Here is a 57,671-nt window from a genome sequence, read left to right as displayed (position 1 = left end):
CACCCACTTTCAGCCAATCCACGTCACTGTTATTCAATTCTGAATCGACTTGTTTGCTGACCTCTTCAATAGAGCTAAAAGCGTGCTGGCGATTATTTACAACATCCGCTGCAGCGATAGAGATCATAGGTAGAGCAATCGTAGGCAGTGCGATGATTAAAGCGATAGTGAATTTTTTCATAGTGTCATTCCTAGTGATTAATTGATTGAGTGCTTAATTGACTGAGTGGCTAATTGACTGAGTGATTTGTTCGTTAATTACTGATTGGTTTCTTAGTAAATTACGGCTTGATAGTTCAGCCGTAATCGATGAGATGCAATTAATTTACACAACAATAGTTGCTCATGCAACTATTGTTGTGTAAATTATTCCCACCAAGCAAATTCGCAAACAGGAAAAGCATTATGAAAATCTGGGATCTACCAACTCGACTTTATCACTGGCTTCAAGCCGCACTCTTTATTGGTCTTGCTGCGTCAGGGTTTAACGGACAAGGCCCTCATGTTTACTTAGGCCTCGCACTGTTCAGTCTGATTTTATGGCGCTTGGTTTGGGGAATCGTCGGCAGCGATACCAGTCGCTTTTCTCAATTTATTAGCTCCCCAAAATCGGCTTGGAATTACTTCCTCGGAAAAGCACGACCAAAACCGGGACATAATCCGTTAGGTGCGTGGATGGTGATAGGAATGATCACGACTCTGTTTATCCAATGTATTACTGGGCTTGTTATTGCCGGTTTCTTTGATGCGATTCCAGGCTCGGAATGCGTGATTACTGATGCAGTATTTGATGTGTTCTGTGGTGTGCATGGTATTGCAGCACGCATGTTAGTGGCATTTGTCGTACTGCACTTGGTGGCCATTATCATCTACAAACTGCGTTCAAAACCGCTGGTTCTTGCCATGATCACAGGCAAACAAAACCATTCAGCGTCAACGGATTATTTCAGAAATGGCAGTCAATTGGCTTTTTCATCAAATATGAAAGCGTTGTTGGTGCTAATTGCATCGGTATTAGTTACGATGACAATAGTTGTAATATCACAGTAAAATTAGGTAGCGACAGATGCCAGAAGAGTTTGATAGACAAAAAAGCTTTGGTTGGATGATCAATGTGATCGCCAATAAAGCGACCAAAGATTTCGACACGGAATTGAAGGAACATGGCTTAAGCATTGCACTATGGCCAACCATGATGTGTCTTTGGGAAGAAGAAGGTGTGACTCAGCGTGATATTGCTGCGAAATCCAAAGTCGAGAATTCAACAACGACACGCACATTAGACAAGTTAGAAAAGCTTGAACTGGTCGAACGCAGAGCCGATCCAAACAGTCGCCGTTCTTTCCGAATTTACTTAACGGAAAAAGGCAAAGCACTTGAAGAACAACTCATTCCAGTGCCAGTTCGTGTAAACAAAGCGTTGATGAATGAGTTAGATGCTGAAGAACAGCAACAAATGCTCAAGCTACTTCAGAAAGTAGTCGCGGCAATCTGATCTTACCGCGTTCACTGCTTAGCATGCTTAGTGCTTAGTGCTTAGTGCTTAGTGCTTAGTGCTTAGAAATGATTACACTCTGAACGTGTATTGAAAAACAACCCACACTCGGCCTTGCGCCGAGTGTTTTATTTTCGTCTCGACCATTTGATATAGCAAAACAGTGAAGCAATGATCACCGCCCCACCAAGTAACTTCTGCATCTCTACACTTTCGCCTAATACGCTCACACTTAACAGCAGCGTCCACACAGGCTCAAGAATCATGATCAATGCCGCCACTTCCATGTTCACGGAGTGCTGACCGACCGTTTGCAGCAAGTAACGAATAGACGTTGCGATCACCGCAGAAACGATAAACCAGAAGACTAAGGTTTTGGTGATTTCGAACTCCGGCTGAGCTGTCATAGAAGCAAAGGCTAAACCACTCACACCCACCACAAACAGCTGTACACAGATTGATGCGATAGGTTTGATATTGGTAATCACACGCTTGTTCATCACAAAGTGAACAGACAACAACATCGATGCTAGCAAGAAGTAAATCTGACTCTGCTCTACATTCCAACCATTGCCCAAAGTCAGCAGTAGCATACCGATAATCGCGATAGGGAAAGACATCCAAAATGCACGATTCGGTTTCACTCGGAAGATAATCCAAGAAACAAACGGCGCAATGATCATGGCGAGGCTCATGATGAATGCCCCTTCCGACAAGCTTTCTGTCACCGATACTGCAAACACCCATACCTGCAAAGAGGCAGACAGCAACAAACCTACGCCGCAAAGAGACAGAATCTGCTTAAGCGAAAGCTTACGAATGTGATGAATACAAAACGGTAGAAGAATCAAACTCGCGACGAGGAATCGCACACCAATGAACACTGGCCCCGGCATTTCTAATACCACCAGCTTAGATGCAATCCATCCAATCCCAGCTAACAGGGTAGCAAATAGGAGGTAAAGCTCTCCGCGCATCGCTTTCATCATTTTACTTGATCCAATAACAAAAAAAGCAACCCGACTCTGCAAGGTTGCTTTTTATAAACATTCAACAGGATCAAGATACTATCTCAATACTCTGCTTCAGGCAGCTGTTTTTAACTTGCGTATTCTGGGTAATCAATTAAACCCTTTTCCGCACCACCAAACAATGTGTTTGGATCGTGCGCCGCAAGTGGGTAACCATTTTGAATACGAGCTGGTAAATCTGGGTTAGCAACGAATGGACGACCAAAACCAACCATGTCAGTTACGCCTTCAGCAACCGCTTTTTCGCCACGCTCGCTATCGTATTTACCCGCATAAATCAGGACACCTTGATAAGCATTACGTACTGCTGATTTAAAGGTTTTTGGTGTTTCAGGTGCATCGTCCCAATCGACTTCTGCAATGTGCAGGTAAACAATTTTGTATAGGTTAAGTAATGCTGCCGCCGCTGTGTAAGTCTCCACTGGCGTAGCGTCAACCGTACCATTCAACGATGTGAACGGAGCAAGGCGCACACCAACACGGTCAGCACCAATCGCTTCAACCATAGCCTCAACCACTTCACCTAGGAAACGTAAACGGTTTTCGATTGAACCACCGTATTCGTCAGTGCGATTGTTTGCTTCAGAATCGATGAATTGGTTGATTAAGTAACCATTCGCGGCGTGAAGTTCGATACCATCAAAGCCTGCTTCAATCGCGTTCAAAGCCGCTTGGCGATATTGTTCAACCACTGCTTTGATGTCTTCTTTCGTCATCTCACGAGGTTCAACCACATCCACAAAACCCGGCTCATCAGTGCCGTTATCGATGAATACTTTTACGTTTTCTGCTTTAAGTGCAGAAGACGAAATTGGTTGTTCACCACCAATGTTGTCTGGGTGTGTGACACGGCCTACATGCCAAAGTTGAGCGAAGATAACGCCCTCTTTTTCATGTACGGCATCAGTCACTTTTTTCCAACCAGCAATCTGCTCATCAGAATAGATACCTGGAGTCCAAGCATAACCTTGGCCCATAGGTGAAATTTGTGTACCTTCCGCAATAATCAAACCTGCAGAAGCGCGTTGAGCGTAGTAAGCCGCCATCATGTCGTTTGCTGAATTACCAGGTTGCGTTGCGCGAGAACGCGTCATCGGTGGCATAACAATACGGTTTTTAAGCTCGATATTACCAAGTTGAATTGGTTGAAATAGTGCGTTTGTCATTGTTATATCCTCGATTAGCCTAGTTGAATCAGTTCGATTTGGTAGCCGTCTGGGTCAGTAATAAAAGCGATATGAGTTGAACCGCCTTTCACTGGACCTGCTTCGCGAGTGACGTTGCCACCTAGCGATTTGATCTTGTCGCATGCTGAGTAAATATCTTCTACACCCAATGCCAGATGACCGAACGCGCTGCCCATCTCGTACTCATTCGTATCCCAGTTGTACGTTAGCTCGATAGTCGTGCCGCCTTGTTCGTAGCCAACAAAAACTAATGTGTAGCGGTAGTCTTTGTTCTCGTGGCGTTCAAGTTCCTTCATTCCCAATACCTTGGTGTAGAACTCGATGGACTTGTCTAAATCAGTAACTCGGATCATTGTGTGTAGGAATTTCATATTTCACCCTTATTAGCACCACAAGCATGGCGCCGTTATTATTTTGAGTGGAGGTTATCCACTAATCTCTGAGTGAAATAATACGATTCATCGAAGAATTAAGGAAATTATCAAAAATTCTCAATGTGATAATTTTTTGTTATGAAGTTTATGACTAGCACGAACTCAATGACACAAAAAAGGGAAGCCAATGCTTCCCTAGAATTAAACTCTCAATTAAAACCGCAAACGCCTATCTTTAAGCGCCTTCGACATTGTATCTGATGTACTGATGACTTGTTCTCTGAACCATTTATGAGCGGGGTCGCTGTTCTGCTTCTTCAACCAAATCAGGTAGTGAGACATCGGCTGATATTCAAAAGGCGGCTTGAATAGCTGCAAACTTAACTTTTCTTGGAACTGCACGGCCATTGATAAAGGCACTACAGTAATGTAATCAGATTGGCTACACAGCAAGATATTACTGAACAGCGAACGCCCGTGAAATACGATTTTACGTTGGGACAGATCCAAAGAAGTGTAGTGATTTAAACTGCGAACTTTGCGTCGCGTTCTGTCTAATACGGCATGCTTTTCACTTAGGAACTGAGCTTCGCTGATTTCACCTTGGATTCGTGGGTGATCAGCTCGACACACGATCACAAACTCGCCTTCATAAAGTGTTTCACTGACGATACTTGGGTGTTCAGGTACCACAATATCGATCATCGCATCGAACTCTTGCGTCAAAAGATCTTCGTAAATGCGCTCATCACTGTCCGGTTGATCAAATACTTCTAAAGACAAGTTTTGATTAGGAAGCGCCGCGAAACTATTGAGCAGCACCCACTGTAAGTGCTCAGGTGCAGAAATCACAAATTTACGTTCAGAGGATTGCTCATCAAAATTCGCCATCGACTGAAAGACGCCATTGAGTTCATTGATCGGCGCTTTAATTTGTTCATACAAGCTTTGCGCATAAGACGTAGGCGCAACACCTCTTCCTTTACGAACAAAAAGCTCTTGGCCAATCTCTTTCTTTAGGCGGGCTAACGCGGTACTGATGGTCGATTGGTTGGTACTGAGTTGATCCGCAGCCTTACTTAAACTGCCCTGCTCCATCACCGCAGAAAAAACAGCAAGTAGGTTGAAGTTGGGGATGTCATTACTCATATATCATTATTCGTTAGGCGACCATGAGTACTATGCTATCGTAAAAGCGATAGAATGAAATAAGAATCCCTCGTTTAAAGTCCCAAATTGAGACACTAACATCCCGCGTAATTAGTTTCTTAATAGGTTTCCCCATGAAAAAACACTACCTTGCCATCACTATTGCGATGATGACGAGTAACGCGATGCTTTCAAACCCAGCACTGGCTGCGGCTCACCTTCTTCCTGAACTTGGTTCTCTCAACGCAAGTACCGCAGGCGCAGGATCGGCAGCGTTAGCTGAAAGTGCGTTAACCGCATGGACTAACCCTGCCGCTATGTCTCAGCTAGAAAACCCTGAACTCACCGTCAATCTGGCAGGCCTCTACACAGACATCAACTATTCAGACACAGACCCAACAGAGCGTTTTGACAGTAACATTGATGCTGGCGGTTGGGCTCCGGTAGGAAGCTTCTACTTTGTTACCCCTATCAACGACAAATTTCACGCTGGTTTTGCTTTGGCTTCTCAAGGTGGTTCAGGGATCGATTATGGTGATAACTTTTCTGGGCAGCGTTTATTAAAGAATGTTGAATTCATGACTGTTCAACTGATGCCTTCGATATCTTACAAAGTGAATGAGCAGCTTTCGTTGGGTGCCTCAGTCAATGCGGAATACCTCACTGCAAACGGCGAGTTGAATCCTTTTATCGGCACTGGCGACATTGGATCTGAACACTTATTCGAAGCAGACGCGGATGATTTCACGGTTGGCTACTCTCTTAGTGCCTTTTACCAACCGAACGAACAACACCGTTTTGGCTTTATCTACCGCTCTGAACTTACTCATTACGGTGAAGGGCATCTTCAACATTCGGCTAGCGACACCAAGCGTGATGTTGGGCTCGACTTTATCATGCCTCAACACATCCAAATTAGCGGCGTGCACGCCGTCAATGACCAATGGGACATGCTGTGGAGTGTGACTTGGTATGACCTATCAACTTGGACTGACCTCACGCTAGACATCAATGATAATTCAGTAAAAGTTGTCGACCGTAACTTTGACGATGTGTGGAACCTAGCCATAGGTACTCATTACCAAATCACCCCAACCTTGCGACTAGAAACAGGCATCAGCTACGAGACTTCGCCTCAAGATGACGCAACTCATCAATATATGGATCTTCCTGTAGGCGAAACCAAACGTATTGGCGCCGGTGCCACCTATGCGCTCAATAAGAACTGGGAACTGCGCGCTTACTACGATTACATTGATCTGGACGAGCCTGAGCTTAATTACTCGAAGGGGCAAGTTATCAATGTTCAAGGCGCTTATGAGAACAGCGCGCACTTCTTTGGTATGCAAGCGAACTACCTCTTCCTGTAAAGCGGCAGTCTCGACCTTTCGTCGATTATCTATGAGTCACGCACAGTGCCTGATTCATGGCCTCACTCGTGCACAACATCAAGGCCTAGCTATCTGCTAGGTCTTTCTCTATCTGTTCTTCAACTGCAATGTTTTATCCCCAATCAACATCGCATTTGATTGGGTTAGATTACATATTCAATAGAACATAAACAATACGTTATTGTCTCGCTTATCATGACACTGTGTTCAGCGACATTGAGATATACATTTGAGGAATTAAAGCTACAATATTTCGAATCCAGCGCTCTACCGTAAACAGAAACGTATTTTTCCAGTGTTCAAAAAACCTATTATCAGTTATATGTCATCCATCATTCGTTTCTAGTACTCCTTTTATTGTAAGAAGCGTGTAAAAAGATTAATTCCGCCAAATTGCTTATTGATGCTTTTATTAGTCATTTCATTGATCCAAACCAAGTTAATGAACAATGTTTTCTATCTGTATATGAGCCTTTTCAAATAAATCACCCTACCGATTTAGAGTTATAACTACTAATCGTAATTACGATATTATCAAATCGTAATTCTGGGTAGATACTGCTCAAAACTCTTCCTATTATCCTGCTAACAAATCAATTCTTTGCCCAAACAGAATGCTGACAAATGTTTTACTTTGGTATGTCAATTGTCATGGAAGAGCCCCTCGATTACCGAGGTAATACACGTAATAAAGACAGTCGCTGAAAAGCAGCACGAATATTAATTCGAACGCCTCATAGCCATCTAATTTACGTCTGCTGACAAATAATAAAGGTTGATTTGTAGAGGAGCATATTCGCTTCTTGATACCGAGAATCGGTTGTCTGGACTGAGCAATATCACTTTAAATATCATCTGTTACTTTTGTTTATTATGAGCACCAATCTACCCACATAATAGACATCTACTTTTTAAGATGTCATTAAAGGTGACTTCTAGGCTGCAAATTCTCTCTTCTTATTGATGTAGGTTGAGATATGAACTTTATAAAAATCGTTTTCCAGAAGATCTGGGCCGTTACTATGGTCTTGATTAAATTCTGCCTGTTTATGGCGGTGATGTTTGCCGGTGCATGGGCTCTTGCACCGTTAGGCACAATCCATTCTAAAGACATCGACATGTCTCAATTCAACAACCATCCCAATGAAATGATGATGAACTTCTTCCAGATGGAGTCCTTCTCTGGTTACTTGTTCTCGGTGACCATTGCTGTGGTATTAGCCGGTGTTTACGGCATGTGGCAGTTGCATGAACTGGGTGTGCATAAAGCAAAAGAACACAAAAGCGCTCACGTACAAATCGTGTTTGCACTGTCACTTTGCGGGCTCTTCATCAGCAAAACATTCTGGGTTATCGCTTTGGTTATCGCATTGGCGAACTGGAAGCATATTGGTCAATCACTGAGTGATGTGATTCGCCGTGGTGTACAGCCAAAACAAGACGCGACCAATACAGAGACAGCCGCAGTACACGTATCACCTGAACAATCGGTAACAGAGCCGTCTCAAACACAACAGTCTCCAGTAGAACCGTCTTCAGAAGCTCAGCCTTCAAAAGAACAGGCTTCAGAAGAAAAGACTCCAACAAAACCATCCCCTACAGAAAAAGAGGTCGCATAATGAAAGAGATGATGATTCCATACATCCTAATTGTATGGTCACTGTTTGCGACAGGCGCACTTAAGAAGAACTTCAAAAACTATACCTGGGCTGCCATTGGCGGCGTAACAATCCTTGCGGTATTAGCGGTTATCTCTCGCTTGTGGGCACCCGTTGATTTAACGAACTCGACCACAGTGAAAGCACCACACGCGGTGATGTCACCTATCTTCGGCCAGCAGATCGACAAAGTGCTTGTTGAACACAACCAAATGGTTAAAGAAGGCGACATAATCTACACGCTCGTCGACATCGATTCTGCCGCAGACAAAGCAAAGATCGAATCTTCAATTGTTCAGAAAGAAGAAGAAATCAAGCAAATGACTCGCGACTTAGAGCGTGCTGAAACGTCACCAGAAATCTTCAATATGCGTGACGTAGAAAAGTACGACTCCGATCTTCGAGTGCTGCACGCTGAACTTGTGTCGTTAAAAGCCGATCTACAAAAAGTGAACTGGGCGCAAGAGAAGAAAACCATTAGAGCGGAATTTGACGGTCAGGTATCGATAGTGAATATTGCTGAAGGTTCTGTAATGGGTAACATGCACCTCTACAACACCAGCAAAAAGTTTCTTGAGATGCGTATTTCAGACCAAACTTATGGCTATGTTCAAGTAGGAGACTTCGCTGAGTTCTTCGTTGATGCCTACCCAGGGCACGTGTTCCGAGCAAAAGTACACAGCTTTAATGCCGGTACCGGTGAGTCGAGTATTTCTCCACTTCAGGGGCCACAAAGCGTCGGTCAACACGTGGTAAGAAACGGTAATGCTTTAGGTCGTACTATCGTACTTGAGATCATCGAACCAGAAGGTTACAACATCCCTATTGGTTCAACTGGCGCGGCTTGGATCTCGGCTGAGAAGCCGCATCCGTTCTGGGGCTTCATCGATGTAATCGGCGCAGCAACGGTTCGCCTACAATCTTACAAGTCTTACTTAGGTGCTTGGTAAGTACTCAGATTCTCGGTAAGTACTCAGGTTCTCGGTAAACACTTATATAACAGCCATTAGTTCCAAATTAAATGCCCTGAATTTCAGGGCATTTTTGTATCTGTCACAAGCCCCCACTTACTAATTGATTTAGATCAAAATAAATCGCAAAAATAATCATTAGTTATCCAATCAATCGTAAAACCGATAGATTGAAATCCTGTTCGCGCGTAGATAGCGACCTCTCCCACCTCTATCATTTGGCTCAAGAAATCCAATTCCTGTATCCAAATATAAGGTCACTACCATGACTAATACATTCAAAAAAATGGCACTTCCTGTTGCTGTTGCGAGCGCTCTATTTGCTTCTGGTTTTGCATCTGCAACTCCAACTGTAGAAGCGACATCGAAAGTAGGCCAAGAACTTCAAACAGCAAATGCTGCGCAATACCAAAACATTGACCTTGATGCTCGCTACAAGAGTGAGGTTCTTTTCGAACACAAGTCAAACCTATTCTGGGGCAAAGGCGAGCGCATCCAAGTTGTATCGAAAACGGGCGACTCTCTGGCTTACACAGAAGAATCTGATCACGTTCATCCAATCCTCACCAAGCACGGTCGTAAAATGGACCAAGCAATCATCAAAGTGGATGACAATATTTATCTTGGTTACGGCTTCGGTCTAGACACTCCTGTCATGATCGAAGGTACGGATGGCATCATCATTGTTGATCCAGGCGAGTCGGTAGAAATGGCTCAATCGGTTAAAGAACAGTTCCGTCAAATCACAGACAAGCCGGTTAAAGCCATCATCTATTCTCACAACCACATCGACCACATCTCTGGTGTGCGTGCATGGGTGACTGATGAAGAAGTAGCATCAGGCGAAGTAAAAATCATCGCTGAAGAAGGCCTAACCGCAGCAGTGGCTAACTGGTCTTCAAACCTAGGTACTCTATTTGGTCACCGTACTTCTTACACAGGTGCTAAGCACGTAGAAGAAGGTGAGCACGGCACAGTAAACGACGGCCTTGGTCCACGTTTCATGCAAGGTGCTATCTCGTTCATTGAACCAAACCTGCTTGTACCAAGCCAAAGCCACATTGAAATTGAAATTGCTGGCGTTAAGATGCACATCGAGAACGTGCCATCTGAAACTAAAGATGAGTTAGTGGTTTACTTCCCAGAGCAGAAAATCCTGCACGCGGCTGAAGTACTTCAAGGTGAGAACTTCCCTAACCTTCACACCATCCGTGGTACTAAATTCCGTGACCCATCAATGTGGTTCAAGGGCATCGACATAATGCGTAAGTTCGACACTGAGATCATGATTAACTCTCACGGTCGTCCTGTTGAAGGTAAAGAAGCTGTATCTGACGTATTAACGGCTTATCGTGATGCGATTCAATACACGCATGACCAAACAATCCGTTACATGAACAAAGGTATGACGCCAGACGAGCTAGTTGAAGTGGTTAAACTTCCTAAGCACCTTGCTGAGCACCCTTGGTTAGGTGAGCACTACGGTACCGTTGCACACGCCGTTCGCCAAATTTACGTAGGTTACAACGGTTTCTTCGAAGCGGATCCATGGCAGCTAGAGCCAATGGCTTACGAGCAACGCGCTAAAGCATTCGTAGAGATCATGGGCGGTCGTGACAACATCATCGACACAGCAAAAGCGGCGATGAAAGCAGAGAACTACACCTTTGCAGCAGAGATTCTTTCTTACCCAATCACGGTAAACAAAGATGACATGGAAGCACGCTTACTGAAAGCACAAGCTTACAAAGCATGGTCTGCAGATCAAGTGAACATCAACTGGCGCAACTGGGCATTGAATGCTGCAGCTGAACTAGAAGGTACTCGTGATTTCTCTAACATGATCAGCTTTGCTTCTGTAGACGTACTAACTGCCCTACCAAGTAAGCAAATCTTCGATATGATGACGTCGACGCTAATCGCAGAAAACTCGTTAGACGTAAACATGATGCTAACGTACAACTTCTCTGATACTAACGAAGCATTCACTATCGAAATTCGCAACGGCATTGCTCAGTTACACGAAGAGGCAGTGAAAGGCGCAGATGTTCAAATCAACACCACTCGTGCAGTATTGAACCAAATCTTGATTGCGGGTCCAAACGCTCAACAAGTGATTGGTACCAACCTACAGTCTGGTGCATTCAAGTTCTCGAATGGCGACATCAAAGGCTTCGGTCAATTCATGAGCTACTTCGATAAGCCAATGACTCCAGAAGAGATCATGCTCATCGTTCGCTAATAGTGAGCTCGAACGGTCGCTCTTCGGCGATAGCTCTTCGATGATAGCGTTAGTAAACAATCACTAACACACTATCAACCAATACGCTGACCGCTTCACATGGACGACAAACAAATACAGGGACCCTTTGTGGTCCCTTTTTTTATCGTCAGGTTCGGCTTCTGGCGTCAGATTCTTAACCCTGTTATAGGTCTCGATAACCATTATGTTAAAACGATTTGCTCTGATTCTTTCGCTTACCTCTTCACTCACGTTTGCCTGCGGTCTTCACCAAGAGACCGGGTTTAGTTTGGTGACAGAGCCCGGTTCACTCGAGGTGTTTGGCAACGTCATCACAGCCAGACAAGACGATGAATTCAACAACTTCAATAAGCCGGATCACTTTCGACTCTTTGCCATCAAGGCTGCGCTTGCGAAACCCCACCCAAGCAAAATTGAGTTCAACTTGTTCGAAGCAATCAAAGGTCATTACAGCCAAGTGAAATTTGAGAAGGGGGTCGATGTCTCAGGCAGAGATACTTTGCCTACCGAGGAAGATCTATTACTGATTACGGAACTCGATGTGTTCGATGCGTTGGCAACTGGCACCATCTCTTGGGATCACGCGACACTAAACGGCTTAGTGATCATCAACGGCCCACAAGATAAACGAGAGCAGCTTGAAGATTGGCTGAGTGATATTTTTGAAGGGTAATAGCTTAAAGCGGGACAGATAAAAAGTCGTCAAACCCTCGGACTTCAGAACATTGAGGGTTCAACGACAAACTTAAATCAAAAAAGCGTAGGCAACGGAATCAACTCCAGCCCCAGCACACCACTGATGCTCATCACCACCAGCAGAGAGACCTTGAAGACGGTCTTTGACCACTGGATGTAGTTAAGGCAATCGACTTTGCGGAATGTCACTTTGGTCCACATAAAACAGACTGCTGCCGACACTGCTAGGTATTCATAACCTGCTTCCCCAAGTAGGAACAGCGCCAACGAGACTGCGCCAAACGCCACAACATACGCTTTCATGTGTTGATGTGCTTTGTCGACGCCCTCTTTCACCGGTAACACTGGAATGCCTGCATCTCGATAATCTTGAAGGCGGAACATCGCGATCGCGTACGAGTGTGGCATTTGCCATAAACAGAACATCGCGAACAACAAAACCGCTTCCAAACTAATGTAATTAGTCACCGCCAAGTAGCCCACTAACGGCGGAACCGCGCCAGAAATACTGCCGACTAAAGTGCCGTAAACCGATGTACGCTTGTACCACATGGTGTAGAAAAAGACGTAAAACACATAGCCAAGCAACACCATGACCGCAGAGATCGGATTAGCGAACTGAAACAGCAGCGCTGTGCCTGCTAGCAGTAAAACCAAGGCATAGACGAACGCTACATCTGTATTGATGTTTCCTTGAACCAATTCTCGATTTTGTGTGCGCTTCATCTTTTGGTCGATGTCTCGATCAAAGATGTTGTTCACAACACAACCTGATGCAATCACAAGTCCCACACCCGCTAATGTTGTCAGTAACAACATCGCACTGGCTGGTTCTGTTTTTGCGGCGAGGAAGAACCCCGCCGCAACAGAAATCAGGTTGCCGAAAATGATGCCCGGTTTGGTGATAGACAGATATCTTTTCAGCATACCCTAGCCTACAACTTCATGTTGACGTTCATGTTGTAGATGATCCATACCGAGCCAGCGATAAGAATCAATACAACAATGGCGGTAAACATCAGTGACACCAAGTTCCAACGCCCATCGGAAGATTTCGCTTCCATATGTAAGAAGTACTTAAAGTGCACAAAAATTTGCACCAACGCGCAGCCGAACAAGATCACGTACGTTTCTGTGCTTGGTAATACATGCGCCCACACGATGTAGAACGGAATAATGGTGAGAATCAGTGACGCAATAAAGCCTTTCACATAATCCGTTGCACCACTGTCTAGATGCTGTTCCATTACATCACCCCCATTAAGTACACGATGGTAAATACACAAATCCAAACGATATCAAGGAAGTGCCAAAACAAGCTCAAGCACTGGAAGCGCATCGACATGTTGTCGTTCAAGCCTTTGGTTGAAAGTTGGTGGTACGCCACCGCCATCCAAATCAGGCCAAACGTTACGTGTAAACCGTGTGTGCCAACCAAGGTAAAGAACGCTGAAAGGAACGCACTCTCTTGAGGACCATAGCCTTCTGCAATCAAGTGATGGAACTCATACACTTCCATACAGATAAAGGCTAAGCCCAATACGAAAGTCACTTTGATCCAGCGCTTCAGTCCGGTCACGTCTTTGCGCTTCATCGCAATCATGCCAAAACCAAAGGTGATACTACTGAACAGCAGCATCATGGTTTCGACAAACACGAACGGCAGTTCAAAGATGTCTTTACCTGTCGGCCCTGCAATCGATCCACTCTCAAGCACGGCATACGTCGCGAAAAGCGTGGCAAACAGGACACAGTCACTCATCAAGTAAACCCAGAAGCCAAACAACTTGTTGCCCGCAGCTTCGTGGTGATGATCATGCGAATGTGCAAGATCATAAGTGTGTGACGGAGTATTAGCTTGCATACGTCGTCTCCAAATCATCTTTATTGTCGTTATTACCACTATCAGCATCACTGTCAGCGCTGTTACCACGACCAGAATGGTCGCCTTTCACTGACTGTTTTTTCGCTTCTGCAAGCTGCGCACGTCGAGCCGCTTCAATCGCTTTGATCTCTTCAACTTCCACGTAGTAGTCCACATCGTCGTTGTAGCTGTGTTGAATACACGTCACCACGATACCCACTAAGCTTGCAGCCGCTAGCCACCAGATGTACCAGATCATTGCGAAGCCAAATGCCAACGCCCATGCAGACACATAAATGCCTGTCGGTGTGTTCTTCGGCATGTGAATACGTTCGTATTCTTCTTCCTGAGTTGGATCAAACTCACCACTTTGCTTTTGATACCAGAACGAATCGATCTCATCGCCCTTAGGCAGTTTTGCAAAGTTGTAGAACGGTGGTGGTGACGATGTTGCCCATTCGAAGGTACGTCCACCCCACGGGTCACCCGTTAGATCTCGGTTTTGGTCGCGGTCACGAACACTCACGTAAATCTGAACAAACTGACACACCACACCCATCGCAATCACGCCCGTACCTGCAGCCGCAACCGCCAGTAGAGGGAAGAACTCAGGGTTGATGTCTTGGCTCAAACGACGCGTCATGCCCATAAAGCCTAGAGCGTAAAGCGGCAAGAACGCCATCAAGAAACCGATGATCCAGCAGTAGAATGCGCGTTTGCCCCAAAGCTCGTTCAGAGTGAAACCGGTCGCTTTCGGGAACCAGTAACCAATCGCAGCAAAACAACCGAAGACAACACCACCGATGATTACGTTGTGGAAGTGAGCAATCAGGAATACCGAGTTATGCAGAATGAAATCTGCGCCCGGAACCGCCATCAATACGCCCGTCATACCACCAACGGTGAAGGTGATAAGGAAACCGACCGTCCACATCATTGGTGTGGTGAAGCGGATACGTCCTTTGTACATGGTGAATAACCAGTTGAAGATCTTAACCCCGGTTGGGATAGAGATAATCATGGTAGCGATGCCGAAGAAGGCATTCACATTGGCGCCAGAACCCATGGTGAAGAAGTGATGCAGCCAAACCACAAACGCTAAAATAGTGATAGCCACCGTCGCCCATACCAGTGAGGTATAACCAAACAGTTTTTTGCGAGAGAATGTTGCAGTCACTTCAGAGAACACACCGAAGATAGGCAAGATTAGGATGTACACCTCAGGGTGTCCCCATGCCCAAATCAAGTTCACATACATCATCACGTTGCCACCAAGGTCATTGGTGAAGAAGTGCGTGCCGATGTATCTATCCAAAGTCAGTAACGCGATGGTGACCGTTAGGATTGGGAAAGAGATGATGATCAGGATGTTGGCACACAGAGATGCCCAAGTGAACACTGGCATCTTCATCATTGGCATAGATGGAGTACGCATGCGCAAAATAGTCGCGAAGAAGTTCACACCCGTTAACGTGGTACCCACACCGGATATTTGCAGTGCCCATATCCAATAATCGACCCCGACTCCCGGGCTCGCCTCAATGCCAGACAACGGCGGATACGCCAACCAACCCGTACGGCCAAACTCACCCAAGCCAAGCGACATGTTGGTTAGGATAATACCCACCACAAATAGCCAGAAGCTCAAGTTATTCAGATAAGGGAATGCAACATCACGAGCGCCAATTTGCAGCGGCACGATGATGTTCATCAAGCCGATAACCAGAGGCATCGCGACGAAGAAAATCATGATCACGCCGTGAGCCGTGAAGATTTGGTCGTAGTGATGTGGCGGTAAATAGCCAGTCTCACCAGCTGCAGAAAGCAATTGCTGACTGCGCATCATGACCGCATCGGCGAAGCCACGAACTAACATCACCATCGCGACCGCAATGTACATGAAGCCTAGTTTTTTGTGGTCTACAGACGTAAACCATTCATTCCATAGGTATTGCCACTTACCGGCTTTTGTTACCGCATACACCACTAAACTACCCACTAAAGCGATCATGGTTAAGGTGATCAAAATAATGGGTTCGTGGTAGGGAATTGAGTCTAGAGTTAATCTTCCAAACATGACGATTATCCTTGGGTTTCCGGCAAACAGTTCATTGAACCAGGGTGCTGGGTCACGACATCAGTGAATAAAAATGGTGGGATACTAGAAAACAGAGTCACAGGTTCAGCCACACTTGGCGCGGCCAATGAACGGAACTGCTCCCAATCTTCAATACGATCAGGACTTGCTTTCACTTTCTCCACCCAGTTTAAAAACGCCACTTGATCAGGCATGGCTGATGCGGTGAATTTCATTTGAGAGAACCCTTTACCACTGTAGTTCGATGCAAAACCCTTGAAGTCACCTTCGTGGTTCGCGATCAAATTCAGCTTAGTCACCATTCCTGGCATCGCGTAGATCTGCGAACCAAGACGCGGGATAAAGAACGCGTTCATGATGTTGTCTGAAGTTAGCTTAAACGTCACCGGTACATCTTTCGGGAACGCAACATAGTTAACCGTCGCAATGTTTTGCTCCGGATAGATGAACAGCCACTTCCAGTCCAGAGAGACCACTTCGATCACCATAGGCTTAACGTCACTCACCAGAGGCTTTGATGGCTCTAATTCGTGTGTTGTTCGCCAAGTGATGGTGGCTAGAATCGCGATGATGATGATTGGAATCGTCCATACCACCACTTCGATCTTGGTTGAGTGCGCCCAGTCAGGTGCATACTCTTCTGTGGTATTACTTTCGCGGTATCTATAGGCAAAGTAGATGGTCATCAGAATCACGGGGATGACGACGATCAGCATCAGCAACAGAGCCGTAATAATCAGCTCCTTTTCCTGAACGCCAACGCTACCTTTTGGGTCGAGCAATGCGGAGTTACATCCTTCGAGCATCAGGACGGTTCCCACCAAACCAATCCTCGACAGATTTGCTCTCGATAAAATGCGTTTATATCTTGAAGCTTCCATTAACTTTCTCGATGGTTATCCAGCCTCAGAACGAACGCCCGAGTACTGGTTGTCATGGTCATTAGAATATTTATGTGTTGAGCATGTGAAACGCCGCATCTCAAAAAGCAATGCAAGTAAGGTTCGTTACTGCTGGGTTAAAACCACACAGAAAACATGACTTAATTGTTACACTTTGAAATGCATTGTTACATTTGGCGCATTATGAAGAGTTGAAATTGAAAGCTCACCAAACAAACTTGGAAACTAACCTTCCATTTATGAAGACGAAAACTAAGAAGCAGTAAGCGATTAAGACACACATCAATTGCGTGCTACACGGATAGAGCCAGTGCTGACAAGGGATTTAGAAAAAGTAGATAAACACTCACTCACCACTAAAGCTCGGGGCAAGTTCAAGGTACATTAGAAAGAGCGAATAAATAGAAGTGTGACGCCCGTCAAAATTGTGAATTCACATACCATTTACAAGGTATTCACTGGTTAGATTATTCAAAACCCACACACATTCACCAAAAAGATAATCAAGCATTCATCGATGCACTGATGTGACGAATTGAAAGAATATAATGACTAACAGAAAGAATATTGTGGCTAACAGAAAGGAGAATTTGACTAATTGAGGGCGTAATAACGGTGAAAAGCACAACAAAAAGGTAGGAATTGGGATGAATTTATCGAGAATAACAACACCATAATCGAGCCTGATACGGCTCGATTATGGGCAATTAAAGAGTAGCTAAATTGAAGAGTAGTTAAATTAAAGATGCGTTAAATTGAAAAACAGTTATGCAGCTTGAGTAGCGATGGTTTTTCGCTGATTTTTAGTCATTAAATGATAAACCACCGGCACAAAGTAAAACGAAATAAGCGTGGTTAATACGGTACCGCCCACAATAGCGACCGCAAAAGGAGGCCAGAAGCCACCACCCGCGATGATCAACGGCATGAAGCCACCAACAGTTGTGATTGTGGTCGAACTGATATGTCGAGTACACGACATAACAGCATCAACGACTGCATCAACATTCCCAGAGGAAGCCTCCTTGTCTAGCTTCAATTCGGTCAGAATGACAATGGCAGCGTTAATCGCTAAGCCCGCAATCCCGAGCATGGCGATGATCACCGTAAAGCCAAATGGATAACCGAAAATCCACACCGACAACAGCCCTAGTCCACCAGCCAATCCTGCTACCATGAAGATGATGCTACTCATTCGGAACGAGTTGAACGACATCACCACCACCAAAACCATCAATACGACAACGACTGCGACATTCGAGATGAGACTGTTGACTGAATTATCTCGTTCAGCAGATTCACCACCAAAACCAATCGTGTAGCCTGATGGCATCTGATAGTTTTCTAGGCGTTTTTGGAATTCATTGAGCACAGTTTGAGGTAAAACACCCGCTTCAATGTAGCCCTCAATGGTATTCACACGCTGCCCGTTACGACGGGTAATCGCGCCGCGACTGGTCGTCAATTCCAGCTCAGCCAGAGTTGAAACATTAATCCCCGTCGAGTAAACATCAGAACTGATTGGCAAGCGAATATTACTCAGATGCGCTAAGTTTTCACGCGCCTCATCTGCCACACGAACACGGATTGGTACCGACTCACTGCCTTCAATCACAGAGCCACTTTCACGACCTGTCAACGTAGTTTGCAGCATACCTGCGAACTGGTTCAATGAAATACCGTTGAGTTTCGCGGTATCTTCATCGACCTTCAACCACACCTTCGGCGTACCCGGTTGCAGCGTTTCCCTTGTGTGCGTCACATGAGGAACACCCGCCAAAATCAATCGCACATCCTCACCAATCGCTTTCAACGTATCGAGGTTTTCACCATACACTCGCAGTTCAACGGGCGCGGTAAATGGAGGCCCTTGGTTAAGCTTACGTACCAAGATTTGTGCTTCCGGCACTTCTTCATCCAACACCTTTTGCAACTGTGGAATTAGCGCATTGGCTTGGTCAAAGTTCTCTGTTTTCACCATGGCTTGCGAGAAGTACGGCGCGTTATTTTGCCTTGCTTGCAGGTTGTAATAGAAGGATGGGAAGTTTGCGCCCACTAGCCAATCAATGCGTTCCACTTCAGGGTAACGATGAATGATGTCATCTATTTTTTCAGAGGTGTTTTTGGTGGCGTAAATGCTCGCTTGCGGCGGCATGTAAACCTGAATCTCAAACATGTCTCGGTCTGATGGCGGGAAGAATTGCTCTGTCAGCTGAGACATACTCCAGTAACCGGTAAACGGTACCAATAACACCAAAGCAATCGTGATGATTGGATGCGTGACACCAAAGCGAACAGAAGACGAGAACCAACGTGTTAAAGCAGGAATTCTTAAGCCTGTCATGTACCAATGGTGCTGGCCTTTCTTATCAACGTCACTGAGTTGTTTCGGCAGTAGCTTGGTCGCCAATCCTGCGATTAAGGTGTGCGAGATAATGTAAGAGCCGATCAATGAGAAAGAAACGGTAATCGCAATTCCCCCCACGAACTCACCTGATGCACCCGGCATCAAGATAATCGGGGCAAACGCCAACACGGTAGTTAAGGTTGAGCCTAATAACGGCACCCATAAATGCTTCAATGCATTCATGGTCGCTTCAGCGCGCTGTTGCCCTTTCAAACGATAAGCTTGAATGGTATCGACCATCACCACCGCGTTATCAACCATGATCCCGAGCGCCACAATTAGGCCTGTCACCGACATTTGGTTAATCGGCACACCAGTCATTTTCATGATCGACAGAGTCAATAATGAGGTTAACGGCAGAGAAATGGCGACTAAGATCGCGGCACGCACGCCTAAAGTGACAAACAACACAATCAAAATCAGACCGAAACCGATCATCAAGCTTTTGCCTAAATCGTCTAAGCGAGTTTCGGTATAACCTTGCTGATTAAAGAGCACCGTCACCTTAACGTTACTTGGTAACTCTTGCTCAAATTTACCAATCAGAGCATTAGCTCGCGACGTCCAGTTGTCGACTCGCAGATCAGGATGCATTCTTGCCGCGACAATCACACCCGGCTCACCATCAATAATGGCAATCTGGTCTTGTGGGGTTTTCTCACCACGTTTCACAGAAGCAATGTCTTCCATGCGGATGATGTGACCGTTGCTGTCGGTGGCTATTGGCACCTGTTTAATACGTTCAATGGAATCAAGCTCAGACTTAATCTCTAAGCCAAAGCGAGAATAAGCACTCACTAACTCGCCGGCGGAGTTCTTGGCGTCTGCCCCTTCGAGCGACTCAGCAATATTGGCACTTGAGCGCCCTAACGCCGCTGCATCGGCAGTACGCAAACTGATTTGAATCTCTTCTTGTGGCATCCCATATTCATCAACGAACTCGGTACCCGACAAAGTTCTTAGTCGCTTAGCGAGTTCTTTGGCATAACGACCCAGCGTTAATCGGTCAGGCTCGCCTGCACCAGACCAGGTTAGAGATGCGATGGTTGTGAAAGCATAGGTATGGTCGCTATCGAGATCGGGAGAATGAGAGCCCGCAGGCAAAATGGATTCGATGTCAGATAACTTGTCGCGAGCTTGAGACCAAACTGGCTCAGGCTCGGTGATGGTGTCATTCAATTCTAAGGTGACAATAGACACGCCCGGCCTTGAGGTTGAGCTCACGAGTTTAACTTCACTCAGCTCACGCAGCTTGTTCTCGATAACTTCTGTTACCAAGGTTTCAACACGCTCGGCACTGGCGCCGGGGAAACTGGTAGTAATGTTCGCGTAACGGTTGATGATCACCGGATCTTCTGCACGCGGCAACGTCATGAACGCAGAAATACCACTCACCATCAGCAGTGCGGTCATTAAGATAAGCAGTCGAGTGTTGGAAATAGTCTCTATGATTTTCATGCTATTTCCTATTCAGCAGTAACGCTTGCTGGCTTCACGGTTTGTCCGGGAACTAAACGATGTAAGCCACTGGCAATCACTTGTTCACCGTCTTCAATCGCCCCACTCACGTACGCTTGTTGATTGTTGGCAAACAACACTTGAACACTTCGGCGCTCAACTTTGTTGTCTTCACCAATCACAAAGATGTTCCACACACCGCGTAGGCCGTCAATCAAACCCGTTAATGGCACCCAGTAGCCTTGGTCATCAATCTGCTCATCAAATTTCAGATAGGCAAGTTGCCCTTCTAACACCGACGATTGTTCAGGAAACAAGTAACGTAAACCGACACTGCGAGACTGTGTGTCGACCATTGCGCCCGGATTCAACAGACTCACAGCGAATTCATCTCGCCCGACGCGAATACTTGGCGAAGAAAGCGAAGTCACTTTTTGCATTTGATGGGCAGGAATACCGATGAAGGCCTCTTTACCTTCAGAGGCAAGCAGTGTCAGGGTTGGATTCCCTACATTCACCACATCTCCAAGCGAGACAAAGCGTGTTGCGATGGTCCCTGAATATGGCGCACGAACTGTCGATTTCACCAGCTTCAATTGATTGCCTTTTACCGAGGCATCAATACGCAGCAAGTTCGCCTGCAATACGCGTTGCTCACTGGTTAACGAATCAATCTCAGCTTCGGCACTGAAGCCTTTCGCTTTCAATGAACGTTGACGTTTAAGGTTCGCTGCCACCAAACTCAATTGAGCTTTGACTTCTTCAGCCTGCGCTTTCAGTTGGCTAGACTCGGTTTCCAAAAGTTGGGTATCCAGTCTGATCAACGGCTGACCCGTTGTGACTGTGTCACCGACATCCACCAGAATCTCGTTTACTTTGCCCGCTAGTTCGAAACCTAAACTAGCCTGCTGACCCGCCTTAACCACACCGACATATTCACGCTGCACTGCATAAGAGGAAGAGAGCGCCAAGGCCATCGTTTCCACGGTTAAAATGGTTTGGACGCTCGATGCCGTTTCAGCGGTTGAATCAACCGACTCTTGGGCTTGTTCCTTTTCGCCACATCCAACAAGAAAAGCCGACAACGCCACTGCCACTGCGCTTCCCTTCATCAATTTATACATACGTACTGTTCCTATGCGGTACTCAATTATGTTCTTTTTTTAGACTAACCAAATCAAACTAGACTGTCTAGTTTGATTGTGTTAAAAATAAGTTTCATCGTTAATGATTGATAAAACCATCACAAAAAGCATAATGCTTAGCGTAAAACGAGACACATAGAACTGAGCACCAACAGGCACCAAGCAAAGAGACAAACTAGGTAACGAGACAACACTAAGTAACGAGAAGCAAGCACGTGACTAAAATCATCAAGAGTGAACAGAAGAGATCGCAGATCTTAACCGCAGCCAGCCAACTTTTTTCTGAACATGGCTTCAAGATCAATATGGATCAGATAGCCAAAGCAGCGAACGTTTCCAAGCAAACGGTCTACTCTCACTTTAAAAACAAAGACGAACTTTTCGAAACCTGCATGCAAACCAAGTGTGCGGAGCGAGAACTCAGTCCTGCTGCCTTTGATATGGATGCTGCGGTGGGTGATGAGTTGGTGAAGTTTGGTGTGAAGTTTCAGGATTTATTACTTGATGAACAATCTAGACAAACCTTTCAAAATGCCATTAGCCAAGCGAATACGCATCCAGAGATCGCCTCTATCTATTTAGAAACTGGGCCTCAGAAAACCACCAAATTACTTGCTGATTATTTGCAGTCGAAAATAGACTCTGGTGATCTCACACTGTCGACATCAAGCTCACCAGTCATTGCAGCACGCCAACTGTTGCTGATGTTTCACGGCAAATCGGCGTATTGGGGATTCTTCGGACACGATAGCGGAGAATCTGAAGAAGAAAGACTTCACTACACTCGCGAATGTGTCGCGCTGTTCTTAAACGGCAATCAGCCTCGCTAGTTTGAGCCCAACTGAATGAGGGTTAGTTAGCAGGAGCAGCTGACTCAAGAAGTAACTCATAGAAACGTTTAGCAGCAGGGCCTGTCTTGGCTCCTTTTGGTAAAGTCAGGTGCAGCGGAACGTGATACCCACTGCCATTTTCGACATTCAACACCATTAGCTTGTCACTTCCTCGACTTTCCACAATGTGCTTTGGTAGTCGACAATACCCAACTCCCTGCTCCACCGCGCCAAAGGCATGGTCGAAATTATCCACCGTAATGCGCTGACTCGACTTCAACCAGCCCACATCCTGTTTGTTGCCTTGGCTTTTAGTGCCTTGATTAGATCGTGTACCTAAATCCCTCACCACAATTTGTGGCAAAGACGACAGTTGATTCAACGACACTGAAACGGCACTTGCTAACGGATGTGAGCTAGCAACTACTGGCTCCATCATCGTAAAACCAAAGGCTTCGGCTGAGTAATTAGTAATAGGCAAGTTGATGATAGCCACATCAGCCAGTTCTTGAGTCACCATTTCCGTTGTTTTAGACAGTGACGTTTCAATCACTTGTATCGATGTGGTGTTGTTCTCCGCCAAAAATGCAGCCATCGGTTGATAAAGGCGTTCAAGGCAGCACAAATGATCCACGGCGACCACGATTTCAGATTCGACGCCTTTCGCCAGCTGTTCACTGATCAACTCTAGCTCGCGAGCTTGTTCCAACATACTGCTTGCACGGCGCAACAGTGATTTCCCATCCTCCGACAATACCGCCCTGCGACCTTCAACCTGCACTAAAGTCACGCCTAATTGGTCCTCCAATTTTCTCAAAGCATAAATCAGCGTGGTATGGCTCTTATTCAATTGCACTGCCGCCGCCTGAATGCTGCCTGCGCGGTCAATCTCGTAAAGCGTTTGCCATTGGTCTAGGGTGGTCTTCAATCTCATAGGTCTAAAATCCTGACAGTTAATGGCTATATTATGAACTTTTCTGTCTGTTTTTTACAGGTATTATCTATTTCAACAGGCAATCAAGCCTCCTATGTTTTGCGAAATGACCATGAGTCTCAGCGCAATACCAAGTAACTGTTTGGAGAAATAACCATGAAATTATTACAAGTCGATTTTGAATTTAGCGGCCCATTTGGTGAAGAGATGTCGAACGCACTCGTTGACCTAGCAAAGTCTATTAACAACGAACCGGGTATGATCTGGAAAATCTGGACAGAAAACGAAGCTGAAAAACTGGGTGGCGGCGTCTACTTATTTGAAGATCAGCTGAGTGCTGAAACCTATCTGGCGATGCACGCTGCTCGCTTAAAAGAGATGGGCGTAGCGGAAGTGCGTGGGGTGATATTTGACGTCAATCAGCCATTAACTACCATTAATAAAGGCCCAATCAACGGTTAATCAAACTTGTTCATTCGCTGAATGACAACAAAGATACTGAATAGCTAAGTCGCTAAGTCGCTAAGTCGCTAAGTAATAAATAGAGAGATACGTAATGAACAACAAAACTTTTCTTAGCCTACACGGCATTATTTACGCAGGGTTTGCCATCGCACTGTTTTTTATCCCAACGGTAATGTGGCCCATGTACGGCGTAGAAATTAATGATAAGTACGCTTATTTTCTCTCTCAGCACACCAGCATCTTCCTTGGTGGTATTGCCGCGATAAGCTGGTTATTACGAGACATTGAACCCGGCGTATCCGCTAAAAAGCTCATCCAAGGTTTGGTGGTTACGAATATGCTTGGCGCTATCATCACACTGTATGCAGCGTTTACAGGAATCTTTGTTGGCTTTGGCTGGAGCGACCCTGCGTTCTTCATTTCACTATCGGTACTCAGTGTTTTGCAGGTTCGTCGACAACGTTAGTTATTTACTTACTTAACGAGCTAGCAAGCACAAAGAACAAAGCCAAACAAAAAGGCACCGGTGAATTGCTCATCGGTGCCTTTCTTCAATCAAATGTAACTGCTCTCAAGCGCTAAGCATTAGAACTCTTATCAAGAACTAGGCTTATTGTCATGCTCCACAAAAATCAACTCGTCAGTATTGAAACCGCGCTCTTTTGACATCGCTTTGAATTTCTCCATGACCTCTGGTGCAACCTCAGGTGTTCTTGAAAGCAGCCATAAGTAATCGGTGTCTGGGCCAGAAACAAACGCATATTGGTATCCCTCTTTGTCCAATTCAAACACCACATAAGCGCCGTAGAAAGGGCCAAAGAAAGACACTTTCAAATAGCCTTGTTCAGAACCTTCAACAAAATACGCTTTGCCTTCCGCTTCGTTCCATTCACCTTCTTCAGCCGAATAGCCACGGTTAATCACCTTCACGCCGCCATCATCACGCAAGCTGTACTCAGCGCTAATGTTGTCTAAGCCACGCTCAAACGAGTGATCCAAACGAGCCACTTCGTACCATTTCCCTAAGTATCTATCCAACTCGAACTGTTGAACGGGCTTAACCGTTTCGGGCATGCCGACACAACCACCCAATAAGATCACGCTAAGCAGCAATAATATTTTTTTCATCCTAACCTCGACTTGTTTTTATTAGTAATGCGAGTAAGTCTCTTGAAAACATAAACTTACATCCTTGGTAATACGTTAAATCCATTTTTATAGTTCACTTAACTGTAATTTATTCAGAATCTTATGTGAATCGTTTAGTCTGCGAATGAATCAATGGCGTTTCATTGCTATTCGATATTGAGTCGGTGTCACCTGTTTATAGGATTTAAACTGACGATTGAAGTTAGCTTGGTTGTCGTATCCCACTTTCTCCAAGATCAAACTGACAGGCAATGACGTATTAATCAGCAAGTCGCACGCGACATTCAACCTGATTTTTTTAAGCCGTTGACTGAAGCTCTCTTTATAATGTTTTTGAAACAAGCGCCTAACGCTACTTTCACTGATATATAGGTGACTGGCTAAATCGTTAACCGAGATATCTTGAATGAAGTGATTCATTAAGAAGGCTTCGACCTTATTTAGCTTATCGCTGATCTCATCACCTTCGCAGGCCTTAAAGATCGGGTTAATCAACTGCACCACCTCTTCGTCATCAAGTAACACCGAAAACAATGAGAATAAGGTGAGTAACTGTTGGTGTGGCGGTTTCTCCATCACCCTATCTAACAATTCCGTTGCCTTCTCCGCCGAACTGGGAGAGAACTGCAATCCTTTCTTTGAATCTTCCAGCAAAGCACGCAACGGTTCGAGCTCTCGACAGCTGTCTATCAACGGCTCTATCCAGTCTTTACGAAACCAAATTACGTGCGTTTCACATATTCGCGAGTCGTCTGCGCTCTCTTCAGAATAAATAGCATGAGGCAAGTCCGGCCCAACCAAAATCATGTGATTATGAGACACATCGCTTTGATGGTGCCCAATAAAACTATGGCCAGCAAAGTGACGATGTATCGCTATCTCGTACTCTTCATGTCGGTGCCAACCATAGCTTTTACTGTTCTCGACAATTTTCTTATAGCGCCAAGACATGCCAACTCGTTGTGGCACTTTTTCCAAGTAACCTTTCATTACGATACTCAATGACCTTTTAATATTGAAAGTATACGTAACAAACCACCCAAATCAGCACATTGACTGAAAAGTATTGAACATTGCGCTGACGGTACTCTTCTCTTCGTCTCCGATAAATATACTGCAAGTGAACTTAATCAGGAGAGCAACTATGGACACTTTATTATTAAAAATTCGCGATATGATTCTTGCCACACGTCAACAGTGGATCGGCGAGATCACCTACAGTCACAATATTAAAGGTGACCACACCTGGAAATTCTATGGCTATAACTCTTATGACGAATATAAGAAAGATCTGCGTAATAGCCTAAGACAAGAGTCGTAATGAAAGGCTTATTCAAACCACAATTCATTGATTAATCGCGGTTTTTATTTGTCATTCATGTAGAGTTTCACACTTGCCACTCGCTTTCTATACTTATTAAACAGTGGAACATGGAAGACATAATAATGAATAACAAGCTCGCTCTGTCACGCACTGCATGGGTAGCATTACTCGCAAGCTTAACGGCCGTAGCTCCGGTTCTTGCACAAGCCAACACCGTTGTCCAAGCGCAAACAGCAGTTCAAAGCCAAAGTGCTGACCAGATTTTTACCAATGCCGACATATATGGGCATCGCGAGTCAGACTCGATCGTTACCCATAAAGGCAAGATCATCTTCATCGGTGACCACGCTCAGGCGCAATCTTTTCAAGGTCAGAGTACCGATGTCATCGACTTGGAGAATGCCTTTGTTTTGCCGGGGTTCATTGATAATCATAACCATGTGTTTGAAGCCGCCTCAGAGCTGGGTGGCAATTGTGGACTCGACTCAGAAGCAACATTAGAAGAACAAATTCCCTACCTAGAAGCGTGTAAGATCAATGCTGATACCGATGGCAGAGGTTGGCTAATGGGTTATGGTTTTTCTTTGGAAGCGACGCTCGACAGCGACTCTGACTACACCCCACTAGAGATCATCGACAGTATCTTCCCGGATCGCCCTGTGGTGATCATGGAGCAGACTTCACACTCAATGTGGGTCAACTCAAAGGCTCTGAAAATCGCCCGAATCAGCCAACAATCTCCAGACCCACAAGGCGGCGCCTATTTAAAAGATTCTGATAGCGGAAAACTTAACGGCATCTTATTAGACAATGCTGGCGATCAAGTGATGGAGATGGCTTGGAACAGCCAAAGCGAGCTGTTTGAGCAAAGCTACCAAGGGTTAATGTTCGGACTTGAGGAAGCGGCAGCCCACGGCATCACTACCATTGGCGACGGCCGCATGTATTGGAAACGAGGTTGGTATGACGTTTGGCTAGAGGCCGAGCAAAATCAAGACTTAACGGCGCGTGTCTCGCTACGCCCTTGGGTGTACCCATCGATGGCAATGCCTTCTCAATTAGAAGTCTTTGAAAAGATGTATTCCGACGATAAAAGCCGTCTGTTACTTGTCGATCAGGTTAAAATGTACAGCGACGGCATCTTTATCAATGGCACCGCCAAAACGCTCGCACCCTACTTAGATACCTATCTACCCCTGTCTCCTAATGGCTTGAACTATATTCCGCCAGAACAAATGAAAGAGTGGCTAACTGCGCTCGAAAAAATCGGATTTAGTGCGCACATTCATGCCATTGGTGATGGTGCCGTTCGTGAATCGCTTGATGCGATAGAAAGCATTCGCAAACAAGGTTCAACCAAGCCCTACACCCTAACCCATGTCGAATTAATCAATGATGAAGATGTGCCACGTTTTCGCCAATTAGACGTGACCGCAGATTTCCAAGTCGGCTCTGATTACGTTGCAAGGCACCAACACCAATGGGCCGAAGCTTTCCTTGGTGCTCGCCGTGCTAAAGCCATGATGAACCTCGACGCGATTCTCAAGACCGACGCGAATATCACCTTAAGCAGTGATTGGAACGTACACGACATCAACCCTTTAGTCGGCATCGCCAACAGTTTAATCATGGGTAAAACGGGCCTAACTGATATCTACACGGCTATCGACGCTTACACGATTAATGCCGCTTCTAGCTTGGGCATCGACGACATTACTGGATCTATTGAGGTAGGAAAATCAGCGGACTTCGCCATTCTCGACCGAGACATCACCACAGTGTCAGCAAGACAAATAGCCAAAACTCAGGTGTTGATGACGGTGTTGCGAGGAAATGTGGTTTATAACTCAACCATGCACGATTAGAACATGTCGGATTTAAAAACAGACAAGTAATGTACGTAACCCACTCATTTTTAAACGATCATCATTGGGGTTGCTCTACAGCATCAGCGCTTGTCTTTCTTTTCACAGAGTAGGTTATTGCCAGAATCAACATGGCAAATACTATACACAAGTAAATAGGATAAACAGGGCTAAGTGTCGACGTAAACGCAAGTAAAGATGCTACGCCGTAACCCGTGGTATGAGACATCGATAAATAGCCCGCAGCCGCGCCCGGTGCGTCGCTTTGCTTCTCGGTTGCGAATAAAGTGTAAGCAGGAACAAGCAACGCTGCGCCACCAGCTGCAAACATCATCGCAACGCCAAACACCCAAACATTGGGTATCAGGAACATCAAGAATCCCGTCACTAAGCCAAACGATCCCCAAGTGTACATAGTAAAAGGCGTCAGTTTTCTCTTCTTGATGACTAAGATTTGAGTGGCAAATGTACATGCTGCACTGATGGTCAGCAGAATGCCGATCGCGTCACTTAATTGATCCGTAGGCCAATGGGTGACCGAATAAATAAGTGGAGTAAAACTGTATTGCAGTAACGCTACTGCCGCGCATAACAACAACCCGCTAGATAAAAAAGGCAGTAATGCTTTATTCGGTAACCAAGAAGATTGTCCTCTACCTTCAATTTGTCCACTTTCCATCTTCGGTGCCGGTAATAACATCGCGCCAACTAAAGCCACACAAGGCAACAGAATCATCACCATCAGCGGTGCAAAAGGCGACAGTTTTAACACCAGAATGGAGATAAGAGGCCCAATCAATCTTCCCGCACTCAATCCGATACTGACCGAAGTTATGGCCTGAAGACGGTTATTTTTACCACACAGAAGCAACGCCCAATGCTGACTCGCGGGCACCATTCCAGAAACCGTACAACCATAGATGATCCTAGCTACCAGCAAACCGATGAAACAAACCAATAATGTCTGGCCGCTGCTACTGCTACTGCTACTGCTACTGAACATGGCGGAAAAACACAGTAGAGCAAAACTAATCGCCATTCCAACCAATGCCTGAATAACCACTTTTCTAGGGCCATGCTTATCACTGTACCTTCCCCAAAATGGAGCGGATGGCAGAAACAGTAAGCTCCCTACCGCGATAAGAATCGACCATGTTGGCAAACTAAAAGCAGATTGCTCCACTAAAAAAGGCAGTGAAACGAGTAAACCATTTTGTCCAATCCCCATAAGAGCCGAAGCAAGGCCAATAGCCATTAGTTGAAATTTTTTGTTTTGTATAACAGACATAATATCGAAGGCGCTAGATAAGGTTGGTCAGCTCGTAGTGGGCACGAGCATACTACAATGATAAGTCGATTGATTTAGCGAATAATTATCATTTTTATTTCACTGTGTTACATTAGCGGCTAGCAGCCCATAACTCAACTTCATATTGCATTATGTACACACTTACCAATGCCTCGTTCGAAATCGACGGTAAGAAGATCCTTTCGCCAACGACTTTGACCTTTGAACCAAAGAAGGTCACCACCTTGCTGGGTCATAATGGATGTGGCAAATCGACACTCATTAAACTGTTAAGTCGACAAAACACGCCAACTGAAGGTGACGTTCTCTTCAATGAGCAACCCCTCGCCTCATACAGTAACCTTGAATTTGCACACCAAGTCGCCTACCTGCCGCAGCACCCACCGATTACTGATGGCGTAACCGTTCGTGAACTGGTTTGCTTTGGCCGTTACCCATGGAAAGGCGCGTTTGGACGTTACAGCAAAGACGACTACGCCATTGTAGACGAAGCGATTGAAAAGGTTGGGCTTAACGCCTTTTCTGACCGATTTGTCGCAACGCTTTCTGGCGGAGAAAGACAAAGAGCTTGGGTCGCAATGCTACTTGCTCAGCAAAGCCAATGTATTTTGCTTGATGAACCGACTTCAGCACTCGATGTGGCACACCAACATGAATTACTTGCTTTAATCAGAGAGCTTAATCAGTCACTCGGCTTAACCGTGATCATGGTGCTTCATGATGTCAACATGGCCGCCAAATTCAGTGACCATTTGATTGCGCTTCATTCTGGAAAAGTGATTGCCTCCGGTTCGCCTAAAGATTTGATGACACCAGAAACACTGATGCAAATCTACGGAATGGAACTTGCGCTCTTTAAGCACCCTGAGACAGGGCAACCTATCAGCTACATCCCTTAAATAAAAAGGTACCTGTTGTGAAAAAGTTCATCACCATGCTGTTCACGGTATTAGCTTTCAATGCCATTGTTATAGAGAACGCTCACGCACTAGAAATCAAACATGAAATGGGCAGTGCCTCTTTCGATGCAACACCTAAAAAAGTGGTGGCTTTAGATTGGGCACTCACCGAAACCGTATTGAGCCTAGGCGTTGAGTTGCAAGGTGTCGCAGACGCACAAGGTTATCAACAGTGGGTAGTGAAACCCGAACTGAACTCAAACGTGACCGATGTTGGGTCTCGACGCGAACCAAACCTAGAACTGCTGACGGAGCTAAAACCCGATGTCATTTTAATCAGTGAACATATGGCGGCGGCATACCATCAACTGAATAAAATCGCACCGGTATTGGTTTACAGTATCTACAGTAAAAAAAAGCAGCCGCTTGAATCAGCAACAAACATCACTTTATCTTTGGGCAAGCTGTTCGACAAAGAACAACGCGCCCAACAAGTGATTGATGAGACAAGCAACAGATTAAGCGATAACGGTGAAAAAGTCCGTGCCGCTGGCAACTCAGACAAACCGCTGATCTTTGCGCGCTTTATCAACGACAAAACGTTACGCATTCATAGCCAAGGTTCATTAGCACAAGCCACCATCAGCAGCATGGGTCTGAAAAACGATTGGCAAGAGCAGACCAACCTCTGGGGTTTTAGCACCACAGGTACTGAAAGGCTCGCGGAACACCAACAGGCGAATGTGATGATCTTTGGCCCACTGACGGAAGAAGAGCGTAAGCAACTGACTCAATCTCCTCTTTGGCAAGCAATGGCGTTTACGCGCACAGACTCCGTTTACGAACTTCCTACTATCTGGACCTTCGGTGGGCTAATCGCCGCTCAAAGGTTCAGTGACAACATTACAGAACTGCTTACCCAAAAATAATGGCTACCATCAAGCTCGAAAAAACCGTCACAGGACGATTGAATATCAAGGCAGCTTTGCTATCTATCGCTGCTATTTTATTGATCAGCTCGCTACTGCAAATTACCGCTCCTTACTCTCAAGGGGTTGGCTTGATTTGGGATACGCTGTTTCACTTTGATTCTTCAAACTATCAGCATCTGATTACTCACCTCACCTATTTACCTAGGCTTGCCGTCGCTCTCATTTGTGGCTTCGCACTGGCAGTGGCTGGGTGTGTGATGCAATTTGTACTGCGTAACCCCATCGCCTCACCTACCACATTGGGTGTTGCTGCGGGCGCAGAACTCGGCATGGTGTTGGGAATCCTTTTAATACCTGCCAACCTAGCGATCCCGGGGTTTATTCCCGCTTTCATTGGGGGCTGCCTTGCAACAGGCCTAGTCTTTACCTTAAGTTGTGCACGAGGCTTTTCGCCATTACACATGGTGTTAGCCGGTATGGTTGTCAGCCTGTTTTTAGGCTCACTCAACACCATGTTGCTCATGTTGCATGAACAACGACTTACCAGTATTTTTGTTTGGGGCGCCGGTGTACTGAATCAGAATGACTGGTCGAGCGTGCAGATCTTACTTCCGCTAGTCTCTATACCGACTTTGTTATTGCTGGTTTTACAACGCCCACTATCAGCGCTGCAATTCGGTGACAATGTTGCGACATCACTTGGTGTCAACATCAAACAAATCAAATTGCTTTGCTTATCATTGGCCATTTTTATAACCGCAGCCGTGGTCAGTGAAGTGGGCTTAATCGGATTCGTTGGCATTGTGGCTCCTGCTATCGCTAGGCTTCTCGGTGTAAGAGCACTGGCGAAACAGATTCTAGTCAGTGGGTTGGTGGGTAGCTTCATTCTATTAATTGTGGACTTAGTGATTCAGCCATTCTCCGGCTTTGGTGGCGAACTGCTCCCTACTGGCGCAATGACGGCGCTGCTTGGTGCTCCCTTCTTATTGTGGTTACTGCAGCGCACTAAGCTGCAGTCCGACCTCAAAAATCGCAGTGAAACCATTGAGCACTACAAATTCGTCAGTACGCGTAAAGTACTGACCGTGATGTCAGTGCTGTTGATGGTAATGTGTGTTCTTGCCCTTACAGTAGGTAAAAACCAGTTCGGTTGGAATGTTGAACTCAACCCATCGCTATTCGATCTGCGTATACCTCGTGTGTTGGTTGCGTTATTAGCCGGTATCGGGCTTGCGTTTGCAGGCACAATTATTCAACGTATCTCAAACAACCCGATGGCGAGCCCCGAAGTATTGGGGATCAGCTCAGGGGCTGCTCTGGCGTTAGTGCTCGGCACACTATTTGGCACAGCTGTCAGCCGAGAAGAGCAAATGCTGCTCGGCACGCTAGGCGCGACGTCGGTGACGGCATTGGTTTGGTTGATGGGTAGAAAACACAATTTCGCCCCAACGCAAACCTTGTTAACGGGCATCGCGCTAAGTGCGGGGCTCGACGCTCTACTGCGCATCACAATGAGCTCGGGCAATGAGAATGCAACCGCGCTCCTCACTTGGCTTTCAGGCTCGACTTATTTAGTCGCTAATCAAGATGTTATTTTGCTCGCCGTTGGTGTTGCCATCGTAAGTGCAGTGGCGCTGTCTTTGAATCGCTGGATTGAGCTGATTAACTTAGGTGACGTCACCACAAGCAGCCTAGGTATGAACACAACCGCTGTTCGATTGGCTTTGCTTTTGCTAGTCGCGGCACTAACAACTCTGTGCACCATCGTAATTGGGCCATTGAGTTTCATTGGATTATTGGCGCCACACATGGCGCGTTCGCTTCATCAATATCGCGCGATTCCTCAAATGCTCACTGCAGCATTATTAGGCGCTATTATCATGGTTGCTGCCGACTGGATTGGCCGAACATTATGGTTCCCATGGCAATTCCCTGCGGGGTTATTAGCCTCTCTGCTTGGTGGCGGTTACTTCCTCTATCTAATGAGAAAATAGGCGCAATTTATAAGTCACTTTACCCGCGGCTCCCCCGTTTGAAGTCAAGGCTTTAAGCGGGGCTCCCTTCTAGCCCCCTAATTAACACACTTGCCAACAGACTTATCAATAACCAACAAACTATTCAATTACCGACAAACCGTTCAATTACCAACAAACTTATCAGCATTGTCTTTTGGTTACAGAAACACAATTTATGGTATTTAAACCTTTTTGTGTTTACCATGAAACCAAGATAAAACACATACTCTGAGCGTCATGGACATAACAACAATTACAAAGCTCCAACAAGATTTGTTATTCAAGGTCATCGCGAGGCTAAAAGCCGACAATGCGAAAGCGGGCAGCAGCCTGAACGAATCGTCATTGGCACAACAATTCGAAGTATCGAGAAGCCCTATTCGAGCGGTGTTAAAGCACTTGTCAGCGCAAGGCATCACTAAAGTAGTCCCTTACAAGGGTTCGGTGTTGCAAACCGATGCAGCAGATATTGAAATTTCAGGCCAAGACAACGACCAACAACCTCGCCAAGAAAAATTATACCTGCGTGTACTCATGGATTTATTCTTTAGTGAATTAGGTCAGTCGTTTTCCGAGAAAGACCTGCAACAACGTTATGATGCCAACCGTGGTGAGATGCAAAGCGTACTGCGCCTACTAGAAAACGATGGTATTTTTCGCCGTAGCCCGGGATACAAATGGCAGCTTGATGGTGTTTTAAATACATTAGAAAGGCACACTGAAAGCTATCGATGTCGACTCATTTTTGAGCCAGCAGGCCTACTCGAACCAACATGGATACTTGATGGTTCCGATCTGGAAGGCTGCCAAGAGCGCCATGTGCAAGCCATTACGAACCCAGAATCTGTTAACGCCAGCCAACTCTTTAGCCTCAGTGCCGAGTTTCACGAGCAGCTTGCCGCATGTTCAGGAAATCGCTTCTTATTGAGCACCATGCAGCAACATAATCGCCTTCGTAAAGCGACCGATCTGGTTTCGATGCACATCCAATCATCAGTCATTAAATCGTGTCAGCGACGCCTAGAGATCATTGAACTAGTACTTGAAGGTAACAACCACGTAGCATCAACAAAGCTAGCTCAGCTACTGGAAAATGATATTCGCGTCATGAAACGCACCTACAACGACGTAATGAATGTCTCTATGGAACAGCGAGAAAGTTTAATCAACAGTATCATGGCAAAAAACAGTTAATCACTTGGGCAGTCAAATCATGGCTGCCCTCTATCGTGTCCCTCTATCGTCACAAACATCATTTTCTTCCTGACTCTCACGATAACACCTACGATTAGCACCCGTTAAATTATAGGCTTAGCGCCCACTTCAACACATACAGCACAAGGCTCTAACCCTACTTTTCTTCTACGGCTAACAACGTCGCCCAACCACTGATTCCAAACCTATAAAATAAAATTGCACTTTCATATTGTATTTTCGCAACAAAAACACAATAATAATGATTCTTATTTAGAATTGATAAGCTTAACGATAATGCTTCGTACTTTTGTTTTGAATTGATTGTCGTTTAAGTGACATGAACGTGAACGTATACAAGCTTGGAAGATATCGAGATGAGTATGTTTAAGGTCATAAGTAATGACCACCGTTCACCTCTTTTCTAATTTAAGAGGCTTCATTTATTACTGACCAGTAAAGATGAATGCTTAATTACTTATAAAAACAACAAAGTCACCGCACAGATATGAGTCTTTGTGCAGCCTTTTATTGATCAAGATTGAGAACAAAATGAAAACCGAAAAAGGAAGTTTCAAGCTTTCCACTGTTGCGCTAGCGATTGTCGCAGCCAACACAGTGTTTACAGCCCAAGCACAAGAATACACAACCGAAGACAAAATGGTGGTTGTCTCTAGTCGTACTCCTAAAGCGATCAGTGACATTCCGGGTACAGTTTGGTACATCGACTCCGATAAAATTGAACAGGAATATCGTGGTGGTAAATCACTAGGCGAGATTCTATCGGCAAGCATTCCCTCTCTAGATGTAAGCAGCGGTGCTCGTACTAACTATGGTCAGAATCTGCGTGGCCGTAAGATGCTCGTTATGATTGATGGCGTATCACTGCAATCATCTCGTCCAATAAGCCGTCACTTAGACTCCATCGACCCATTTAACATTGAACGAATCGAAGTACTGTCTGGTGCAACTTCAATTTATGGTGCAGGAGCTTCAGGCGGTGTGATCAACATCATCACCAAAAAAGCGCAAGGTGAAGAGTTAGAGTTTGAATCCTTTGTTGGAGGCTCAACTGGCTTTAATTCTGGAGAAGATTTCGATTACAAAGTCGGTCAATCTATCTCTGGCGGTAACGACAAAGTTCAAGCGCGCACCTCTGTGGTTTACACCGAAACACAAGGCTTTTTCGATGCTAATGGCGACATCGTTACCCCTGATATTTCTCAAGGCTCACTACAGTTCAATAAGACGGCCGACTTCCTAACGACGGTAGGCGTGAACCTCTCTGACACGAAGAAACTCAACTTCCTTGCACAATATTACGATAGCCAACAAGACTCACCTTACGGCCTGTACATTGTCGGCCGCGACTTTGTTGACGTACGTAAAGGCTTTGATTCTGACCGTGAACATGGCACCGAACGTATTATGCTTAGCGCCTCTTACGTCGATGATCAGTTCCTTGGCCATCAGTTGATTGCTGAAGCTTCGTACCGTAAAGAAGACCAAACTTACACACCTTATTTCCAATCTTCTGGTCAGCAAATTACCGATGTTATTGCATTAAAAACAGCACTGGCTAAGAGCTTCAATAAATTCAATGTTGTCTATGGTATCGATGCGTATCAAGACCAACTAGACAGCAACCAAGCGCTTTACGATCCGACGATTGCGAACAATTCAGGTAACTTGATCAACAAAACTTACGCGAAAGTCGGCCGTTACGCTGGGGTTAAAGTCAGCTCTATCGCGGGCTTTGTTCAATCTGATTATGCGATCACGAATGACTGGACGGTAGAAGGTGGATTCCGCTACCAATACATGTCTAACAAGATTGATGATTTTGTTGGCTACAGCCAACAGAAGAAAATTGCAGCTGGCAACGGCACTACAGCCGACGCAGTACCTGGCGGTGAAACCGATTACAGCGTTGGTCTATTTAATCTCGGTACGATCTACCACCTCACCAACGAATCTCAAGTATGGGCAAACTTCTCACAAGGTTTTGATCTTGCTGACCCAGCGAAATACTACGGACAAGGCGACTACACCCTAGTTGGCGATCACTGGAAACTTAACGACAGCATCAACGTTAATGACTCGAAAATGTCTGGCATCAAAACCAACAGCTTTGAGTTAGGTTACCGCCTTGATAATGGTGATTTTAACCTGCAAACCGCGGCGTACTATTCACAATCTGATAAATCAGTTAAATACGACAAGAACACACTACTTATCGAAGAAATCGACGATAAAAAGCGTGTCTATGGTTTAGAAGCGATGGCATCTTACTGGGTGCATGAGAACATTCAGGTAGGCGCATCAGGTCACTACGTGATTTCAGAAGTGAAAGGCGATGACGGTTGGAAAGACTTTACCGCGGGCGAAGCCAGCACTTCAAAAGCCAATGCTTGGGCAGGTTGGTATGACACAGACCTTTCTGTCAAAGTACAAAGCCAAACGATGTTTGATTACGAAGATGACGATCAAAACAAACTTAACGGCTATACCGTCTTTGACTTAGTTGGTACCTACCAGCTTCCAGTGGGGAGCTTAGGTTTCGGTATTCAAAACCTACTGAATAAAGACTACACCACCATTTGGGGTCAACGTGCTCAAATCGTCTACGCGTCACATTACGATTCAGCAGCGTATGACTACAAAGGTCGTGGCCGAACTTATAACGTAAACTACCAAGTTAAGTTCTAACCGAGTACTCATCAAAAATATAATTAAAAGGGTTGGTATTAATACCAACCCTTTTTCACAATTAGATGTGACTTAGCTTAATTAGCGTATGCGAATAAACGTCAATTCCAACATGCATTCTAAGTCAATTCTAATTTTTAAATTATTAACTATACAGTCATTTATTAAATTGCATAAAAATTAACAAGTCGCTCACTGTAACCTAAATTAGCCGGGGTATGATTAATTTCCACTGTAATATTACCAGAAAGCTCACCGTCGGCCTTATATACAGGGCAAGATGCTATATCTGACAAGTATGACTCTTCCGTAGGCGCACTAAAGTAATAGATTTTTTGTAGGTTACATTCACCTACCTTCATTCCCAAAGCTTCAACTTCCGAGCGCTGACGGTAATAATTTGGGCCAATGTCTAGAAGGTATTCAGGGCTATGGGTATAGATCTCGCTGGTATAACGCTCAGCAAATTCATTCTCAGCAATGAAGTTCTCATTCTCCATGCTGTAAAGAATGTTCAAGTGCCAATAGAGCAATTCAGATTCATCACTCGTTGATTGACCCGGTTTAGAATACACACATTGGATCTGACTGTGAGGAACATCTAAACCTTGATTAACTTGAATATCATTACGAAGCGTATTGATACCACAGCGATGCAGTGCAAAACCCTCTTGCTTCATCGACTCGTTAACTTGGTTAGTTGATTGGTATTGAACGTAGACACCTTCAGGTGATTCACCTGTGATAACGTTACTATTATCAGCATAAGCAAACGGACTTAGGCAGGCGGTTACAGACACTAACGCTATTGTTTTTTTCATTATTATTTTTCCTTTATGATTGGCGGCAGGAAAATAACCCAAAAATAAAATATGCAATACAGTGCTTATTGATATTTGTGATCTTGGTTAAAGCAATGATTGATTTCATTAATATTAGGGGTTGTCATCAGGTATATTTTATATATCGAAAAGACAACACCTTAAAAGCAGTATGGATAATAGACACAGGTTAAAATTTTAATAATTTCGCCTATTCCATCATTAATAATAAATCAATATTTAAACCAACTTAAAAGTTATTAATCATTCTGTTTAATTACCAACATAAAAAACGAGCCTATCTTATCTGACTTCTAGTTGTTAATTTAATCTAATGCGTTGGCTCGACAATGATCATTATGGTTTTTAGTGTTCTGAAATGAGGTTCGATAGAGCTTCATGCTGAGTATGTTGTGATTTGATTAACCGCTTAATACATAAAACAGAAAAGGGTTGGCAAACATGCCAACCCCTCTCATTGGAGAGTTCATTCCAAACTCCCCAATTTTCTACTCTACTTATGTTTAAGCTGTCTTTTCTTTCAAGTTTGATTCTTGCTTTTCATCCAGAGCAAAGTAGATCTTCGATACAATCACTTCAGCAACCAGAATCGTAAATACCACAGCGAAGAACGCTACTACACCGCCCCAAGGGCCAGTGAAGCTCACCTTGTCACCGAACATGAGGTTTATCGCTTCTAGCATGACGAATTTTGAGCCAACAAGAATAATGTATGTCGACAGTGCTCGATACACCTTAGGTGCCGTTCCAGATTTCTGTTTGAAGTAATCCGCTACCTTGTGCTCTAAACCAATAGAGAGCTTCAACAACAACTGCAGTAACAACGCCGCTATCAAAGAAATAGTGAAAGATTCAATGTTGACGAAGTCCCAGTACTCATCGAAAAAGTTAAGCACTACTAAGTCCACCAGCACGGCTAACGTGTAACCTACGAATAGACGTTGTGGTGTGTTGAACCCGTAAACTTTGTCTGATTTAGTCATTCTGTCTCTCTCTAATTTGATAAGTAGCCTTGATTTGAAATACATCTTAGCGTTCGAATCGAAGCAAAACTTACCATTTCATGACACCACTCAAAATCATTCACGACATTAATGAATCGTCATAGTGTCCTCGCGCCTCCACCTTTAATAATCCTGATCGCCCACGTATCACTGTAAAGTAAAATGGCACTATCGAGTGCTCTGCTGCTACCAAGTAACCTGCCACTACCAACTAAAGAAAGAATAGAGACGCTAAATGGATGCCCCATATTTAAGCAATGAGTGTGTTAATTGAAATCTTGCGTCCAATAAGACACCTTTGATGCATCTGACTTACTGGCTTTGTATCCAATCCCCATCTTTGTGTGTCGGCTATTCATCACGTTTTGGCAGTGACCTTCGTGACCAGCCCAACTATTAAGACCGGCATTGTTAATTTGCCCATCACTTCGTGGACTGGTGTAACCGAAAATAGGAATCACAACCGAATTGGATGAGAGGACAAACGCATTCTGACCAGAACTGTTCACAACAAAGTGACCTTGAGCATCTCTTCGGTACTGCTCATCTGAGTTCAACTGGGCATTACTCGCCGTGTTATTGTCCCAAGCGATAGGAGCTGATGGTGGGTAGTTACCACTCGAAAACGATGAACCAAAGGCATCACAATAACGTTGTGTCGACCTCGCACAATTTGTCGAGATAACAGATTGGTACTTGATACTGTTCTGGCTTAGATCTTCTGGAATATTCACAATTCGGCACCATTTTTCATCAGCAACGCCTTGACCGGGCATCCCCCAAATCGCACCATTCAATAATTGATTTGTATCTAGTGAAGCGAAATCGATGAGAGTGTCGCTATTAAGCTGACCTAGATCCAAATCGATCTTTCCAGATGAAGTGTTCAACTCAAAGATCGAGGCCCCAACCTCCTTAGCTGCTGCATTAATTTTGTCGCGCTGTAATGATTCCCAAGAATCACCAAACCGATCTTTTGACTGCTCTCCATAAGCTTGAGCGATAAAATCGTAAGTAGGTAAATTAGACTCTATCCCGCTCCCATCTTTGGAAACTACGCTGCCAACGGTTTTAAATTCCAACGAACTGTCGAACACCGCATCGTTAAACACATACGATCCCAAGTGCTCACTAGAACAAGAGTTACTTTGCATATCGTATCTATATTCAGAAATTGTACCGTCCACAAGTAACTGATGATTCTTCCTTTGCGCGCTTAATCCTGTGGTTTCGTAACAGTGCCAATCGTTAACAAAGTTGCTGCCATTATCGATAACGATTGTTGGTACAGCGATAGTCACATCAACCTTCTGAGTATCTCCACTCTTGAACGCAGGCAGCTCATTTTTGACGGTAATAGATGAGAAATTTCTGATTGGATCCGTTTCTTCGATAAAACCTTCGATCGCAAAAATCATATTGTTGCTAAGAGCTTTAATGTCAGGCTGCTGAGAGGTAGATGATGAGCCAGTATTACTTGGATTACTTGGAACATTAGCGTTATTAGACGTTGTGCTGTCACCTCCTGATGAACTTTCTCCGCCACAACCTGTAATAATCAGTGCTAAAAGGGCGACTGCCGAGATATTTTGTTTTTTCATGAGTTAATCCTTAACCATATATTTTTCTTGATGTAAGGATGTTGCCTCATAGAACGAACTTAAATTTCAGACCAATGTCAGAGCCCCTAAATACTGACACCGATTTAACATTTTATAAGATCTTGTCAATTTAACGTTCGACCTATAAGCAGATGAACTCATTCAGTATTTTCCTTAGGCCTTCCGTTTTAGAGCCAGTTACAGTTCGGTAAATTGATTCTCAACACAAGGTGACGACGATTTGAAATACACCTTAACGTTCGAATAGGAAAAACTTAGAAATATAGAAAAGCACCAAAAGATAAGTCTCGTCATTGCTTGTCACCAAATGGCCATTCTTCAAATGCTGCGCCCCATAAGATGACTCCATCAGCGACACACACTCATTTCCAAAAGGTGCAGACTATGAAAAAGCTAATCACTAACGCGAACGTATTTAACGGTGTTGATAACAACTTAATCGAGAACGTATCAATCCTCATCGAAGATAACTTGATCACTCAGATTGGAGAGATTGACCCAACGATTGCCGATGAAACGATTGATGCTCAAGGCGGTACGGTCATGCCAGGCCTGATTGATGCGCACGTTCATATCACGCTCTCTGCCTCTTTTAATGTGATTGATACGATGACGCGTGAAGAAGTGGCGATTCGCTCAGCGAAGATTTCAGAAGAGATGTTAATGCGCGGTTTTACTACCATTCGCGACGTGGCGGGTAATACGCTTGGCCTTAAAAACAGCATCGACAGGGCTATGCGACTGGCCCACGCATTCTTCCTTCAATGGCGGCTATCTCGCAAACTTGTGGTCACTCCGATTACCGTCAAAACCAAGCACAAGAGCGTTTAGCTAACGGGCATGAAGATTCACCTATGATGAAGCTTGGCGCAATGAAAGTGGCAGATGGTCGTTCAGAAGTATTAAAAGCTGTGCGTGAACAACTGTTTATGGGCGCTTCTCAAATAAAGATCATGGCGGGTGGTGGTGCATCTTCAACGTTCGACCCGCTAGACACGTTGCAATTCACATCAGAAGAAATGAAAGCCGCGGTTGATGCCGCTTCTGATTATGGCACTTATGTTGCCGCGCACATCCACACCTCTGATGCGATGCGCCGAGCCGCTGAAGCGGGCGTGATGTCTTTCGAACACGCGACCATCATGGACGACGACATTGCAGAAATCATTAAAGAGAAAGGCATTTGGGTGATTCCTTCTTACTTTACCTCTTCATTGATTGCAGAGCGTAAGATCCCGCTGCCAAATGAAGAGACATACCGCAAGACAGAACGCGTAGGCAAAGCGATGTTCAAGTCGGCAGAGCTGATTAAGAAATACGACATTCAGAACATTGCTTTTGGTACTGACTGTGTGGGTGAAACCAACGTTCATGCGACACAATTGAATGAACTTGGTGCGATTGAACAAGTATTCGATACCATCACCGCACTTCGTATGGCGACATCAAACTGTGGTCGCTTGTTCGAGATGTCGACCTATCAACACCCATACCAAGAAGGCAAGTTAGGTCAGATCGTTGAAGGCGCGTATGCCGACCTATTGATCATCGATGGCAACCCACTGGAAGGCGTGGCATGTGTTGCTAACACAGAGACACAAAAACTGATCATGAAAGACGGTAAGGTGTACAAAAATACGCTTTAACCTCGAAAAGCGCTGGTCCTACGCCAAACAACAAAACAACAAATCTAAAGCCAATAACCGAGACGACTAACTTGGTTGTTTGCTTTTTTTAGATCGCCTAAAACTGTTCTCACCTTCCATTGAAAATCTTAGATATCCAATTCACTCAATAAAACATATAAATTCACTGCCATGCTACGAGTTAATTTCCACTCGATGAATTAATTTACATTTACGTATTAACAACCACATGAAAACTAAAAATAGAATATCGAACTGTAAAAACACAGTATAAAACACCTCTGATTATTTCGTAAAAAACACAGAGTGAATGGAATTATTTCAGCATAGATAGCTCTAACTAAATGTTAAATGATAATTTATCTGGAGGAACTATTCTAATGCAACTTTGGTAACCCCTCCCCCTTAAGTTGAACATTAAATAATTTGGATCAGTAAAAATACCATTAATAACTTTTTGTAATCAGGAATTAACAATGAGACTGTTGTTGTACTCAACATGTGGTGTTCTTAGTTTTCTAGTAATATTTGGCCTAGCTGCGTTATACATTGTTTACTAATTTGCAAACTACTTTTATAAGTTAATAAACAAATAAGAAAAAGCCCTAATAAATAGGGCTTCTTTTTATCCATCAATAAAAACAATGAAAATGTTGTAAATTATTCTATTTACTTTTCTCTTCTAGCTTAGCCTTTACTATTTGATATAGTTTTTCGTATGGCAGATAACCGGGGAGCAATGTTCCATCAATGAGCATCGCTGGTGTACCTCGAACACCCAGCTTTGTAAACAAGTCATAGTTTTCAGCTACTTCAGTCGTTATTTTACTGTCTGAAGAAACGTAATCAGTGGCTTTGTTCTTCTTCGCTACTTTCATTATCGAACGAACGTTGTGAATACCAGGCTTACTGATCAACATCTCTTCAACTGCTTTGTATTTTTCTTTGTCATTGTTCCAGACATTGAGTCCAAAGGTTGCTGAGTTCAGTGGCGAATCTCTCTCCTTTAGAGGGATATAAATATTTATCACCTTGATGTCATTAGGGAACTCATCCGCTATTTTCCGAAGAACAGGATCTAATTTTTTGCACCACGGGCAACTAAAATCAGTCATGTTTACGATCGTCAGTTTTGGATGTTCGGAACCATACCAAGGGTGATGTGGGTTGTTATAAATAAAGTCATGACTCTCAGCTAACGTTTTATCAAAGCTACTTTGTTGATCTATGTAAGCAGCCAGACTGTCGTGAACCGAATCGATAATACCTTCATTCGTTTCTAACATTTGCGTTATATCGGCAATCTTTTCTTGTTTTGTCATTGCGAAAGTGACGGGTGAGAAAGCCAGAGTAACCAATAGTGTGATGATGCTTTTTGTTATGAATTTCATATTTATCCCATTAATACTTAGCTAACCAAAGTCGGGCTGCGATGCCTATTGGCGTAGTAATTCCTGAAGTAACACTTGTTACTTTTCCATCATTAATAACAATGAGTGTTGGCGTTAAGGAGATCCCCCAATCGCGTGCTATTTTTCCTTCAGTGTCATTAATGTTGTCGTAGCTATACCCTTTAGCATTCATGTAACGTCGAACTCTTTCATCCTTACCCGAAGCCAGTGATACACCAACGACGGGATAGCTTGATGAAAACCAATCAACCACTGGCGTCACAAATTTGCAGGCCACGCACCATGTCGTCCAAAAATAAACTAATACCGGCTCTTTCTTACTCATTTCAATTACATCTATCGGTTTACCGGATAACGACATTCCGACCATCGGCGGAACGTTCTGCATTGGAACGTCTTTTGTACGCCAATAATCAACACCAAAGACCACGACCGCCGCGAACAAGGTATACAGTAATGCCGATCTCAACTTCTGCTTTTTAGTCTGAGGTTTTGCCTTAGATTTTGTTCTAATCATTCGTCATCACCTCTTGCCTTCTCAATGGCTTCCATCACCGCATCACTGGTTAAGATGACAGGAAGCTCAATACCTTCTGGAGCATTAGGGCCATAAACCATATTGAACGGAACACCGAACCGGTTGTGATCTTGTAGGTATGACGTGACGCTATCACTCGGTACAGTCCAATCCCCCTCCATCGGCACTACATCACCTTCAGTCAATGCGCTGTAAACAGGATCTTGTAAGAGAACCCCGATCTTGTTTGCTTTACAAGTCACACACCAATCAGCAGTGACATCAACAAAAACCACTTGGCCATTAGCAACATGTTCATCAATGACTTCGGTAGACAACGCTTCCCACTCAGGTTCTGGTGGCAGCATTTTAGATGTTGCTTTCTCGACAAATAACGAGGCAGAGATAACACTCAACAGCAGCAAGGCAACAGCACCCGCAGTCTTGATTCCATGCACTTGAACCAACCTGACAAGTAATAGGCAAACACTGACTGCCAATATTGCGTATAACCACAATTGAGGGACATGAGGTCGAAGCAAGCTAAAGAGCCAAACGCTAGTGATTAGCATCATTCCGCCGAACAGGTATTTAACACGGTTCATCCATGCCCCGGGTTTAGGCAACGCCAAAGCTATCGATGGGAATGCAGCAACGATAATCCATGGAAGCGCCATACCAACGGCAAGAGCTGTGAAAATACCAAACATCGTCGGGATAGTAGTGGCGAGAGCAAAGGCGACGGCTGTTCCAAGAAATGGAGCAGAGCATGGCGTAGCCAATAGCGTTGCGAACATACCTTGAGTAAAGTGTCCGACGTAGCTACTGTCGCCCTTGGTTGCCATCCATGTATTTGCACTCGATGAAAGACGGATTTCGAAAAGCCCTAACATATTGGCGCTGAAAAGAGCGGTGACGATAAACATCCCACCGATAAACCAACCGTTTTGGAACTGAATTCCCCAACCGATAACGCTGCCTGAAACTTTTAACACAGCCAAGAAAGTGGCTATTAGCCAGAAGGATGCGAGGATGCCACTTGCAGATGCAAGGAATTGGAACCTAACTTGTTTTCTTGCCATGCCTTGAGCAGAAATAACCCCACTCAGTTTCATTCCAAGCACAGGGAATACACAGGGCATGATATTGAGAATCAACCCACCTAATAGCGCTAAAAGCACCATACTAATCATAGAGCTGTTGCCTACAATGCCGTTGGTAACAGTGGTTGGGTATTCTGTAATGAAGTCTTTGTCTTTGATGCTGACACGAATGTGTTGGTTGTTGAGATCGGGTGTGCCCATCCAGCTGCTTACGTCATAAGTCGCAATGGCTTGGTTACCTTCAATTTCAATGTGAGGAATACCAAATTCAGCATCTTGCATTTCATCTGAATCACCATCCACGATTATATCGGGTGCAGTCCAACCAATTTGATGTGTAGCAATAACTTGAAGTTGCGACTTGTGAGCATCCCAAATAGTAGATGTGCCCTCTACAAGCGGTGAGTCTTTCGGCACTTCGCTCATTGCTTTTGCGTAGACAAGCATCGCGTCGTTATCCACGGTCATCTCACTTGGGTTAAACACCAAGTTGATGTCAAAATCCGTGAGAATACAAATGGTGGTGCATGAAGACATCGTCAGCACTGCATGGAGCTCAACAGGTTTGTTCATATCATCAATATGAAGATTCATCGGAAAGATGATGTTGTGCTTGTAGCCTAGTGTATCTATGCCGAGCAAGTTGAAGCGTTGAGGAAACTTCCAAAACCATTGCAGTTGCGAAACGTTCTTAGAGTCAGCCCATTTAATTTTGGGCGCAATGCCTCCTTCGCCAGGACTTCTCCAGTAAGTTTTCCATTCATCAGAAAGGTTCACTTCCAGATAACCCGCCGCGGTTTTATCTTCTTTATTAATTTGTCCTGTCATGACAAAACGCGTTTCTACATACGGATGTAACTTGTCTTGCATCCAACCCGTTGTAACAGGAGTCATCGATTCGCTCGCACTTGCGTTCACAGTGAATGTTGAACACAGCGCAACGAATAGCCAAAGCACAACAAAGCGCAATGACATTTTGCTTTTAGGCATGTCTAATTTTTCCTTAAAAAATGAATAATATGAGTGTTAGTTAAACGCTCTTATTCTCATTCTTTAAAGACACAGACCTTGAGATGGATGCGCCTACCTTTATGAAGGATTGGCTCAGTGAAGGGAGGGAAATACGGGACAGTACTTAGCAGCCACAATACGACGACAACGAGTATGAAGTACGTGAATATTGCTTGATCATTGACTTGGTGGTGATCAAAATTTATCAGATGTTCTGATAACTCACATTTTTGGACGGATTGGCCGTCTTGGGATTGAGATGCCCCATCAATAAAACCGCCACCATCGCTAATCTTGTTTGCCTACGGGGCAGTAGAAATAGCAGAATCACTGTTGTCATAATTTACTTTGCAGCCTTGGATAAAACTCATATTACTGGCGAGACAGAAACAGATAACCCAACCCACTAATAATAGTGCGCTACGAGTTAGCTGATGTGTGTTTCGACTTGAGATCATATCTAAACTGCAGATGTCTTGTGATGGTAAACGTAGCAATACGACTTAACCAAAATAATAAAGTTCAATTTTTTTCGTATGGCCGATAATTTTCATGAATCAAAGCGATTGAGAATGGCAAGAATCGTATACCAACAATCAGTATCGGAAAGACAATCTCTAAAGCACATCAACAATCGAAGTATCACTCGCCATTAATGAGAGTGATGCCCCAAGAGAGTTTGTTGATCGTTCATTGTCCTCACTATTGAAAATAGAGTTAGACCTCGTCGATATAGGCACAGTGGTGGATTTAACAGATCCCCCTTTTGAAAAAGGGAATGCAAAACTCGGTATGTGGCAGCCACTAACATTCTTACTTGAAGATAATGCTGGGCTCTATTTTCTATCTGAATATGACCCAAATAAAGTCCCAATTCTATTTGTGCATGGGATCAATGCCACCGCGTTAGATTTTGCCCCACTGATTGAAAAAATCGACCAATCTAAATATCAAATATGGGTGTTCAACTACCATTCTGGTTTATCCCTGTCTTTGAATTCGAAAGGCTTGAACAATCTGTTACATACAGTTGTGAATGAATATAAGAACCAGCAACTGCATGTTGTTGCCCACAGCATGGGTGGCTTAGTCGTGACTAACAGTATTCGCCAGTGCCGTATTGGGCAGCTATGCGATTTTGTAAGCAGCGTAACCACCATCTCTTCGCCGTTTGGTGGTGTCGAGTCAGCTAAACAAGGGGTTGAGTACTCACCCGTAGTAATGCCTGCATGGGTTGACTTAAACCCAGACGGGAAATTTATCGCTGACTTATTTATTGATAACAGTAAGATTCACATCCCCTACTTTTTAGCCTTTGGTTATAACTCTGGCGATCTATTTAATACCAACAGTAACGATGGCGTCATCAATTTATCAAGCCAGTTGTCACGCCCCGCTCAATTGAATGCCGACCAAATTCGTGGTTACAACGAAAACCATCTCAGTATTTTAGATAATGATGATCTGTTTGAAGACCTGTCGTTCTTTTGGCTAACAGCAGAGCAATAACCCCTCCCTATACATAACCCGACAAACCAGTTGGCGTGAATGGTATGAACATTGGCGGTATTTGCACTGCAAGCCAACACGCCAATCTTTATTCTACTCCCATAAATCAGCACACGGAGTGACGCTAAGCCTAGCGAGCTAGGTTTCGAAACAAGGATAGTGACTTTCTAACTTGGGATAGAAACGATGACTATCAATGAATTAAAACGCAGAGATTTTTTCAAAGTTATGGGGAAAGGTGCAGTTTCTGCTGCGGCTATCTCTCTGCCTACCTTAGCGAATGCAACACCAACTTCGCCAACCAATTTGCCTTCAGATCACCAAACCGTTGACTCGCCACTGGATGCGACTGAGATGGCGAACCTGATAAGAGACAAAAAAGCCTCGCCAAAAGAATTCGTACAAGAAGCCATCTATAAAATTCGCCAGACCAACGATCACGTTAATGCGGTTGTTTCTGAGTGCTTTGACTTAGCGCTAGAGCGTGCAAACTCGTTTAACCCGAACTCACCCTTTGCTGGCGTGCCTTTCTTAGTGAAAGACTGCGTTGATGTTGTTGGGCTTGAATGCACCCTGGGTTCGAAGCTAAACCAAGGCAGAAAACCCAACGCAACCTCTTGGTTTATTCGAGCGACTCAAAATGCAGGGCTGAACACCATTGGCATGACGAACATCCCTGAGATGATGACACTAGGCTGCACACAGAACTCCCTTTACGGCGCGACGCGCAACCCATGGGATCTAAGCCGAGGTGTTCACTCATCGACTGGCGGTGGCGCGGCGGCGATTGCAGCTGGCTATGTACCCTTAGTGCATTCTACTGATGGCGGCGGCTCTTCTCGTATGCCCGCTTCAGCGACTGGTATTTTTGGCTTTAAACCAAGTCGAGAATCTTTGATCTCAGGGCTAACTGATGGCTCAACAAACGAAGGTTTTACTCATCAATCGTTTATGTCGAGAACCGTTCGTGACGCGGCTTTGGCTGTTTCAGTCACAGAGCATCATACAAAAAATGACTTTGAGACGCCTTTTCCTCGAACCCCAATAGGAATGGTTAATGCTTCTCTTAACCGTCAGATAAAGATTGGCGTCACCCTCAAAGATATCCACGGCAGGCTTCCCGATGAAGATACGCTCGCAGCCATTCGTTCTACGGTCTCTTTGCTCGAAAACCTTGGGCATATCGTTATTGAAGTTGAACAACCAATCCAAGATGGCGATGTGTTCATGCGTAACTACATGGGCGTATTTGGCAACAAAATGGCAAGCTTTGCTGAGCAGTTCGACCGCCTAGGTATGCCGCTAGAATCGATGCCAGACAAAGTAAGCGATAACGTCGTCTATTTAGCTCGCACGATGCAAGCTCGCTTAAAAGCCACTCCTAGCTTGTATATCGACTCTCAAGAACGATGCCGAAACTTCGCGACCAATCACAACCGAGAGTTCTTTAAAAACATCGATATATGGCTCACCCCTTGTGCAAACCATGTTCCTTTGGACATCGAATATTTCGACCAGAAAGCGCACTCCGGCAAAGAAATATGGGCACGTTCAGAGAAATTAATGTCCTACACGCCAATCGAAAACGTGGCTGGCAATCCGGCGATGTCGGTTCCCTTGTATTGGAACAAGCAGAACCTTCCTGTTGGTAGCCACTTTTCCGCAGCAAGAGGCAACGACCGCCTGCTATTTGAATTGGCCTATCAACTAGAACACGCCAAGCCTTGGGCAAACAGAAAAGCCCCGATTGCGCTTTAAAAAGCGATTCACTTTCAAAACAGTTCAATTTAGAAAATCATTTAAGTACGAGTCTTTTGATGAAACATATTATTTTCCTATTCTTGGCAAGCCTGACGCTTGCGCCACACTCATTCGCAGCTCTAGCACCAAGCGAAGGCTTCAGTGGCAACATGACCTTCCTAACTGGCTTCACCGCCAACTCAAGTAACCTCGATGTTGGTCAAAGCAACCATCAATCTCAAGCCGATTTAATGTCGTCAGGTAACACGGAAGCCGAGGGAATGGTCGCGGTTTTGGGTTCGGTGCAATACACCTTTGGCGCTTTGAATCACAAACAGTTTTTCTTAGGTACCTCAAGAGACGACATCATCACAGGTACGTTGGCATTTGAAGTTGGATATAGGCAGCAAGTGGAAAGCGGAATGGTGGTCGATTTTTCTATCTTGCCGACTCTGATATCTGGCGAAGTATGGGATGACCCTTATGCTGTTGACTCAAATAGGAAAGAAACCGACCTCACTGGCACTGTGTTTCGAATGCAGCTTTCAAGAATAATGGGCTCGAACTTTAATCTCGATGTCGCTTCTGGTGAGTCAGACGTTAAAAAAGAAAACACCGGCCTAAAGGGGCTTGGATTAACCGAAGAAGAACGCGCATTGATGATTCGAGAACGAAAGTACTTTTATCTCAAGTCTGGTTACCAGTACTTCTTGAAAGACGGGTCAGGCATTCTCACACCTTCAATGAATGTTTTCTCTTCAGATTCTGAGGGTGATGCACTATCGTTCTTGAGCCTTGGCGCGGAAATCAACCTAGCGAAAAGATACGGAAATCATGGTCTTGCTTTAACACTCAATGCAGCAAAACGCAGCTATGATAAAGAGAACCCAATCTTTAATAAGACACGTGAAGACAAAGACTTTGGCGCCTTCGTTGCTTATGAATACGCCAATATCTTTGATGCAAGAAACTGGTCTTTGGTGTCACTACTCGGCGCAAAGACAACGAATTCAAACATTGAGTATTACCAATCATCGCAATATGTGGTTTCAGTCGGTGTTGATTACAAATTCTAAGATTGAACTGAGGTTTTCATTACTTGTAACCCGTAAACAAATCCTTTAATTTGGACATATTACCGAGAAGAACACTCTTCAATCGCCAGCAATAACAGGGAGTTATGGTGGAAAGTTTTAGTACTCAATTGCCCATATTTTGGTTTAAAACTTTAGATTCTGCTATTCAGGCTAGAATTGGAGACAGCAGCGATATCTGGTCGGGAGCAGAGGTCTATAAACAACTTTGCTCCGCCGAATCGATCTCGGCTTATCAGCTTCAAACCGCCATCACCAACATCTACCAACGCTTCGATCATGAACTGATCGACCTATTTGATGAGTCCGCTCGCTACTTCGATGAGCTTGAAATGGGCGCGCCGGTAATGGCTATGCTCACCGCGCCAGATCTCGCCAGCTTTTGCCAACTGCTGAGCCGCTACTCCATTCATATACATCCACTACTGAAAATATTCAGTCGTGAAACCGAAAGTGGTGAAGTTGAGCTTTGGGGCGTCACACCCGAGTACATTGACGAAACCACACTGATGACACACATCAGCTTGGGGCTCTATTTCAGTATTATGATCAAGCTCGTCCGCAGGTACCTTAATGCGCCGAATCAAAAGCTCGCCATTCACATCCATAAGAACACCATCGGTGATGAGTTCTTGAGCATCTATGAGCGTGTCTTTAATGTTGAAATGAAGGAGGGCTTCCCCGCCCGCTACCTCTTATTTCCTAACGATCTTGTCCAAGCAAAACCTCGCCAATTCCAAGCTGACTTTCACGCAGAGTTAGTACGAATCGCCGATCAACAGATGGAAAAGACATTAAAAACCAACCTAATCTACAAAGTGAATGAAACGTTCAAGGTGCTCGCTGTGAAAGACACCAACCTAGATAGCGTGGCGAGTAATCTTCATATCAGCCCTCGAACCCTGAATCGTAAGCTTAAACAACAAGGTGTGAGCTTTCGTCGTTTGTTCGATAAATACCGACTTGAGCTGAGCATGACGCTACTGAATCAAAACGACGGCAACATTACCTATGTGGCTCACGAACTTGGCTTCTCAGACTCGAGCGCATTCAGTCGAGCATTCAAAAACTGGACTGGGCACTCTCCTACTGAACTCAGGTCGTAATAGCAGATCTCGCACCCCATATCACTAAGCATCGAACGACATTGTTCTTACTTGGTTTTTTGTTCTTACATATTTTCGATTCTCATGTATTATGTGCGCCCATAATTGTATGACAAATATGTAGCGCCGTTTCTGTATGACCAAAGCCACCAACCACGCGATTTTGCTCTTAGTATTCGCCAACCTGCTCGCCTCCTTTTCAGACGTCTCACTAAAAGTGCTGAACGGTGAAGTGCCCACGTTCCAATATGTGTTTATCCGCCAGCTATTGAGCGTGATGTTGCTGCTCCCTTTTTGGCTAAAGCTACCCAAAGAGACGCGCATGCAAGGTGGTTGTCGCATCAATTTTTTGCGGGCTCAGTTCATCCTAATGGGAAGCGGCTGCGCAATGATTGCCATCACACACCTCACCTTGGCGACTGCAAATGCGATGTTCTATGTTGGGCCCATTCTTATGCTCCCGCTTTCTATTGTTTTACTGAAAGAGAAGCCGACATCATCAAAAGTGGTGGCGACATTGATTGGTTTCGTGGGTGTGTTAATCGTGTTGCGTCCAGAGCAATTTCACTGGGCCGCTATTGCAGGGTTAGGCAGTGCGCTCGCGATGGGTGTCGGCAATATTTTGATTAAACGTCTTCACGCAGAACAACACATTATCTCGACACTATTTTGGACCAGTGTGATGACTCTACCGCTGGCGTTGGCTCTTGCTCTGCCTGCATGGGCGGCGATTGAATGGCGTCATGTTGGGTGGATTATGGCAATCAACCTGTTCGTTCTTGGATACCATGCCCTTGTGGTGGTGGCTTATAAAAAAGCGCCAGCAAACCAAATTGCTCTCGCGGAATACTCGGGGTTGGTGTTCGTGACCTTATTTGGCGTGATGTGGTTTGACGAGATTCCAGACATGTTGACCCTTGTCGGTATCAGCCTGATCGTCATTCCTATGATGCCAATAAAATGGAAGAGGTATTTCGGTAGGCCAAATCAAACGGCGCTAGATATAGAGGCTAATCAGCCTAAGCCTTAATCGTCGGCAACATCATTACAGCGCATAGAACTAACCCACATTCGACCTATTCAAATGAGAAAAGGGACCGGTATTTCTACCTGTCCCTTTTTGTTTTCGTTTGTGTAAGGCGTTACTTAAGCTTGAACACCAACACTTTGTTGTATGCCGTCACCATCAGTAAGTCTTGCTGTTTCCCGCCAATTTCTAGGTTACTGATATGGCCCACATCAATAGCAATGAAGTCTATCTGCTTACCGTCTTTATCGAACACACCCACGCCACCGTGCGCTGCAACAAATAGGTTGTCATCGGCATCAACAGCGACGCCATCAACCATAGGTTCAGAGCCAGACTCCGCTTTCACTTGAGCAAATTGCGTCTTATTGCTGAGTGACTGTCCATCAACATCAAATCGGTATACCCAGCCATCAGATGTGTCGGCAACGTATAACGAAGATTCATCAGAAGAAAAAGCGATGCCGTTTGGTAGCTTGAACTCTCCAGTGATCAACTTTAGATCACCATCTAGGTAACGATAAACGCCGTTAACCGGTTGCTCTGGTTCTGCCTTTGCTGGGCCGTAACCTTGAATACCAAACGGAGGATCGGTAAACCACACGCTGCCATCACTGTTAACGGTTAAATCGTTAGGGCTATTAAGCAGCTTGCCGTTGTACGTTGCAGCGACAATCACTTTCTCTCCGTTGCCCTGACGGTACGACAACTTTCTATCATGGCGAGCAGCCCAAAGGTTGCCTTTCACATCAATATCGAGACCATTGGCATAGCCAGAATTATCATCAAAAACGCTCAACTTGCCGTTAAGATCGTAAGAGTAGGTTGTGTTATTTGGAATATCGCTAAACAAGAAACGTTGATGTTCCACATCCCATGTAGGGCCTTCAACAAAGCCGAATGAGTCTCCAACCAATGTTGGGTTGCTTTCTACAACAGAGGCAGCTGAAACATTCATAGAGGCAGCCATTGCAGCGGTAATAAGTAGTAATTTGTTCATTGTTCTTCTCCTTTCTGTTTACGTTTTGAATCTTAGTTTCTTGAAGGAGTGAGAGAAACAGTACAAAATGACTTCACTGTTTACTAAATGGTGTTAATGATGAATTTGATTTATATGCAGACCTTCTTGACTGTCGCCGAAGAGCAAAGCTTCACCAAGGCCGCTGAAGTATTGGATGTGTCAAAAGGTTTGGTGTCTCGGCATGTACAACGACTCGAAGAAACATTGAACTCTAAGCTGTTTCACAGAACGACTCGTTCTATCAGCCTCACAGAAGTGGGTGAAGAGTTGTATTCGAAAGCGAAGCAAATTCAACTATTAGCAACCGAAGCGGAAATGCGAGTCTTAGACATGACGCAGGAAGTGGCAGGCGATTTAAAAATTACCGCACCGATAGAGTTTGGGCGTGCGCTTTGTCGTCATATCATCCCTACTTTCAAGCAAGAGTATCCAAAAGTGGATTTGATTCTCGACTTTGGGCCGATGAAAAAGAAGATAGAGTCCGGAGACTTTGACATTGCTTTTAGAGCCTACGATGAATTGCCTAATGATGTGATTGCCAACGATCTCGGGCACATCCGCAATGTTCTCGTTTGTAGTGCGGATTACGCATCGACTAACCCACTCGCCACTACTAAAGACATCCATAAATGCAGCTTCATTCTTAACAGTCAGAATGAGCGTTGGAATCAGCTGGAGTTGATCAATGGTGAGCAAACCTACCATGTTGAAGTAACCGGAAGCGTTAGCTCAAATACCTACAGTTCAATTTTGGAGTTAGCGATGCAAGGGATAGGTGTCGCCAGCTTGCCGTTCTATCAAGTTGAAGAGCAGCTCAAACAAGGTGAGCTTATTCACGTGTTCCCAGAATGGTCGATAAAAGCCCAAAAGCTAAGCCTTATCTATGCTCAAAGAAGAGTAACACCACAGAAGTTGGTCACTTTTAACCGAGCGGTAAAAGAGTGGTTGGAATCGAATAACGCATATACGTTATGAGTTTTAGAGCACTAAATCTTTCAATTGGAATGCATGTGCGTTCCATTCATATCAGGCGCAATCACAATACTTTTCAATAGCTGATAGGCTGCCGTGTGTTCGTCGATTTTGAAACACCCTCCCCCTCTAACTCCCCCTCAAGTTGAGTTCATCACCCCCTCTAGATTGACGACCGAGGGGGAGAACCGTCTTTAGCGCTGAACGTACAGCTGCACATGTCACGATCGGTATTCTGTTCCTCCCCTTTCCTAAAACTGCAATGGACAGAAGATGCTGATTCAGGGGAGGTTATGAGGGGATTTGAGATTGGGCCAACACGGATTTGCCCCAAAATCATTCAGAGCTAATACTCTATAATTTTTAGAGGCCTGCATTCCCCCTACCAAAAGTTAGGCAAAAGACACATAACAAGTGATGTTACTCTGATTCGTAAAACAACGAATCAGAATACGTGCTAAAGGTTTGCTGTTCGGTACTTTCTTGGTGTCTGATTAAACAATTTCTTAAATGCCTGTACATAAGCGGAATCGGAAGAATATCCCGACTCGATAGCAATTTCTTGAATACTCATTTTCGAGCTTAACAATTGCAAAGATAAAACTAGCCTTATGTTTTGTCGCCATTGTGCAAAAGATTGAGAAAACTCTTTCGAGCATAATCGGGACAATGTGCGCTCAGATGCACCGACTTTTGTCGCCCATTCTTTTAATGTAAACGGCAAATCAGGCTGTTTTTGAAGCTGAGCGAAAATAGAGAAAAGACGCTTATCGGTAGGAATAAGCAGTGGTATTTCATAACTTTCTGCAACTTCGATTTGATCTCTCAACACCATCAGTAAATGCGTGATATTGGACTCAGATTGAGAGTGTGTGTTGCTTTCAAACAGAAGTAGTATCAACTCTTTGACGAAAGAATTTACCTGACAGGATTTAGGTTCGCTTCCATACCGAAGATTTTTGCCTGGGTTGAGGTAAATCGCCAAAAATTGTGTATCTGTAATCGCAACGGATTTATGAACTGTATTTGCGGGTATATAGAGCATGCCATTATGAGGCACTATCCCGCTTTTATCACCAATGTCTGATTGTAACAATCCCTGGCGTGGGAACACTATTTGATGCCATAGATGTGAGTGGAAATCATCAATATAGCCAGAGGCCATTTGGGTCGTTCTAGTTATGAATTGTTTATCAGGAAAGTTTCTGATTATCTCATTAGCTTGCATGGTTGGCGACTTATCTACATTAGGTGTCTGTTAGTATAAAATGCGCCACTTAGATTTGGTATAACATTGTCAGCCTATTATTCAGTAAAGGGCTAAAGATGCGTATCCATTTCATTATTCATGAAGATTTTGAGGCTCCTGGAGCTTATGAAGCTTGGGCGAAGAAACACCGTCATACCATTACATACTCGCGAGTATATCTAGGGGAACCTCTCCCCCAAGATATTGAAGACATTGATTTTCTGATTGTTATGGGGGGCCCACAAGATCCTGCGACCACTATCGAACAATGTTCTCACTTCGATACCAAAGGTGAACAGGCAGTCATTGAAAAAGCGATTAATGCAGGCAAAGTTGTACTTGGTATTTGTTTGGGATCCCAACTTATTGGTGAAGCGTTAGGTGCTCATTATGAACATAGCCCTGAACGTGAAATTGGTAAGTTCCCTATCACGCTGACCAAAGACGGTATTACCCATCCACTGTTTGACCATTTTGGCACCGTTTTGGAAGTAGGCCATTGGCATAACGATATGCCTGGACTGATACCAGATGCTGAAATCATTGCGTATAGTAAAGGCTGTCCTAGACAAATTGTTGCTTATAGCGATTTGGTGTTTGGTTTTCAGTGTCATATGGAATTGACTAAAGAAGTCGTAGCGCTGCTCATCGAAAATACTGATCTCAGTGAGGTAGAAGACTTTCGTTTTGTTGAGAACCCCGAAGTATTACTGAGTCATAACTATGATGAGATGAACGAAAAACTACATGGCTTTTTAGATAAGTTGGAACGCTTGTATAAATCACAGAACTTTAGTGGCTTATCAAAATTAGGTTCTCAGGAAACATTTTTTACTACCAATACGATATTCTTACCTCTACGGCGAACGCTAAATCTGTTATCGATATCTGAAGTAATCCGCTTTCAGCTCATTTAGGAAATCATCTAACAAGCTTTTGTCCATTTCCTTCCAACTACAATCGTGATGACCAAATTAAAAAGGAGGTCATCATGGTAGTTTTCAACAAAACGAAACGAAGTGGCGTCAAAAAGCCTTTTCGGCTTGAGGAAATTTGGCGGATCAGAACCAGATTAGAAATTG

At 44.6% G+C, this 57,671-nt stretch carries 46 protein-coding genes and 4 pseudogenes (1 of these 50 running past the window's edge); 26 read left to right on the top strand and 24 right to left on the bottom strand.

What is annotated here, in order from left to right:
- Positions 1–181, bottom strand: the 5' portion of a protein-coding gene (locus tag L3V36_RS00250; RefSeq protein WP_208773978.1) for a cytochrome c. It extends 257 nt beyond the left edge of the window; only the first 181 of its 438 coding nucleotides appear in the window; the start codon lies at positions 179–181; its stop codon lies beyond the left edge, outside the window.
- A gap of 224 nt (positions 182–405) precedes the next feature.
- Between L3V36_RS00250 and L3V36_RS00245 the strand changes: the two genes are divergently transcribed.
- Both L3V36_RS00245 and L3V36_RS00240 read left to right on the top strand, forming a co-directional pair.
- On the top strand, positions 406–1,050 hold the full coding sequence (locus L3V36_RS00245; protein WP_208773976.1) for a cytochrome b/b6 domain-containing protein: 645 nt from the start codon (positions 406–408) through the stop codon (positions 1,048–1,050).
- A 16-nt stretch (positions 1,051–1,066) separates the two neighbouring features.
- Positions 1,067–1,495 carry a MarR family transcriptional regulator gene (locus L3V36_RS00240; protein WP_208773974.1) on the top strand — a complete coding sequence of 143 codons (429 nt, stop codon included), beginning with the start codon at positions 1,067–1,069 and terminating at the stop codon, positions 1,493–1,495.
- A 128-nt stretch (positions 1,496–1,623) separates the two neighbouring features.
- On the opposite strand, the gene L3V36_RS00235 is transcribed toward L3V36_RS00240, so the two are convergent.
- The 4 genes from L3V36_RS00235 to L3V36_RS00220 form a co-directional block, all read right to left on the bottom strand.
- A complete protein-coding gene (locus tag L3V36_RS00235) occupies positions 1,624–2,484 on the bottom strand; it encodes a DMT family transporter (protein ID WP_208773972.1) in 861 nt (286 codons plus the stop codon).
- A gap of 110 nt (positions 2,485–2,594) precedes the next feature.
- A complete protein-coding gene (locus L3V36_RS00230) occupies positions 2,595–3,692 on the bottom strand; it encodes an alkene reductase (RefSeq protein WP_208773970.1) in 1,098 nt (365 codons plus the stop codon).
- 14 nt (positions 3,693–3,706) lie between these two features.
- Positions 3,707–4,084, bottom strand: a complete 378-nt coding sequence (gloA, locus tag L3V36_RS00225) for a lactoylglutathione lyase (RefSeq protein ID WP_017095215.1) — start codon at positions 4,082–4,084, stop codon at positions 3,707–3,709.
- A gap of 216 nt (positions 4,085–4,300) precedes the next feature.
- The gene (locus tag L3V36_RS00220; RefSeq protein WP_108121532.1) at positions 4,301–5,236 is read right to left on the bottom strand and encodes a LysR family transcriptional regulator; all 936 of its coding nucleotides are present in this window, start codon (positions 5,234–5,236) and stop codon (positions 4,301–4,303) included.
- A gap of 134 nt (positions 5,237–5,370) precedes the next feature.
- Here L3V36_RS00220 and L3V36_RS00215 point away from each other — a divergent pair, with 134 nt between their 5' ends.
- From L3V36_RS00215 to L3V36_RS00195, 5 genes are all read left to right on the top strand, one after another.
- Positions 5,371–6,606 (top strand): outer membrane protein transport protein, encoded by a 1,236-nt coding sequence (locus L3V36_RS00215; RefSeq protein ID WP_208773968.1) that lies wholly within the window; start codon positions 5,371–5,373, stop codon positions 6,604–6,606.
- Between the two features lie 998 nt (positions 6,607–7,604).
- The gene (locus tag L3V36_RS00210; protein ID WP_208773966.1) at positions 7,605–8,246 is read left to right on the top strand and encodes a magnesium transporter; all 642 of its coding nucleotides are present in this window, start codon (positions 7,605–7,607) and stop codon (positions 8,244–8,246) included.
- On the top strand, positions 8,246–9,235 hold the full coding sequence (locus L3V36_RS00205) for a biotin/lipoyl-binding protein (protein ID WP_208773964.1): 990 nt from the start codon (positions 8,246–8,248) through the stop codon (positions 9,233–9,235). Before L3V36_RS00210 ends, L3V36_RS00205 begins: the two co-directional genes overlap by 1 nt.
- 286 nt (positions 9,236–9,521) lie before the next feature.
- A complete protein-coding gene (locus L3V36_RS00200) occupies positions 9,522–11,498 on the top strand; it encodes an alkyl sulfatase dimerization domain-containing protein (protein ID WP_208773962.1) in 1,977 nt (658 codons plus the stop codon).
- A 205-nt stretch (positions 11,499–11,703) separates the two neighbouring features.
- Entirely contained in the window at positions 11,704–12,192 is a 489-nt protein-coding gene (locus L3V36_RS00195; RefSeq protein WP_208773956.1) for a hypothetical protein, read from the top strand.
- A gap of 77 nt (positions 12,193–12,269) precedes the next feature.
- Here L3V36_RS00195 and cyoE read toward each other — a convergent pair whose 3' ends face one another.
- The 7 genes from cyoE to L3V36_RS00160 all read right to left on the bottom strand — a co-directional run bounded on the left by cyoE (position 12,270) and on the right by L3V36_RS00160 (position 22,068).
- The gene (cyoE, locus tag L3V36_RS00190) at positions 12,270–13,142 is read right to left on the bottom strand and encodes a heme o synthase (protein ID WP_004736301.1); all 873 of its coding nucleotides are present in this window, start codon (positions 13,140–13,142) and stop codon (positions 12,270–12,272) included.
- An 8-nt stretch (positions 13,143–13,150) separates the two neighbouring features.
- The gene (cyoD, locus tag L3V36_RS00185) at positions 13,151–13,462 is read right to left on the bottom strand and encodes a cytochrome o ubiquinol oxidase subunit IV (RefSeq protein ID WP_004736302.1); all 312 of its coding nucleotides are present in this window, start codon (positions 13,460–13,462) and stop codon (positions 13,151–13,153) included.
- Positions 13,462–14,079 carry a cytochrome o ubiquinol oxidase subunit III gene (gene cyoC / locus L3V36_RS00180; protein ID WP_010439790.1) on the bottom strand — a complete coding sequence of 206 codons (618 nt, stop codon included), beginning with the start codon at positions 14,077–14,079 and terminating at the stop codon, positions 13,462–13,464. Before cyoC ends, cyoD begins: the two co-directional genes overlap by 1 nt.
- The gene (gene cyoB / locus L3V36_RS00175; protein WP_017078918.1) at positions 14,069–16,156 is read right to left on the bottom strand and encodes a cytochrome o ubiquinol oxidase subunit I; all 2,088 of its coding nucleotides are present in this window, start codon (positions 16,154–16,156) and stop codon (positions 14,069–14,071) included. Before cyoB ends, cyoC begins: the two co-directional genes overlap by 11 nt.
- 5 nt (positions 16,157–16,161) lie before the next feature.
- Positions 16,162–17,058 (bottom strand): ubiquinol oxidase subunit II, encoded by an 897-nt coding sequence (cyoA, locus tag L3V36_RS00170; protein ID WP_081324494.1) that lies wholly within the window; start codon positions 17,056–17,058, stop codon positions 16,162–16,164.
- 787 nt (positions 17,059–17,845) lie between these two features.
- Entirely contained in the window at positions 17,846–20,944 is a 3,099-nt protein-coding gene (locus tag L3V36_RS00165) for an efflux RND transporter permease subunit (RefSeq protein ID WP_208773954.1), read from the bottom strand.
- Positions 20,945–20,952: 8 nt separating this feature from the next.
- Positions 20,953–22,068, bottom strand: a complete 1,116-nt coding sequence (locus L3V36_RS00160; protein WP_208773953.1) for an efflux RND transporter periplasmic adaptor subunit — start codon at positions 22,066–22,068, stop codon at positions 20,953–20,955.
- A 236-nt stretch (positions 22,069–22,304) separates the two neighbouring features.
- Between L3V36_RS00160 and L3V36_RS00155 the strand changes: the two genes are divergently transcribed.
- On the top strand, positions 22,305–22,919 hold the full coding sequence (locus L3V36_RS00155) for a TetR/AcrR family transcriptional regulator (protein ID WP_004736309.1): 615 nt from the start codon (positions 22,305–22,307) through the stop codon (positions 22,917–22,919).
- A gap of 22 nt (positions 22,920–22,941) precedes the next feature.
- On the opposite strand, the gene L3V36_RS00150 is transcribed toward L3V36_RS00155, so the two are convergent.
- A complete protein-coding gene (locus tag L3V36_RS00150; protein WP_208773951.1) occupies positions 22,942–23,853 on the bottom strand; it encodes a LysR family transcriptional regulator in 912 nt (303 codons plus the stop codon).
- A gap of 156 nt (positions 23,854–24,009) precedes the next feature.
- Between L3V36_RS00150 and L3V36_RS00145 the strand changes: the two genes are divergently transcribed.
- Positions 24,010–24,315, top strand: coding sequence for a monooxygenase (locus L3V36_RS00145; RefSeq protein WP_017089138.1), 306 nt, complete (start codon positions 24,010–24,012; stop codon positions 24,313–24,315).
- Between the two features lie 94 nt (positions 24,316–24,409).
- On the top strand, positions 24,410–24,784 hold the full coding sequence (locus L3V36_RS00140) for a hypothetical protein (protein WP_017086126.1): 375 nt from the start codon (positions 24,410–24,412) through the stop codon (positions 24,782–24,784).
- A gap of 131 nt (positions 24,785–24,915) precedes the next feature.
- Here L3V36_RS00140 and L3V36_RS00135 read toward each other — a convergent pair whose 3' ends face one another.
- The gene (locus L3V36_RS00135; protein ID WP_102446112.1) at positions 24,916–25,446 is read right to left on the bottom strand and encodes a lipocalin family protein; all 531 of its coding nucleotides are present in this window, start codon (positions 25,444–25,446) and stop codon (positions 24,916–24,918) included.
- 150 nt (positions 25,447–25,596) lie between these two features.
- Entirely contained in the window at positions 25,597–26,457 is an 861-nt protein-coding gene (locus L3V36_RS00130; protein WP_208773949.1) for an AraC family transcriptional regulator, read from the bottom strand.
- A 154-nt stretch (positions 26,458–26,611) separates the two neighbouring features.
- On the opposite strand from L3V36_RS00130, the gene L3V36_RS00125 reads away from it, so the two are divergent.
- On the top strand, positions 26,612–26,788 hold the full coding sequence (locus L3V36_RS00125) for a hypothetical protein (protein ID WP_019826761.1): 177 nt from the start codon (positions 26,612–26,614) through the stop codon (positions 26,786–26,788).
- Positions 26,789–26,913: 125 nt separating this feature from the next.
- Entirely contained in the window at positions 26,914–28,656 is a 1,743-nt protein-coding gene (locus tag L3V36_RS00120; protein WP_208773947.1) for an amidohydrolase, read from the top strand.
- 61 nt (positions 28,657–28,717) lie between these two features.
- Here L3V36_RS00120 and L3V36_RS00115 read toward each other — a convergent pair whose 3' ends face one another.
- Entirely contained in the window at positions 28,718–29,944 is a 1,227-nt protein-coding gene (locus L3V36_RS00115; RefSeq protein WP_108121552.1) for an MFS transporter, read from the bottom strand.
- A 152-nt stretch (positions 29,945–30,096) separates the two neighbouring features.
- On the opposite strand from L3V36_RS00115, the gene L3V36_RS00110 reads away from it, so the two are divergent.
- The 5 genes from L3V36_RS00110 (at position 30,097) to L3V36_RS00090 (ending at position 37,714) form a co-directional block, all read left to right on the top strand.
- A complete protein-coding gene (locus L3V36_RS00110; protein ID WP_004736319.1) occupies positions 30,097–30,864 on the top strand; it encodes an ATP-binding cassette domain-containing protein in 768 nt (255 codons plus the stop codon).
- A gap of 17 nt (positions 30,865–30,881) precedes the next feature.
- Positions 30,882–31,793: an iron-siderophore ABC transporter substrate-binding protein gene (locus tag L3V36_RS00105; protein WP_004736320.1), complete on the top strand. Its 912-nt coding sequence runs from the start codon at positions 30,882–30,884 to the stop codon at positions 31,791–31,793.
- Positions 31,793–33,790, top strand: coding sequence for a Fe(3+)-hydroxamate ABC transporter permease FhuB (gene fhuB, locus L3V36_RS00100; protein ID WP_208773945.1), 1,998 nt, complete (start codon positions 31,793–31,795; stop codon positions 33,788–33,790). Before L3V36_RS00105 ends, fhuB begins: the two co-directional genes overlap by 1 nt.
- A gap of 258 nt (positions 33,791–34,048) precedes the next feature.
- Positions 34,049–35,005: a GntR family transcriptional regulator gene (locus L3V36_RS00095; RefSeq protein ID WP_017086131.1), complete on the top strand. Its 957-nt coding sequence runs from the start codon at positions 34,049–34,051 to the stop codon at positions 35,003–35,005.
- 552 nt (positions 35,006–35,557) lie between these two features.
- A complete protein-coding gene (locus L3V36_RS00090) occupies positions 35,558–37,714 on the top strand; it encodes a TonB-dependent receptor (RefSeq protein WP_208773943.1) in 2,157 nt (718 codons plus the stop codon).
- Between the two features lie 164 nt (positions 37,715–37,878).
- Here the strand turns inward: L3V36_RS00090 and L3V36_RS00085 are convergent, their stop codons facing one another.
- The 3 genes from L3V36_RS00085 to L3V36_RS00075 form a co-directional block, all read right to left on the bottom strand.
- Positions 37,879–38,535: a hypothetical protein gene (locus tag L3V36_RS00085; protein WP_017095197.1), complete on the bottom strand. Its 657-nt coding sequence runs from the start codon at positions 38,533–38,535 to the stop codon at positions 37,879–37,881.
- A 524-nt stretch (positions 38,536–39,059) separates the two neighbouring features.
- Positions 39,060–39,539 carry a hypothetical protein gene (locus L3V36_RS00080; RefSeq protein ID WP_004736325.1) on the bottom strand — a complete coding sequence of 160 codons (480 nt, stop codon included), beginning with the start codon at positions 39,537–39,539 and terminating at the stop codon, positions 39,060–39,062.
- A gap of 287 nt (positions 39,540–39,826) precedes the next feature.
- Positions 39,827–41,161, bottom strand: coding sequence for a CAP domain-containing protein (locus L3V36_RS00075; protein WP_208773941.1), 1,335 nt, complete (start codon positions 41,159–41,161; stop codon positions 39,827–39,829).
- A gap of 405 nt (positions 41,162–41,566) precedes the next feature.
- Between L3V36_RS00075 and L3V36_RS00070 the strand changes: the two are divergent.
- A pseudogene (locus tag L3V36_RS00070) lies at positions 41,567–42,828 on the top strand (amidohydrolase family protein).
- A gap of 665 nt (positions 42,829–43,493) precedes the next feature.
- On the opposite strand, the gene L3V36_RS00065 reads toward L3V36_RS00070, so the two are convergent.
- Genes L3V36_RS00065 through L3V36_RS00055 form a run of 3 tightly spaced genes read right to left on the bottom strand, consistent with a single transcriptional unit; the run spans position 43,494 to position 46,850 of the window.
- The gene (locus L3V36_RS00065; RefSeq protein WP_102498435.1) at positions 43,494–44,219 is read right to left on the bottom strand and encodes a DsbA family protein; all 726 of its coding nucleotides are present in this window, start codon (positions 44,217–44,219) and stop codon (positions 43,494–43,496) included.
- A 10-nt stretch (positions 44,220–44,229) separates the two neighbouring features.
- The gene (locus tag L3V36_RS00060; protein WP_208773938.1) at positions 44,230–44,757 is read right to left on the bottom strand and encodes a protein disulfide oxidoreductase; all 528 of its coding nucleotides are present in this window, start codon (positions 44,755–44,757) and stop codon (positions 44,230–44,232) included.
- Positions 44,754–46,850, bottom strand: coding sequence for a protein-disulfide reductase DsbD domain-containing protein (locus L3V36_RS00055; protein WP_208773936.1), 2,097 nt, complete (start codon positions 46,848–46,850; stop codon positions 44,754–44,756). Before L3V36_RS00055 ends, L3V36_RS00060 begins: the two co-directional genes overlap by 4 nt.
- A gap of 648 nt (positions 46,851–47,498) precedes the next feature.
- Here L3V36_RS00055 and L3V36_RS00050 point away from each other — a divergent pair.
- The 5 genes and pseudogenes from L3V36_RS00050 to L3V36_RS00030 form a co-directional block, all read left to right on the top strand.
- A pseudogene (locus L3V36_RS00050) lies at positions 47,499–48,380 on the top strand (alpha/beta fold hydrolase); the annotation flags it as partial.
- Positions 48,381–48,566: 186 nt separating this feature from the next.
- A complete protein-coding gene (locus L3V36_RS00045; RefSeq protein WP_208773934.1) occupies positions 48,567–50,138 on the top strand; it encodes an amidase in 1,572 nt (523 codons plus the stop codon).
- Positions 50,139–50,197: 59 nt separating this feature from the next.
- Entirely contained in the window at positions 50,198–51,196 is a 999-nt protein-coding gene (locus L3V36_RS00040) for a DUF2860 family protein (RefSeq protein WP_208773932.1), read from the top strand.
- A 104-nt stretch (positions 51,197–51,300) separates the two neighbouring features.
- Complete coding sequence (locus L3V36_RS00035) at positions 51,301–52,320, top strand: helix-turn-helix transcriptional regulator (protein WP_076645580.1); 1,020 nt, start codon at positions 51,301–51,303, stop codon at positions 52,318–52,320.
- 136 nt (positions 52,321–52,456) lie between these two features.
- Positions 52,457–53,350 (top strand): DMT family transporter, encoded by an 894-nt coding sequence (locus L3V36_RS00030; RefSeq protein WP_208773931.1) that lies wholly within the window; start codon positions 52,457–52,459, stop codon positions 53,348–53,350.
- 112 nt (positions 53,351–53,462) lie between these two features.
- On the opposite strand, the gene L3V36_RS00025 is transcribed toward L3V36_RS00030, so the two are convergent.
- Positions 53,463–54,347, bottom strand: coding sequence for an SMP-30/gluconolactonase/LRE family protein (locus tag L3V36_RS00025; protein ID WP_208773929.1), 885 nt, complete (start codon positions 54,345–54,347; stop codon positions 53,463–53,465).
- Between the two features lie 99 nt (positions 54,348–54,446).
- Between L3V36_RS00025 and L3V36_RS00020 the strand changes: the two genes are divergently transcribed.
- Positions 54,447–55,343, top strand: a complete 897-nt coding sequence (locus L3V36_RS00020) for a LysR family transcriptional regulator (protein ID WP_017095186.1) — start codon at positions 54,447–54,449, stop codon at positions 55,341–55,343.
- Positions 55,344–55,797: 454 nt separating this feature from the next.
- Here the strand turns inward: L3V36_RS00020 and L3V36_RS00015 are convergent, their stop codons facing one another.
- Positions 55,798–56,568, bottom strand: coding sequence for an AraC family transcriptional regulator (locus L3V36_RS00015; RefSeq protein WP_017077930.1), 771 nt, complete (start codon positions 56,566–56,568; stop codon positions 55,798–55,800).
- A gap of 98 nt (positions 56,569–56,666) precedes the next feature.
- Between L3V36_RS00015 and L3V36_RS00010 the strand changes: the two are divergent.
- Positions 56,667–57,380 (top strand): annotated as a pseudogene (locus tag L3V36_RS00010) (GMP synthase); the annotation flags it as partial.
- 200 nt (positions 57,381–57,580) lie between these two features.
- Positions 57,581–57,671 (top strand): annotated as a pseudogene (locus L3V36_RS00005) (integrase); the annotation flags it as partial.

It is taken from the genome of Vibrio sp. G-C-1 (genome assembly GCF_021728015.1).
Lineage (GTDB): Bacteria > Pseudomonadota > Gammaproteobacteria > Enterobacterales > Vibrionaceae > Vibrio > Vibrio splendidus.
The sequence above is the reverse complement of the archived record's forward strand: the minus strand, read 5'-3'. Positions and strand labels throughout refer to the sequence as shown.

Bases quoted from the DNA above. Each gene is read 5' to 3' on its own strand.
- L3V36_RS00245 (WP_208773976.1), top strand. From the start codon at position 406: ATGAAAATCTGGGATCTACCAACTCGACTTTATCACTGGCTTCAAGCC.
- L3V36_RS00240 (WP_208773974.1), top strand. From the start codon at position 1,067: ATGCCAGAAGAGTTTGATAGACAAAAAAGCTTTGGTTGGATGATCAAT.
- L3V36_RS00235 (WP_208773972.1), bottom strand. From the start codon at position 2,484: ATGATGAAAGCGATGCGCGGAGAGCTTTACCTCCTATTTGCTACCCTG.
- L3V36_RS00230 (WP_208773970.1), bottom strand. From the start codon at position 3,692: ATGACAAACGCACTATTTCAACCAATTCAACTTGGTAATATCGAGCTT.
- gloA (WP_017095215.1), bottom strand. From the start codon at position 4,084: ATGAAATTCCTACACACAATGATCCGAGTTACTGATTTAGACAAGTCC.
- L3V36_RS00220 (WP_108121532.1), bottom strand. From the start codon at position 5,236: ATGAGTAATGACATCCCCAACTTCAACCTACTTGCTGTTTTTTCTGCG.
- L3V36_RS00215 (WP_208773968.1), top strand. From the start codon at position 5,371: ATGAAAAAACACTACCTTGCCATCACTATTGCGATGATGACGAGTAAC.
- L3V36_RS00210 (WP_208773966.1), top strand. From the start codon at position 7,605: ATGAACTTTATAAAAATCGTTTTCCAGAAGATCTGGGCCGTTACTATG.
- L3V36_RS00205 (WP_208773964.1), top strand. From the start codon at position 8,246: ATGAAAGAGATGATGATTCCATACATCCTAATTGTATGGTCACTGTTT.
- L3V36_RS00200 (WP_208773962.1), top strand. From the start codon at position 9,522: ATGACTAATACATTCAAAAAAATGGCACTTCCTGTTGCTGTTGCGAGC.
- L3V36_RS00195 (WP_208773956.1), top strand. From the start codon at position 11,704: ATGTTAAAACGATTTGCTCTGATTCTTTCGCTTACCTCTTCACTCACG.
- cyoE (WP_004736301.1), bottom strand. From the start codon at position 13,142: ATGCTGAAAAGATATCTGTCTATCACCAAACCGGGCATCATTTTCGGC.
- cyoD (WP_004736302.1), bottom strand. From the start codon at position 13,462: ATGGAACAGCATCTAGACAGTGGTGCAACGGATTATGTGAAAGGCTTT.
- cyoC (WP_010439790.1), bottom strand. From the start codon at position 14,079: ATGCAAGCTAATACTCCGTCACACACTTATGATCTTGCACATTCGCAT.
- cyoB (WP_017078918.1), bottom strand. From the start codon at position 16,156: ATGTTTGGAAGATTAACTCTAGACTCAATTCCCTACCACGAACCCATT.
- cyoA (WP_081324494.1), bottom strand. From the start codon at position 17,058: ATGGAAGCTTCAAGATATAAACGCATTTTATCGAGAGCAAATCTGTCG.
- L3V36_RS00165 (WP_208773954.1), bottom strand. From the start codon at position 20,944: ATGAAAATCATAGAGACTATTTCCAACACTCGACTGCTTATCTTAATG.
- L3V36_RS00160 (WP_208773953.1), bottom strand. From the start codon at position 22,068: ATGTATAAATTGATGAAGGGAAGCGCAGTGGCAGTGGCGTTGTCGGCT.
- L3V36_RS00150 (WP_208773951.1), bottom strand. From the start codon at position 23,853: ATGAGATTGAAGACCACCCTAGACCAATGGCAAACGCTTTACGAGATT.
- L3V36_RS00145 (WP_017089138.1), top strand. From the start codon at position 24,010: ATGAAATTATTACAAGTCGATTTTGAATTTAGCGGCCCATTTGGTGAA.
- L3V36_RS00140 (WP_017086126.1), top strand. From the start codon at position 24,410: ATGAACAACAAAACTTTTCTTAGCCTACACGGCATTATTTACGCAGGG.
- L3V36_RS00135 (WP_102446112.1), bottom strand. From the start codon at position 25,446: ATGAAAAAAATATTATTGCTGCTTAGCGTGATCTTATTGGGTGGTTGT.
- L3V36_RS00130 (WP_208773949.1), bottom strand. From the start codon at position 26,457: ATGAAAGGTTACTTGGAAAAAGTGCCACAACGAGTTGGCATGTCTTGG.
- L3V36_RS00125 (WP_019826761.1), top strand. From the start codon at position 26,612: ATGGACACTTTATTATTAAAAATTCGCGATATGATTCTTGCCACACGT.
- L3V36_RS00120 (WP_208773947.1), top strand. From the start codon at position 26,914: ATGAATAACAAGCTCGCTCTGTCACGCACTGCATGGGTAGCATTACTC.
- L3V36_RS00115 (WP_108121552.1), bottom strand. From the start codon at position 29,944: ATGTCTGTTATACAAAACAAAAAATTTCAACTAATGGCTATTGGCCTT.
- L3V36_RS00110 (WP_004736319.1), top strand. From the start codon at position 30,097: ATGTACACACTTACCAATGCCTCGTTCGAAATCGACGGTAAGAAGATC.
- fhuB (WP_208773945.1), top strand. From the start codon at position 31,793: ATGGCTACCATCAAGCTCGAAAAAACCGTCACAGGACGATTGAATATC.
- L3V36_RS00095 (WP_017086131.1), top strand. From the start codon at position 34,049: ATGGACATAACAACAATTACAAAGCTCCAACAAGATTTGTTATTCAAG.
- L3V36_RS00090 (WP_208773943.1), top strand. From the start codon at position 35,558: ATGAAAACCGAAAAAGGAAGTTTCAAGCTTTCCACTGTTGCGCTAGCG.
- L3V36_RS00085 (WP_017095197.1), bottom strand. From the start codon at position 38,535: ATGAAAAAAACAATAGCGTTAGTGTCTGTAACCGCCTGCCTAAGTCCG.
- L3V36_RS00080 (WP_004736325.1), bottom strand. From the start codon at position 39,539: ATGACTAAATCAGACAAAGTTTACGGGTTCAACACACCACAACGTCTA.
- L3V36_RS00075 (WP_208773941.1), bottom strand. From the start codon at position 41,161: ATGAAAAAACAAAATATCTCGGCAGTCGCCCTTTTAGCACTGATTATT.
- L3V36_RS00065 (WP_102498435.1), bottom strand. From the start codon at position 44,219: ATGAAATTCATAACAAAAAGCATCATCACACTATTGGTTACTCTGGCT.
- L3V36_RS00060 (WP_208773938.1), bottom strand. From the start codon at position 44,757: ATGATTAGAACAAAATCTAAGGCAAAACCTCAGACTAAAAAGCAGAAG.
- L3V36_RS00055 (WP_208773936.1), bottom strand. From the start codon at position 46,850: ATGCCTAAAAGCAAAATGTCATTGCGCTTTGTTGTGCTTTGGCTATTC.
- L3V36_RS00045 (WP_208773934.1), top strand. From the start codon at position 48,567: ATGACTATCAATGAATTAAAACGCAGAGATTTTTTCAAAGTTATGGGG.
- L3V36_RS00040 (WP_208773932.1), top strand. From the start codon at position 50,198: ATGAAACATATTATTTTCCTATTCTTGGCAAGCCTGACGCTTGCGCCA.
- L3V36_RS00035 (WP_076645580.1), top strand. From the start codon at position 51,301: ATGGTGGAAAGTTTTAGTACTCAATTGCCCATATTTTGGTTTAAAACT.
- L3V36_RS00030 (WP_208773931.1), top strand. From the start codon at position 52,457: ATGACCAAAGCCACCAACCACGCGATTTTGCTCTTAGTATTCGCCAAC.
- L3V36_RS00025 (WP_208773929.1), bottom strand. From the start codon at position 54,347: ATGAACAAATTACTACTTATTACCGCTGCAATGGCTGCCTCTATGAAT.
- L3V36_RS00020 (WP_017095186.1), top strand. From the start codon at position 54,447: ATGAATTTGATTTATATGCAGACCTTCTTGACTGTCGCCGAAGAGCAA.
- L3V36_RS00015 (WP_017077930.1), bottom strand. From the start codon at position 56,568: ATGCAAGCTAATGAGATAATCAGAAACTTTCCTGATAAACAATTCATA.